The organism is Bacillus sp. FSL M7-0791 (assembly GCF_038627085.1).
GTDB classification, from domain to species: domain Bacteria; phylum Bacillota; class Bacilli; order Bacillales; family Bacillaceae; genus Bacillus; species Bacillus safensis.
Window position 1 is genome coordinate 228,808 of record NZ_CP152022.1, and the last position, 57,671, is coordinate 286,478.

The window sequence follows — 57,671 nt, forward strand, 5'->3', positions numbered from 1 at the left end:
AAAATCAATGATGAGCTGCGTGCTTCTCAGAAAGAAGCTGCAGCAACCAAAGAATAAAGAAACGGCTGCCTGAACACTCGGGGCAGCCGTTTTTATTTGGATGAAAGGTGCATCACATGCCGTTTCAGCCAAGTGGTGACGCCGCGCAAAACGGCTGCTGTGACAAGTGAAATGAGCACATATCTCCAAAGCTGGCCTAAGCCTTGTCCACTCAGCCAGAACACGATGCCTAAAATGATGAGGGTGAACATGAGCAAGAATAAAAATGATGCAGACCAGAAAAAAGCTTTCACAGAAGGTCACCTCCTCAGGAGTATTGTATGCAGGCTGATGCACGATCAGACCAGCAATGAAGAGGTTGACTATTGATGAGAACTATTGCTAAAGTCAGATAAAAATATCAAGTGATTTGACAATTGTGTTAAGATGAGAGCATATTTTGAGTAAAGTTGTTGGTCATAGACGGAGGTGTTTGGAAATGCAGATTCAAAAGGTTCTAAACAATAATGTCATTAGTGTCATAGATGAACATGGAAAAGAAATCGTTGTCATGGGCAGAGGCATCGCTTTCCAGCGACGTCCCGGGGACCCGGTGGACGAAGCGTTGATTGATAAAGTCTTCCGCCTGGAGGATCATTCCGTTCACGAGCGGATGAAAATGCTGCTTCAAGAGGTTCCGTATGATGTGGTCAAGGTGACCGAGGAAATGATCCAATATGCACATACAAAGCTGAACCGAAGATTAAACGAAAGTCTGCATGTATCGCTGGCAGACCATATTCATTACGCCATCGAACGGCTGAAGAAAAATCATCTGATTGAGAATTCGCTTATTTGGGAGATTAAACGCTTATACAAAGATGAATTTCTTGTGGCAAAGGACTGTCTTGAGATGATTGAAGAGCGTCTTCATATTGAATTGCCGGAGGATGAAGCAGGCTTTATTGCGATGCATATCATTAACGCAGAGCTCAATGAGGATATGAATACGACGGTCAATATCACAAAGGAAGTCAATGCCATTCTCACCATTGTGAAATATCATCTCAACATGGAATTTGATGAAGACTCGCTTAACTTTTACCGTTTTCTCACGCATTTGCGCTTTTTCGTCCAGCGTCTGATTAACGAAACACTGCTTGTCAGCGAAGATCAGGACTTATATCAGCTGATCAAAGTGAAATATCCGAAAGCATACGATTGCGCAAAGAAAATCGCAGAATATGTCTATCAAACCTATCACCGGGATCTCACATCAGAGGAGATGCTGTATCTATCCATTCATTTGAATCGACTGATCAAACGAGAAAAATAAAGATAGATTTTAAAAGAAAGCGTTGACATGAGAAAAGGTGAGTGGTACTATTTGCTCATAAACATAAAAGAATACGGTTTCACAATGATCGTCTTAGAGGATTGTGACTGTTCGGCAGGCAAAACCTAAACGTTCACTGAAAAAGCGCAACAGCAAGCTGCGACTATTTTTGGTGCCCGTTTAGGTTTTTATTTTGCCCAAAAACGTATTTTTTTGAAAAAAAGGGGGTTTTTGCATGAGTTATCGTCAATTAGCAGAAGACATTATTAAACACATTGGTACAGAGAAAAACGTCCATTCATTGGTGCATTGCGCCACAAGGCTTCGTTTCACCTTAAATGACAGATCAAAAGCAGATAAAGCGGCCATTGAAAAATTAAATGGCGTCGTTACTGTTATGGAAAGCGGCGGCCAATTTCAAGTGGTCATTGGCAATACCGTACCAGAGGTTTATCGAGAAATTGGAGAGTTTACGAATCTATTAGAGGATTCCGCTGCTTCATCTGCAAAATCAGGTGAAGAGAGCACAAGCCTTTTCGGGAAATTCGTCGACATTGTATCGGGGATTTTCACACCACTTCTCGGTGTCATGGCGGGTGCAGGTATTTTAAAAGGTCTATTAGGCATCTGTATCAACGCGAAATGGTTATCTCCTGAAGATACATCGTATCAAATTTTATTTGCTGCGTCAGACAGCTTGTTCTACTTCTTGCCATTATTGCTCGCATTCACTTCTGCTAGGAAGTTTAAAGCGAATCCGTTTGTCGCTGTGACGATAGCAGGTGCACTGATTTACCCAACCATTCAAGAATTGTCAAAAGGCGGCGGAGATGTGACATTCTTCGGGATTCCAGTCGTCTTAATGTCTTATACATCTACGGTCATCCCAATCATTTTGGCAGTGTTTGTCATGGGATATATCGAACGTTTCTTTAACAAAGTTATTCATGAAAGTGTCAAAAACTTTATTACTCCACTGATTTTGCTTGTCACGGTTGTTCCGCTGACACTCATCGTATTCGGACCATTTGGTGTGTATGCAGGGAATGGCATTGCAGCTGTTTTGCTGAAAGTATTCTCCTTTAGTCCTACACTTGCAGGTGCTTTAATTGCGATGGCTTGGCAGATTCTTGTCATCTTCGGTATCCACTGGGGACTTGTGCCAGTGATTTTAAATAATATCGCAGTCCATGGGAAAGATCATATCAAGCCGGCCACTGCGCCAGCTGTATTTTCACAAGCCGGTGCTTCCATCGGTGTTATGCTGAAAACAAAGAATAAAAAACTGAAATCACTGGCTGGATCAACAGCAGTTTCTGCTGTGTTTGGGATCACAGAGCCAGCTGTATACGGGGTCACACTTCGTTTGAAAAAACCATTTATTGCAGCCGTTATCTCTGCTGGGGTCGGCGGTGCGATTATCGGTTATTCACAAAGTATTGCAATTGCGTCAGGCCTTCCAAGTTTACTGACACTGCCGATTTTCTACGGTCAAGGATTTACAGGGTTCATCATCGGTATCTCGGTCTCGTTTGTCCTTTCGATCATCTTAACTTATTTGATTGGATTTAAAGATCCAGTAGATGAAGATGAAACGCCAGCAGCCGCTTCTGCACCGGTAATTGAAAACGAACATGGGGTCAAAGCAGCTCATGTGAAAAGTCCTTTAAAGGGCGAGGTCATCAAGCTGGAGGAAGTGCAGGATAAAGCATTCTCATCTGGTGCATTAGGAAAGGGCGCAGCCATCATTCCATCAGAAGGAAAGCTGTTTGCACCAGTATCAGGAGTTGTGACAACGGTGTTCCCAACTGGACATGCGTATGGTCTAACCTCAGAAAGCGGAGCAGAGGTACTCATTCACATCGGATTGGATACCGTACAATTAGGCGGAAAGCATTTTACCCCGAAGGTTGTTCAGGGGCAAACTATCACAGAAGGCGAACTGCTTGCTGAGTTTGACATAGAAGCCATCCAAGCTTCAGGCCTGTCAGTCACAACACCCGTTATTATTACCAATTCAGGTGAGTTTAGCGATATCATTGAAACAGAAGAGAAACAAATCACACCAGGCCAATCATTTTTACATCTAGTTTAATCAAAAGGAGGAAGAAATCATGAGATATTCAACACTAGCATCATTTCCAAAAGACTTTTTCTGGGGCGGATCTACTTCCGCCTATCAGGTAGAGGGTGCGTGGAACGAGGATGGCAAGGGGCCTTCTGTCATTGACATGAGAGCAAGTTATCCTGAAGGGACAACGGATTTTAAAGTGGCAAGCGATCACTATCACCGTTATAAAGAGGATGTGAAGATGTTTGCGGAAATGGGCTTGAAGGCTTATCGCTTTTCCATTGCGTGGACACGGATCATTCCAGATGGAGATGGGGAGATCAATCAAAAGGGGATTGAATTCTATCATTCACTCATCGATGAATTGCGCCGCTATGGCATTGAACCAATCGTGACAATGTATCATTTTGATCTGCCTCATGCGCTTCAAGTAAAGGGCGGGTGGTCTAACCGCGGGACAGTGGATGCGTTTGAACGCTATGCAGAGGTGCTATTCAAGGAGTATGGTCAGAAGGTAAACTATTGGCTGACCATTAATGAACAAAACATGATGATCTTACATGGATCAGCGCTAGGTACACTTGATCCAAATTTAGAAAATCCGAAAAAAGAACTGTATCAGCAGAATCATCATATGCTTGTTGCACAGGCAAAAGCCATGACGCTTTGTCATCAAATGCTGCCTGAAGCGAAAATTGGACCAGCGCCAAACATTGCGCTCATTTATCCGGCTTCTCCAAAGCCTGAAGATGTGCTTGCTGCGGCGAATTACAATGCGATCCGCAACTGGCTTTATCTTGATATGGCGGTGTTCGGGCGTTATAACAACCTGGCTTGGGCGTACATGAAAGAAAAAGGCATTCTTCCTGTCATCGAAGAGGGAGATATGGATATTTTGAAAAGCGCGAAGCCAGACTTCATTGCCTTTAACTACTACACCTCACAAACGGTTGAAGCGAGTAAAGGAGATGGCAACGACGAATTTGCACGCGGCGGAGATCAGCATTTGAAATCAGGTGAAGATGGCGTCTACAAAGGCGGCAACAACCCATTCTTAAGTAAAAATGCGTTTGGCTGGGAGATTGACCCTGTCGGCTTCCGTTCAACGATGCGGGAGATTTATGACCGCTATCAGCTGCCACTTATTATCACGGAAAACGGATTGGGTGCATTCGACAAGTTAGAAGAAGATGGATCAATTCAGGATGATTATCGAATTGATTATCTAGAAAAACATATCGAGCAAATCAAATGGGCGATCACAGACGGCGTCGAGGTATTCGGATACTGCCCGTGGTCAGCCATCGACTTAATCAGTACACACCAAGGATGCTCCAAGCGCTACGGGTTCATCTACGTCAATCGTGACGAATTTGACCTAAAAGACCTTAAAAGAATTCGCAAAAAGAGCTCTTATTGGTATGAAACCTTGATTCAGCAAAATGGAGACAACATCGGGAAATAACGATAAAAAAGCCAATCACCTTATGCGGGTGGCTGGCTTTTTTTGTTCATTTTATTGGAAAGATCATATTGTTCGAGTTGTTCTAACATGATAGTCTGATGATATATTGTAAAAATTGGATAAAAATCCATTATCAGAAAGGGGTTGTTTATATGATGACGATTTTTTTTATGTTCTTCACATTGTTTTTGATTTTTTATGGTTTGAATTATATAGGACAGAAATTAATTGCGAAGGAATATCCAATGAACCATGGATTGATTGTGACGCTGTCAGCCGTGGAAGGTATTCTTGTTTTCGTCATTGTTGGTGTGAATGCGAAATTTCCGTTTTTATTTACAGTACTTATGTCTGTTCACATCTAACTCTCTACTATTATTATACCCCGAATTTAATGAAATTTATAGACTGTTTCTCGCCCATATCTAGCCGTATACTGTTATACGCAAGTCAAAAACGATGAGGGGTGTGGCTGTATGAATGACAAGCAAAAGGTGTTAGATCCCGGGCCATTTTTTCATGGGACCAAAGCGGAATTGAAGATTGGAGATCTGCTTGAACCGCTGCATTTATCCAATTATCAGGATAAAAAATCGAACCATATTTATTTCACCGGAACACTAAACGCGGCCAAATGGGGTGCTGAATTAGCTAGGTCTGATGCGAAAGAAAGAATTTATATTGTAGAACCGTTAGGCGAGTTTGAAAATGATCCAAATGTGACTGATAAAAGATTTCCCGGCAACCCAACACGTTCTTATCGATCGAAATCTCCGTTGAAAATAGTCGCAGAATTAGGTTCTTGGGAAAGACATTCCGATGAAGAAATCAATCATATGCTGAGCTCCTTAAAAAAATTAAGTGAAGAAGGAAAAAATGTCATCTACGATTAATGATATATATCTAAATAAAAAGGTCGCCTCATGAATTGGGCGGCCTTTTGTTTGATCTTATTGAAACAACGCATCCATCAGCTCATCAAACGTGTTGGCTTGCTTGAGGGCGCGAATGCGGTCTGGATTGTCTAGTAAATCGACGGCCTGTTCAAAGAATTGGTTCATGCAGGCAGCGTCATCCTTATGAATCGCTAATAAAAAGACAAGTGATACTTGGTCTCCCTGCCAGTCAATCGGCTGTATTAAGTGTGCGATGGCTACAGAGGAGGTGCCTTCATTTGTGATGAGCGGGTGCGGCATTGCAATGCCTCTGCCAAGATAGGTAGACGACATTTGCTCCCGCTCAAGCACCGAGGGCCGAAAAGAAGACGATACTAGCTGATGCGCCTCTAAATGGCTGCATAATATATCTAATACCTCATCCTTGCTGCTTAGATCAGCATTCATGAAAGTCAATCGCTCTTGAAAAAACGCCATCAGCTCTTTTGAGGGTGCCCCGTGTCCATTTAATAAATGAATGACTTCATTTACACGCTGTATATCATGATGTTCAAAAAAGGCGCTGACCTGAATGACTGGTTTCCCCTTTGATGTGAGAGGCACGGTTGTGATGATGACGTCACACGGCAAAGAGGAGCTCATGAGATAATCCTGATAGGAATAGAGCTCAACAATGTCAAGCTCGTGCTGAAAGGCTGCCTTCAATTTAATTTCAAGCAGTCTGGCCGTCCCTAGTCCAGACCCGCACACGATAATCGCTTTCTTTTTTTGCGATGTGTCGAGCTGACTTCTTTCAAATGAAGCAGCGATATGCAGGGCAACATATGCCGCTTCATCTTCATTTGGCGTCCGCACCAGCTGTAAGGCATTCAGCCCGCTGACAGCCAAATCAAACGGGTATGGATAGGACGTTTTGATCTCATGCAAAAGCGGATTTTGTAATGATACGCCATATTGGATGCGATTTAATAACGGTTTCATATGAAGCATCAAGTCTTGCTGTAGGATGCTGTCATCAGCAAAACGATGACCGCTTATTTTTTCAAGGTGCTGTAAAAAGACTGTAACCGCCTGCTGAACTTCCACTGTCGTCTGATGCTGGGCGGCTTCTTTCCACGTTTGATTCGCCAATAGATGCATGACTAAGTAATCTGTTTCATCCTCTGATAAGGTCACACAAAAAGTGTCACTCACCTGCTGTATGATTTTTTGTGCAATTCTCATTAAAACGGGTGATCTTTGTGTACGGGCAGTACTAGCGGATATCCGCTGGTTTTTTCGTGTTTGCTGAATCGCAATGGCTAAGTGAATGACTAAATTTTTTAAGGCAATATCTTTAATGAGCAATGACTCTTGATGCAGGTTCGTCAACACAATAGATCGAATGGTTTCAAGAGAAATATCAGGAAAATGGAGCTGCTCCCGCTCGGTGATATGAGAGAGTGCAGGCTCTTCCTCAAGAAGTAAGTCTGCATAGCACGTTCTTTTTTGCAGCTCATCTCCTTCAATCTTTAAGCCAAATCCAGGCTTTGATACAAGGGTCATGCCATAACGGGCTAACAGCTCTCGTCCTTTTTTTAAATCGCTGCTGACCGTCATGCGGCTGATAAACAGTTCTTCAGCCAGCTGGTCAATTTTTAAGTAATCTGATTGAAGCAGCAGCTTTCTCATCATAAATCGTACACGCTCTTCTGGCATGACGGGGACAAGGGAGCGGGCAGGAAGTTTTTGTTGATGAAGCCAAAGTAAGAAAGCGTCTTGGTCACTCGTTAAAAGAGTATATCCCTTCCCGCGAATCGTTTTAATCATGGCCCCAGTTTCCTTTAAATACTCATTTGCTTCCTTGATTAAATTGCGGATAGAGCGGTCAGATAAGCGAAAAGAGGCAGTGAGCTCCTCCAGCTTCACGAACCCCTTCGTTTCAAATAGCCGCTGAATCAGCTGATAGGTTCGAGGATCTGCCGTCATCATCATTGCGCGGCTCCTTGCGCCTGTAAGGCATCAGTTCCAAGAGCGATGGCGCCCATTAAACCAGATAGTCCATCAAAGGATGGTTTTGTGATAATTTCATGTAAAGGCTTTGGCAGCTGCAAATAGCCGTGAAGCCGTTTGTCTGTTTCATCAAGAATAAGCGGCAGCATAGTCGGCTGTTTCATCACGCCTCCACCTAGAATGATGCGTTCTGGTGAAAGGGTGAGCAGCAGGTTAGCAGTCATTTGCCCGAGATAGTAAGCATGAAGTGACCAGGCTGGATGATCCTCTGGCAGCATTTGTGCCAGTGTATGATAGCGTCCTTCTATGGCAGGACCAGATGCCAGTCCCTCTAAACAGTCATGATGTATAGGGCAGCAGCCTCCGTAAGTGTCATGAGGATGCCGCTGAACAGTGATATGACCCATTTCTGGATGCAGCAATCCGTGAATCAGGCGATGTTCAATATAGGCACCGCCGCCTATTCCAGTCCCAACAGTAATATAGACCAAGGAGGCAGGCTTTTCTGCTTCAGTTGAAAAACGGGCTTCTCCGAGTGCTGCACAGTTCACATCGGTATCAAGCTTCATCGGGATCCCGAGGGCTTGTTTTAAGGTAGAGAGGAAAGGGAATTGGCGCCAGGCTGTTTTTGGTGTGTCTAAAATCGTCCCATAGCTTAGGCTTTGCTCTTTCACATCGACAGGCCCGAATGCCCCAATTCCAATGGCATCGACACGATGCTTTGTAAAGTAATCGATCACTTGCCGGCATGTTTCAACTGGATTCCCTGTTGCAAAGGAAGTCATGTGTTCAATCGTTCCGTCTGTTGTTCCGTAACCGCAGACAAATTTCGTTCCGCCTGCTTCAATGCCTCCAATTCGCATGATCAATGCCCTCCATTAAAGAGGGGCGGAATCCAATGGATCCCGCCCCTACATGTTCATTTTTTCTTTACAATGTAGGTTTGTACCTGACAAGGTGTAAGCGGTTCAATGTGTAATGATCCATGTTGTGCTTTGAGTATATGTCCTTCAGGTGTTTCTCCTAAATTCGCTGTTTCTCCGTGTTGTAGAGATGAACTATTGATTGAAGCGGCTGTTTGACGCGTTAAATATGGATTGAAGAGACGAATGACAATGCCTGTTCCATGCTCTTCTTTTTTCAGAGCGCTTAGAATGGCTCCATCTGTCTCGATGTCAAGCAGGCTATAAGTAGATTGTAAGTCTTCTTTTTCATCTCGGAAAGAGAAAATTAAACGACCGTTTAAAAAGTCTGCCCGCTCGTAGCATTGAACAGGGGTGGTGTACCGTTTGGCAAGCTGTGCTAAGTGTCCCTCGCTGACTGCGTCCTTGCTATAGTGCATTCCAAATGAGAATGACAGTGCACCTTGCAGCTGAGCGTCAGGTGTATCAACAATTTTTTCCCCAGATGCGCGTCCTGGACGGTAAAGAAGGTTTTCTTTCCCCATTTTTCCGAAGCAGCGGAAGAGCGTATATGCAATCGTTGTATAGCCTTCTCCTGTGATCTGATATTCTCTCACGCAGTCGGTCAACAGAGCGGCACCATATGTTTCATCACGAAGTGCGACAAATGATTGCATCGGTTCAATGGTGATCGGTTTTTCTTCCCAATGTTCATTGTTCCACCATTCTAGCTCTTGCGTCAGCTCTGTTGGGCGTTCGATTGTACCAAACTGTTGATCGCTCAGTGATACGTTTGATGCGATGCCTGTATCAAAAAGAACGCGCAGGCGATGATCTAACGCATGGTTGTCCACATCTACATGAAAACGGATGACAGCATCGTCTTTGTTTAATGCTACCTTCGCTGTGATCGGAAGTGAAGTCGCAGCCAATTGCTTAGAGCGCTCCTCTAGGTCGTAAGGGACAGTGAGCTGAAGCTTGATGGTCAGCTCTTGCTGCAGGCCGCTTTTAGCCACTGAGATGTCTGCTGATGAAAGATCCTTGGATGACACATACAGGTCCTCACGAGGGGGTGAATAGTTGTAGGAATCCCCATCATCTCCGTTGTCTTCAAAGATCATTTGCTCAGAGAATGTCCGGCCAGTTTGTTTATCTGTGATGTCCAGTGATCCGTTGTCATTTGCCGCAATGCGGTAATACATATTTTCAATCACGCGTCCTTCAGTTTGTTCCCATGCCGATTCGCTTGATTCATCGAAGACCATGCTGACCTGTGTATAACCAACTGACGGTAAGTCGAGGGCTTCAATCAGCAGCACAGCTTTCCATACTTGCTTTGGCATGTACACTTCTTTACTTGGGTTAAGAGAAATTTGCTGTGCCAGCACATAATCTGTGACATCGGTTTTGCTTTTCACTGTGTACTGAAGCGTTCTTCCATTAGCATCCTTTAACGTAAATGGACGTTCCGTGATAAAGGTTTCGACTTCAATGACTTCAGAACGCTTTGAAGGCAGGGTATTGAACACGGTGAATGTGATTTCTTGCTCTGTTTGCAGTCGAATAGCGATGAGACGCATGTGCAAGTCCACAAGATTCTCAGCGATTTCCTTTGCCTGTTTGTAGCGGAAGAAGACGTCTTGATTTGTCGTGTCGCTATTACAGCCGCCAATGCTGTCATGTGCTGCATTTTCAAACATGAGGTACCAAATATCTCGAACCGTATCATGCGGATAGTCGTGTCCGAGAGAATAGCTGATCGTTAGGATGGGCTCCATCACATTCACGAGATAGTTTTCAATTTGATTGTTTAAGATTTTTAAATCCGCTCGTGTTGAAAAAATAGATTTATGAATCCGCATATGCTTCGCATGAATGAGCTCTCCGTGTAATGTCTCAAAAGATGTCCGCTCTTTTTTCACGGCTGCAATATAATCTTCTAAACTGCTGATTTCATAGTGATGCTCGTCAAGTTCATTGGCCTTTTCTAATAAATCAGGCAGGTTTTTGCGAATCGGTGCTTGGTCAAAACCATTCGGGAAATAGACATTCTTTGTGGTTGCCTTTGCTTGCAGCGCACCGATTTTTTCAGATAAAAAGGCTTGTAAGTCATCATCCTTCTCAGGGATATTACCACCGTAGTAGTAGCCAAATGGCAGATTCACAGCAAAGACTTCACTGCCGTCAGCACCGCGCCAATTGAATTCAGTATGGTTCGTCATATGGTCAGAAACGCCGCGCCAAAATGCTGTATCGACAATACCGAAGCCGCGATAAATTTGAGGCATTTGTGCGGATTGACCGAAGGAGTCAGGGACATAGCCGACTTTCATCACGTGGCCGAACTGCTGACAGCGTTCAATCCCATATTGCAGGTTCCGCACAATCGATTCACCTGAAATGACGAGCTGGTCGGTTTGGGTATACCATGGGCCGATGATGAGACGTTTCGCTGTGACAAGCTTTTTGATTCGATTCTCATCCTCTGGCCGCCATTTCAGATAATCATCTAATAAGGAAGCCTGGGCATCGAGCATGAAGTAATGGAACCTTTCATCTGTTTCAAGGGTATCTAAGATGTCCATTACGCTTTTCATTAAGTAAATACGGGAGCGGGAGGTGGTGAAATACCATTCCCGGTCCCAGTGAGTATGTGGAATCACATGTACATTGACAGTCATTGATCAACGACACCTTTCTTCGTTCAAATTATCCTTCTAGCACAAGGTCAAAATCGTCTTCTTCTTTCTGCTTCTGATCATGTTCCGGCGTTTTTGGCTCTTTTTTCTCAGAGAAATTCACAAGCAGGTTGGCGCCAATACCGATGACGAGTGCGCCAGTTAGAGCTCCAATTAAATAAGCCCACCAGTTTCCGACTGAGAAGAAGCCGTATAGCCCGCCAATTGGCGGCATGATGTCATGAACTCCTAATAATGCAGCGACCCCGCTTCCAACAGCACATGCGACAACATTGAGCGGAATCAATTTCAAAGGATTGACGAGGGTAAAAGGGATCGCCCCTTCCGTAATACCGATAATGCCCATGACAAGGCCGCCACGTCCGGCTTCTCTAAAGGTTGGGGAGAAGTTGCGTTTTCGAATCAATGTCGCAAGCCCGTATCCAAGCGGTGGAATGACAATCGCAATATTGACGAGAATGGCAGGGAGGTAGACACCTGATAGAAAGAGGGCGTTACCAGCCATCCACGCTGATTTATTCACCGGTCCGCCAAGATCGAAGCCAATCATCGCACCTAAAATGAGAGCGAGTGCGAGTGTGCTTGTTCCATCAGCGACCATACCTTTGATCCATTCAATTAATGCCGTGTTCAAAGCGCCTAATGGGCCGCCCAGAAGAACTGACATAAGAAGTCCGGTTAAGCCAACGGTAATAAGCGGCAGGATGAGCAGAGGGACGAGCCCAGCTGCAGAGCCTTGAATTTGAATTTTTCTTTTTACAAAAAGAGCAACATATCCTGCGAAGAAGCCTGCAATGACGGCACCTATAAATCCGGCATTTGTTGAGCTGGCGAGAGCACCGCCGATAAAACCGGCTGCAAGACCTGATTTATCCGCAATGGAATAGGCGATAAATCCAGCGAGCAGAACGTTCATTAAGCCAATGCCTGTCCAGCCGACCTGCTCCATTAAATAGGCACCGTGCAGTATGCCGCCAGCATCCTTATAGGTGTTTAAATCTGAAACACCAAACCCTAACCCGACCAGTTTTGCTAAACCAACGATAAGTGAAGCACCGATGATTACAGGAAGAATATAAGAAATACCGGTCATGAGATGGCCTTCAATGACTTTTAATTTTGCTTTCATTTTCTTTGCTCCTTTCTATATGGCATTGCTCATGTTTATTGAGATTCAGACTTTTTCTTTTCAACAAGTGCTACAGCTTTAGTGATAATTTGCTCGGCATTTTTTAGGGCACGTCCGATTTCGACACGTACAGTGGGAATGCCTGAGAAGCGTTCCGCATCGTTGATATGCTGATTTGAGGCAATGATGCAGAGGTCTGCCTGCTGTGCTTCCTCTGCTGTAATGCCGTTCACCTGTCCCATAATCCCCTGCTGTTCGATTTTGATCTCGTGTCCGAGCTGTTTACCTGCATTTTCTAACGCTTTGGCTGCCATTGGAGTATGAGCTAACCCTGCTGGACATGAAGTGACACCGACAATTTTCATTGTGTAATCCCCTCTTTCAATTGTTGTTCAATGACTTCGTAATAGTAATCAGCTGTTTGACCTGGTTGAATCTTCTCGATAAAAGCAGGTTCCATTAGACTGGTCGCAATACCTGACAGTAATTTCAGATGTGTGACATTTGCTTCTTCTAATGGAACGAGCAGTGTAAATAAATAGCTTGTGGGCAAATCATCGAAGCTTCCCCATTCAATGGGTTGTTCAAGTTCTAAAAAAAGAAGTGAAGCCGTTTGTACAGCGGAGCTTTTTGTATGTGGAATGGCGAAGCCTTGCTGAAGTCCTGTTGAGACTTCGTCTTCGCGTGTCAACAAATCTGCTAATAGCCCCGCCTGATTGTTTGTAATCTGAAGGTCTTCAGCTTTCTCGGAAATGTATTGTAAAATCTCATTCTTTGATCGTCCGTTTACTTGTGTGAAAACATGATCTTTTTGGAACAAGCTGATCCCTTCTCTCTTGTTTGTTAAGCGCTTACAAGTTGATTGTAATGTACTTTTCAGCATGGTTAAATAGCATCATTTTCCGTTTGAAATGGCAAAAAGTTTATGAAGCTATCCGTCTTGCTGACTGAATATCTCAAATCCTAGCTTAAAACGAGTTTAATTATGTAAAAAACAGATTCTACTATATGTATTTCTGTGATATTCTTCCAAGGTATCATAAAAGATAAGGGGGTCTTTTCATGTTCAAAAAGCAGGTCAAATCCTGTGTGATCGTACTCATGGCCATCATTCTATGTATGGCAGCACTACCTGGATACGAGGCAGCAGCTGCCAGTCATGGAACAAGTGTCAATGAAGCCATTGGGTTAAAAAATGGTGAAGTCATCTCAGGTACATTACAGAATGAAAAGGAAGAGTCATGGTATGAAATCACGCCATCTGCACAAGAGGTGGCAAAACATACACACATGCAAATTTCTGTGAAAAGTAAACAAGTGCTGTCCGTATCGGTCTATCCAAGCAAGGACAGAGCGATGAAGGATGACACATATTCAAGATATCGCGTGGACACAGCGAGCGGAGAGACAGAGATCAACTTCCCGCATGCATGGTCAGGTCCCTATTATGTCAAAGTGCTCTATTTAGGGTCAGAGGAAGACAGCCGTGATGAGGAAGAGGATGCGGCATATACAATCGGATATAAAGGAGCTAATCTTCCGCCTTCTGAACCTGTTTTTCCTGAAGAAGATGAGCCTGAAATCATCATTATTGAGAAAAAGTACGGGCGTGAAATTCTTCAATCGATTCGTACAATCGAAGATAAACGATTCAATGAAACGGCAGAAGGTCGGAAGCTTTCGCGTCTGCTCCAAAAGACAAAGCCTTTTCTCAAATCAAAGCTCATCAAACATCAAAAAGAGCAGCAAAAGGTTTACAACCATCTGCTCACATTAAAAACACTGCTAAGTGACGTAGAGAAAAATGGTGCATTTAGTGGTCATATTGTAACAGAAAAAGAACAACAGGCGATCGGCTCCCTTTTTGATATGCTCAAAGAAGCAAGTCCGGCATATTTAAAAAAGGAATTAGAAGCCGTCAGTCAAAAAATTGGCATCGATCAGCTTGAAGGAAAGTCAGTTGGTTATGTATTAGAGAAACAAAAGCTTGTAAAAGAAGAGAAGGTTAAAACGAATAAGATCATTTTTAAATTAAAGGATGGCCAAACACTTCAATCTGCGAAAAAGAAAATGAAAAGCTACGGCATCCAAGAAAACCGTGTGACATCACAGTCAGTTAGTCCTTTATTCAAAGGAATGTATGTCTATGATGTGCCAGCAGGGCGAGAATCATCTGGAAAGACACTAAAAACAGGCAAAGCGGTCATCAAAAGCACGGCAAGAAAGCTTTCCAGCATGCCGAATGTTGAATTTGCAGAGCCTGTTCAAACGTATCGTGCGCTAAGCAACGACGCGCAGTATGGTTATCAGTGGCCGCTGAAAAACAGTGCGCAAAACAGCGGGAAAAAAGGCGCTGACGTCAAATTTGAACAAATGAATACACTGATTGGCACAAGCAAAATGAAGCAAACATTAATTGCTGTTGTGGATACAGGTGTAGACAGCCGTTTGACAGATTTAAACGGGACTGTTCGTACAGACTTAGGTGCGAATCTCATTGGACGAAACAAAGATGCGATTGATGACAATGGACACGGTACGCATGTGGCAGGCATCATTGCCGCAAAATCCGATAATCATTACTCAATGGCAGGTCTCAATCAACATACGGGCATCATTCCGGTGAAGGTGCTGGATGCCTATGGCTTTGGCGATACAGAGCATATTGCACTTGGGATCAAGCATGCAGTGGACAAAGGCGCAAAGGTCATCAACATGAGCCTTGGCGGCTACTACAGCAGAGTGATTGAATATGCCATGAATTATGCTGCACAAAGAAATGTACTAGTCGTCGTGGCAAGTGGAAATGATGGCGTACCAGAAATGGGCTACCCTGCGACATCAAAATACGCAATGGCGGTTGGCGCAAGCAACCGTATGGATATTGCCGCTGAGTTCTCAAGCTATGGCAAAGGACTGAGCATGTCAGCACCAGGGTCAGATATTCCGAGCTTAATGCCTGATGGGAACGTCTCATACCTGAGCGGGACATCAATGGCGACACCATATGTGGCAGCAGCAGCAGGGTTACTGCTTTCTAAAAATCCATCCTTAAAGCCAAATCAAGTGAGAAATCTTTTGCAAAGTACAGCAGATGACATCTCATTTAAATCTATTGATGGAAAAGACGACGTTTTCTATGATGAAAACGAGGAGCCAATTGTCGATCCGAAAATCCCAGGAATTGATTGGATGACAGGACATGGCAGACTGAATGCATTTGCTGCATTAAGTGCTGTCGAATTGAATGCATCAGTGAACAAAGTGGAAGATCAGCATCAAAAGGTGACAGGTAAAGCAAAAGCCGGTGCTGCAATTTCTGTGTATAGAGGCAAAACGCTGCTTGGAAAAGGCACAGCAGGCAAAAAAGGAACCTTTAGTGTGAAGATTAAGCATCAGAACAAAAACAAGGTCCTTCACATTAAAATGTCAAAAGGAAAGGCCGCTACGACGCTCAAAACCGTCGTGAAAAAAGGCAAAGCACCAGCTAAGCCGAAAGTCAGCAAAGTAACCGTCAAAAGTAAAGCGGTCAAAGGGACTGCGGGTGCAGGCTTGACCATTAAAGTGAAAAACAAATCAAAGAAAGTCATCAAAACAGTCAAAACCAATAGCAAGGGCGCATTTACTGCCCAAATAAAACCACAAAAAGCCAAAACGGTTTTATATGTGACCGCATCAGATGTGAGAAAAAGAGAAAGCAAAGCGGTAAAAGTGGTTGTGAAAAAATAAAAAATGGACTTCCCTTTCTAAAAAAAGGGGAGTTTTTTTGTTTTTAACTGGAAAAATACCAATTCCTGTCGATAGTAAAATAGTAGGAAAAAAAGGAGGATTTATCGATGAAAAAAATCATGTTTGCTTTCGTTCTATCATTACTTCTCGTATTCCCAACCTTTGCACATGCTGAAGAAACAGGTGCAGTACCAGCATCAGTAGAAGTAACAAGTGTCACAGCAGCCGATAGTGGAATAGTGAATTACGGCTATGGCAGTAAATATCGCGTGGGTTCTTATTATCCAGCTACGTTTAAAGGGACACTAAAAGATGCAAGCGGAAACCTCATGCCTAATCAGCCGATCAAGCTTTATTTTGAAGCAGCCATCAAATCATATGCTCAAACAGCGACAGGCACAACAGATGAGAATGGACAGTTTTCACTCACGTTTCAAGTTCCAGCAGGTGCAGGCTACCAATCATACAATAATGCAGGCTGGTCAACACATTACTACGATATCGTTCCAGTGACGTTCACGTCAAACGACATCAAACTATCTTCAAATGTCACAAGTGTGTACCATTTGGCGTATACATCACGTTACTAATCTCATAGAAAAAAAGGATGTCATCAGGTGACATCCTTCAGCGTGTAGACAAACCCTCGCATTCTGTGTCAGGTCTGCGCTTTGGTACTCACGAATGTCAAATTCGCTCCGTTCCAGTGCTCGTCCTTCCTAGACTGCAAAGGTTTTCTATCACGCTGAAAAAAACAAAGGGCTAAAATGAAAATCATTTTAGCCCTTTGTTTTTTGTTAGCAAACCTGCTGGGCGGCAACCGAAAGAGTCGATAAACAAACACTCATCAGCCGTTATTCCCAGATTCGATCGAGCGTTTAACTTTTAATCTTGAGCTTTGATAGATAAGAACTTTCACACTTGAACTTTGATCCTTGAACGTTCAGCTTTGAGCTTTTATCAAGGATCATCCTAAGATGATCATCAGATGAGGAGGGAATGACCTTTCCCTCGGAGGTGTTTAGTCCTATCGATTTTCGGCTCACTAACAAAATCAATTAATCGATCTGTATTTTCGTTAGTGTATTGCTTTCAGACAAGGAAAAATCAACTTCCATTTGAAAATCTTCAATTTCTTTCGAAAGCTGTTCAATTTTCACTCGAAGACGAAGCGGATCGATGATCACCGCCTCATTTTCAGCTAGAAAAGACTTCACGATCTCTTGGTTGGCGGCCGCTTGTGTCTTTCCATCTTTCCCAAACAAGGTCTCTAAATGCTGATCAAGTCTCATTTTCACATCTTCATTCGTTTGTTCAGCTTTGTCGACCAGCTCTTTGTACACCTGTTTCATTTTCTGTAAATAACGAATATCGTAGTCTATCGACGTCTTTCGTTCAATCGCCTCTGCCACCGTCATACGGACACCCGCCACATCAATCATTGTGGTTGCATTCGATACAACGATGGCTGATTTGATGGCATTCCGGCGTTTGATTAAAGCTCGAATCGATTGATCATCAGCCTTTGCCTTTTTTTCAATCTCTTCTTGATTCTGAAATCCGTGCTGTATATGTCTGCCGATCATTAATCCACCAAGTACGGCTTCATCAACGGTTCGGTTGATTCTTTTATCTAACATTTTCAGTTCACTTAATGCTCTTGTAATGGTCATTTCCATATTCACGACAACTCCCTTGGTTCATCCTGAAAATCATAGATTCCTATCATATACCAAAGTGTGCTTATTTTACTAGCGATATCCTTTTTTGCCAATGAAAAAACCCTGATGTTTATACACCAGGTTTTTCTCGTTTTTTCTGAATCCAAGCTGTCACGTAATAGGCAGCATAGCAGAGCGCAATGAAAGGAATGCCGCAGATGAGGGCAATCCGCTGATTTGGATCAAAGGCAATGCCAATGACAGATGCAAGACATAGGAGGAAGGCTGCAATCGGAACTACTGGATAGAGCGGTGTTCGAAAGGATAAATCATGAAGCTGACCGCCCTCCTGTAAAAATCTTTTCCGAAACATAAACTGTGAGGCAGCAATCCCCATCCATACAACCACAACGGCCAGTCCAGAGATTGACACTAGGACAAGGTATACCGTTTCTGGTGCGATCACGCTCGATAGCAAAGAAAGAATACCACCGATCATACTTAAAATGAGTGCATTCAAAGGAATGCCTTTTGACGTCAGCTTCGCCAGTTTTTTAGGAAGTGTCCGTTCCTCAGAAAGCGACCAAAGCATACGAGATGATGCGTATAATCCTGAGTTTGCGGCAGATAAGATCGCGGTCAGGATGACAAAATTCATGAAATCTGCGGCATAAGGAATCCCGATACGATCAAATACCACGACAAATGGGCTTTTGATCACCCCGGCTTCTTCTACTGGAATCAAGCCAGCCAACACAACGATCGTTCCAACGAAAAACAGGACGAGACGCAGGACGGTTGTGCGAATTGCTCTTGGAATGGTCTCGTCAGGATTGACGCTTTCACCCGCAGCAATCCCAATCAACTCTGTACCTGAAAAAGCAAAATTGACCGCAAGCATCGTCATTAAAATCGGTAAAAAGCCGTTTGGGAAAAGTCCGCCTTCGCCAGTGAAATTAGAAAAGAACGGAGCGGCCTCACCGCCCTTTAATGGGATCAAACCAAACATTGCAGCTCCGCCAAGAATAATAAAGAGAATAATAGCCATCACTTTAATACTGGAAAACCAAAACTCTGATTCTGCAAAAAACTTGACTGTAAATGCATTCAGTAAAAAGATGAGAAGAGCAAAAACGCCACTCCACATCCAAACCGAAGTGTCTGGAAACCAGCGCTGCATTAATAGTCCTGCCGCTGTAAATTCCGAACCGAGTGCCACTGTCCATGTCAGCCAGTATAGCCAAGCGACCGTATAGCCTGTACCAGGTCCAATGTATTTTGTTGCATACGTATGAAAAGCCCCTGTGACCGGCATTGCGACAGACAGCTCGCCTAAACAAAGCATCACGAGGTAGACAATTAAAGCCCCGACAAGATAGGCAAGAATGGTCCCCGCAGGTCCGGCCTGATTGATGGTATACCCCGAGCTTAAAAAGAGCCCTGTTCCAATGACACCGCCTAGAGAAAGCATGAACAGGTGCCGGCTCGTCATTTTTCGTTGATATTGTTGTGACTGATCTTTTGCTTGTTCCATGTCTTCCCGCCCTTTTGCTTAGAAGTATGTGTGATGATTCATGATGCTATGATGTGGTTCTTTTTAAGATGTCATTGATATCTTCTGGGGTCGTCCGGCAGCAGCCGCCGATGATATGCGCGCCGTCTTTGTACCATTGATGCGCACATTCCCCAAAAGTAAGATGAGACGTATCTCCGTTCCATACCTTTTCTTCAGGATCATATACTTCACCTGAGTTTGGATACACCACAATCGGTTTGCTCGTTCCTTTTTTCATCTCTTGAATGAGAGAAGTGATAAATTGCGGCGGCGTGCAGTTCACGCCAACAGCAGCGATTTGTTCATAAGGCTCAAGCGCCTGTACACATTCTCGTATGGAATCACCTTCACTAATGTGCAGGCCATCCTTTGCACTGAATGTAATCCAAGCAGATGTCCCGCTGAATTCATCTTGCAGCAGCTTTGCAATGGCAGTTGCTTCAATCAGACAAGGAATCGTTTCGCATGCTAGAATATCTGCACCCGCTTCTACTAATGCCTGAATTCTTGGTCTGTGAAAATCAATGAGAGCCTGCTCTGAAAGCCCATAATTTCCTTTATATTCTGAACCATCAGACAAATAAGCGCCGAATGGCCCCACAGATCCAGCGACAAATGGTTTTGTCCGTCCTTCACGACGCGCTTCATCCTGCCAAAAAAGATCGCGTGCCTCTTTCGCTAAAGTGACAGAGCGTTTCATGAGTTCAATCGCTTCTTCTTTTGTATAGCCTTTTTCAGCAAAGCCTTCAATCGTTGTTTGGTAGCTGGCGGTTGTTGCGCAGTCAGCACCTGCTTGGAAGTAGTCCAAGTGTACTTGCTGAATCAATTGTGGCTGTTCAATAAGTATTTTGGCTGACCATAAACGATCGTTTAAGTTACAGCCCTTTCGTTCAAGCTCTGTTGCTAATGCACCGTCTAAAATCAAAGGTGCGTGAGCCTGTAAACGGCTTTGAATAGGATTCATTGGAATCAAACAGCCTCCTTTTTAGATCGGAAATGATGGATATGATATGAGGCAGTAGTTTAAATGACTAAAGTGTTTTTGTCAAGGAGAGGAAAAAGCATCGTAGGGCGGAAAAACCCAGAAAACATGCGGGTTTTGATGCATAAAAATGCAGTCAAAATAATAGAAAACCAAGTCATTGACAGCCTCTAAAAAGAGATATATATTATGGAAAGATTGATTTCAGAAAGCTTCATCAAAAGGCACGCCGTCTTTTGATTTTTATGTTGTCCAACGACTGTCTTCTTTCGTGCAGAAAGAGGGTTTTTTATATGCTTAAAAAAGGAGGAAAGAAGAAATTGAAAAAATGTGTAAAAGATATAGCGATGATTCTAGTTGGTTCTTTTTTATTTGCCGCAGCAGTGAACATGTTTGTCATTCCGCTTGAATTTGGTGAAGGCGGTGTCACGGGGCTGTCCATCATTTTTTATTATTTGTTTGAAATAGCACCGTGGCTGACGAACCTTGTGTTGAATGCGATCTTATTACTTGTGGGATATAAATACTTGGACAAAAAGACCACGATTTATACGGTGGTTGCCGTTGCAAGTAACTCCCTATTTTTACACCTGACCACAACATGGGTCGTGAATGTACATGAATTGATCATTGGAGCGATTTTTGCAGGAATTATCATCGGAATTGGGATTGGTCTTGTGCTCAGAGCCGGAGGAACAACGGCGGGTTCTGCCATTCTCGGAAGAATTGCCAACAAGTATTTAGACTGGAACGTGAGCTATGCCATCTTGTTCTTTGATCTGATCGTTGTATTTGCTTCCTATTTTATTATTGGTGCGGAAAAATTAATGTTTACCATTGTGATGCTGTACGTGGCGACAAAGGTAATGGACTTTGTGATAGAAGGACTTAACACGAAAAAGGCAGTGACGATTATTTCTTCATGCAAAGATGATATTGCGGAAGAAATCAATCACACCCTGGACCGAGGCGTAACGATTTTAAACGGACGAGGTCATTATTCAAAGGAATCGAAGGAAATTCTGTACGCGGTCATTCAAAAACAGGAGCTCATGCGCCTTAAGAAAATTATTAAGAAAATAGATCGAGACGCATTCGTTGTTGTCCATGACGTACGCGATGTGTTCGGAGAAGGATTTGTAAATATATAAAAATGAAAAGTAGACAAAGAGCTAAAAGACCCTAAAAAGGGTCTTTTTTTATTCTCTATACCTTTTATTCTCTATACCTTTTATTCTCTATACCTCTTGTCACACAATACTATGTAATGTATAGTATAAAGAGTTAGGAGTTGTAAACATGAATGCACAATTAAAAAAAGGATTACTGGAATTTTGTGTACTGGCGGTATTAAAGAAAGGCGATTCCTATGGTTATCAAATCATTAAAGATATGTCCCATTGTATTGAGATTTCAGAATCGACATTGTATCCGATTTTAAAGCGTTTAGAGCAAAACAATTATGTGGAGACCTATTCCCAGGAACATAACAGTCGATTAAGAAAATACTACCGCATGACAGATAGCGGGCGGGAGCATATGGCGCAGTTTTTAGAGGAATGGGATCAGGTGATGGCGATTTACGACTTTATTTCTGGAGGACAGGGCAATGAATAAAAAAGAATTTTTGAGCAGCCTAAAGAAGCATCTGCATCTTCTAGGCGACAAAGATAGTGATCGGTTTATCGAATACTACGATGAAATGATTGAGGATTATCAGGAAGATGGCTACAGTGAACAGGAAGCGGTTCATCAAGTCGGGCAGCCTGCTATGATCGCTGAAGGAACAAGGAATAAAAACCGTTCAGGTGCCGACGTTTGGAGAAAAAGCCACAAGACTCTCCATTCTCATTTTAGGTTTTCCGTTATGGGGCAGTATTCTACCAACAGTCTTTCTGCTGATTCTTTCTGTGTATATGGTGATTTGGTGCATTCCACTCGTGACAGGTGCATTGACGCTTACTGGTCTGCTCGGCGGTTTTTGGAGTATCATTGGTTCTCCATTTATTTTTCAGGACGGTTTGCATGTGGTGGTGACGCAGGTTGGTGTTGGTATTCTTCTATTAGGTGTCGGATTATTAAGCGGCATAGCCACGGCGTACTTGACAAAGCTATTTGTGCAAATGACTATTCAAACCACTAAGGCATTCATGGGAATGTTTAAAAAGAAGGTCGTGAGAGTATGAACTTGAATGATTTAAAAAAGCAATGCATCAAATGGGGGATCATCTTCACCGTTGCCGGAGGAATTGTCATGACAATTGGTTTTGGACTATCAGGCTTTGATTTAGATGCATATCACAACAATAACCAGAGCAACGTGTTCCGCACCATCAATTGGAGCAAGCCATAATAAATGAAAAAACCCGCTTATGCGGGTCTCAGCGTGTAGACAAACCCTCGCATTCTTTGTCAGTTCTGCGCTGCGGTGCTCACGAATGTCAAATTCGCTCCGCTCCGATGCTCGTCCTTCCTAGACTTCAAAGGTTTTCTATCACGCTGAAAAGAAGACAAAGAGCTAAAATCAAGATCATTTTAGCCCTTTGTCAATAGTCTTTAAACCCGCTTGTGCGGGTCTTTTTTTCGCTCGGGCCACAAAGAAGAAATAACAGCAAAGTGCGCCTAGATCACAAAGCATAATGATCAGACCCATTGGAAAGGCTGTTTGGCTTCCGGCTAGTCCGACAAGAGGTGTCATGCAAGCGCCTAGCAGCATTTGCGCAACACCGATCAGTGCAGCTGCACTTCCTGCATGCGCTCCGTGATGCTGCATCGCAAGAGACGGCGCAGAGGTGCCGACAATTCCAACACTTGAGACAACAAAAAACAGCGGAATCAGAATGCCGAACAATCCTGCATCAATCGAGATCATCAAAAATAAAGTGACTCCGCCTAATGCAGCTGTCAGCAGTCCAATGCGAAGGACTTTCTCTTCACCGATTTTCGCAGCGACTCGGGCAAATACTTGTCCAGCCGTGATGATTCCAAGACTATTTACCGCAAAGGCTGCACTAAATCCTTGTGGAGAAAGGTTGAAAATTTCCTGAAGCACAAACGGTGAACCAGAAATATAGGCAAACATCGCTGCAAATACAAGACCTTGTGAGAGAGCATATCCAACAAAGAGACGATCACTGGCTAAAATTTTCATCGCGCCTGCAATCTGTTGAAAGCCCCCGGTCTGTCTACGCTCTGCGGGTAAGCTTTCTTGCAGTGAAAAAATCGATCTCAGCAGCATCAGTGCCCCGAGAATTCCGAGTAGTACGAATACACCCTGCCATGTCGTGAAGCGTAAAATCTGTCCGCCTGCAATAGGCGCGGCTGCCGGAGCAACCCCGTTGACTAACATCAGCAGTGCAAAGAATTTCGTCATTTCTGATCCTTCATAATGATCTCGGACAATGGCTCGTGCAATGACAATGCCTGCAGAACCAGCAAGTCCTTGAATCAATCTAAGAAGAATGAACGTCCAAATCGATGTGACCACTGTACAAAGAAGGGATGCCGCAATAAAGATGGTCAACCCAATCATCAGCGGTTTTCTTCTGCCGATCGTATCGCTGATCGGACCTGCAATCAGCTGGCCAAGCGCCAGTCCAATGAGACAAGCCATCAGACTTAATTGAGACAACGCCGTGCTCGCCTCAAAATCACGAGCAATATGAGGCAAAGCAGGTAAATACATATCCATTGCCAGCGGAGCAAGGGCTGTTAAAGATCCGAGCAATGCGGCAAGGAGAAATCGATTTTTTTTCGATTCTTGGGGATAAGATAAAGAACTCATATGATGACAACACTCCTCGTATACTTCCTCAACACAGCATAATGAATCAAGCGTTCCTTTTCAATGAAAAATTTTCAGAGATGATTCCGTGCAAAATGATTGATCTTTCGAATGAGACTCTTTACATTGAATGAGTAGAGAAAAGAGTAAGGTGATCGCATGCAGTGATTGCATGATACGTATACCCACTAATAGAGAGCAGGAGGTGCTGACATGAAGCAGCAAGAGCTGATTATTCGTCAAGCAGTCAAAGAAGATCATGAGGCCATCACACGCGTGCTGATCAAATCCTATGCACAGTATGAGCCGCAATTTACAGAGGAAGGCTGGCAAAATTATTCTGCCGCGCTTGCAGCAGCTGTAGATAATCCGAACATGGAGCTGATGCTTGTGGCGGAACATGACGGCAAGGTCGTGGGGACGCTTCAAATGTTCCGGTCATCAGAGCAAGCGTATGACAAACCCGAAATGGGCATTACATCAGCCATCGTCCGGTTTTTAGGAGTAGATCCCGATGTGAGGGGAAAAGGCATTGCAGAATCATTGCTGCGTAAAAGTATTGAACTGACGCAATCATGGGGCGAAAATGTCCTGTATCTTCATACATCTGATAAAATGCAGGCCGCCATTCGCCTATATGAAAGAATGGGCTTTGAGCGTGCGCTTGATAAAGAATTTGTGAACCAAAATGGGACACATGTCAAGAGCTATCAATATGTGATCAAGAAAGAACAGCCGGCAGGTTCATAGTATAACGTGCAGCAAAAGGAAGAGCTTACCTCCATGACAAGCTCTTCCTTTTTTCAATTTACGCCCACAGTGCCAGCGCCCAATAGGATACCACCCACGAGATGAAACCGAACATGACAAAGAATTTTAACATGCGCTCATAAGGAGACAGCTTTCGTTCTTTCTTCGTTTTCACCAGCTGCCAATAAAGGACATAGCCGCAAATCATGAGGATGATTTGTCCAAGCTGTGTAAAGTTTTCAAGAATCGTGATTCCGTTCATTTCTTTCACCTCATCATAGGGCTTCCATAAGTAAAAGAGGCAATCCTTTATTTCTTCAGAAAAAATCGGTGTATACTGGAAAGAAAAGAGATGTTTAGAGGGAGTTGTGACATGTTGTTTTCGCTGCATGTGGATCGTTGGGATGAAGTCATCGAGAGAAAAATCAAATACGATCAGAAAGTTGTGGAACATACCTGTCAGCTGTTAGATGCACAGGGACAGCAGGCTGTGCTGTTTCATAAGATTGAAGACCCGTTTACGATGAGGGCAGGTGCTGGTTTTCTAACCATTCCAAAAGGGAGCTATACGACCGCTTATTATTGGAAGGATCGTCCTTATAACATATATTTCTGGAGAGATGATCAAGGGAAGGAACTAGGATCTTATTTTAATATTGTGGGAGATACACAGTTCAACGCCCAGCTGGTCATGTTTGAAGACCTCATTATTGATCTTCTCGTTCTTCCGACTGGTGAAGTCTATGTACTGGATGAAGATGAATTGCCGGAGAGTTTAGCGGATTTTGAGAACGGCGCAGTACGCCGGGCATTAGAAGGCGTGACGTCTTCGTTAGAAAAAATTCTCGATCAAGTGAGGGCAGATGCCGAAGGGAAATATCATCACAGCTTGTTTGAGCCGATGGTGAGATAGAAAAAACGATTCCTCGCTGAAAGGAATCGTTTTTTCTGTTAGACCTTAATACGGTTTAATCGTTTTTGTAAATTGGTTTTTGTTTTGGAGGCTTTTAGCTGTTTGACAGCGCTTTGAGCCGCTGCTTTTGTTTTCTTTGTTCGTTTGGCTTCCGCTTTTTTGACCTTTTGTTTAGCGTCTGTCACTTTCTTTTGATAAGCGACTTGTTTTTTGACTTTGTCAAGCCGGTTTTGCAGGCTTGTTTTTTCTTTGCCTTTATTTAGTTTTTTGATGGCCGTTTGAGCACTTTTAATAGCGCCCTGTGTTTTGTTCTTTTCGGCTGTTTTGACCTTTGCGCGTGCCGAGCGGATATCAATGGCTGCTTGGACTTTCTTCACCCGTTCTGTGAGTGCTGTTTTTTGCTTGCTTGCAGTGAGCCGGCCAATTCTTGTTTTGGCTTGATTGACATCTGCCTGCTTTTTAGATGTTTCGGCTGTTTTGACAGCACTGGCCGCAGCCTTTAAAAAGGTGGATTGCGGCACATATTGCACGCGGCCATAGCCGAATTGCGGATCCTTCCCTTTTGCACCAAGATCCACTGTATAGCTGCGCAATAAAGTGCGAAGCTGTGCATTTGTTTTCTTCGGATGAAGCTGCTTTAACAGTGCCAGCATTCCTGTGACATGCGGCGTGGCTTGTGATGTCCCCGTTGCATACCAATATTCATTTTTTAAATAAGTGCTGATGACGTTCTCGCCAGGGGCAGAAAATTCAATCCCTTTTCCTGTATTCGAGATAGACGCGAGTTTGTCTTTGGAAGTTGTTGCAGAAACGGCAATGACACTATTGTAAGCGGCAGGGTAGCTAATATCATTCTTTTTCCCATCATTTCCGCTTGCAGCGACTACAAGCAGTCCTTTTTTATAGGCTTCATCTACTGCTGAACGCAAGATGGGGATATTGTCTTCAAAGCCTAAACTTAAATTAATAATGTCCATCTTGTTGGTAATCGCCCAATCGATGCCTCGAAGCAGACTATACAGGTCGCCTTCTCCCTTTTTATCTAACACTTTCACAGCATACAGCTTCACACCGGAAGCGACGCCGACTGTTCCATAATCGTTATTAAGCGCACCAATCGTGCCGGCGACATGTGTGCCATGTCCTTCATCATCTTTATAAGAGGATGTGTAGTTCACGAATGATTTACCGCCGGCTACCTTTAAATCCTCGTGTGAGAAAATGCCAGTATCTAATACGGCTACTTTTACATTTTTACCAGTGACGCCTTCTTTTATTGCTTGCTTGATATTTAGTTTTTGCAGATTGTAAGATTTTTGTACCAATGCATCCTGATTAGTAGCAGCGGCTGTTTTCTTTACAGTAGTGGCCGCGAGTTTGACCTTTACGTTTTTTGAGACGTAAGCGATGTTTGGGTCTTTTTTGAGTGAGGTGACCGCTTGTTCATCTGCTGTCACAGCGACAGCGGGAAGATGTATGTACTGTGCGTTCACTTTCTCACTTTCCTCAATAGCTGTTTGTTTTCCTTTTTGATTTTTATAGACGATGATGACATCTGTTTCTTTTGGCGGTGCAGCTGCCTGCGAATGGAAGGGCAAAGCAGTTGTCAACGCAAGAAGAAACGCAATGACGATAAGTAATTTCTTTTTCAATGCGTGGCTCCTCTCATCCGATGACCTCGGTCTTTTTTTCTCTATTATATCGGAGAAAGCAGAGGGATGGGATAGTAGAATTGTCGTCTTGTTCAGAAAGTTATTTTTACAAGTAACCTGAAATTGAAATTCATAGAATTCTAGTAGACAATAGAGACATCATGATAAGAGAAAGAAGGACATGCTGATGAACGTAAAAGAGTATATGACGTATGATGCGACTGGCTTGGCAGCACTTGTGCGGAATAAGCAGGTAACGCCCGAGGAGCTTATGAAGGCGGCATTTGATAGATTGAATGAGGTCAATCCAGAACTAAACGCTGTGATACGGACGAGACAAGAACAAGTTTTAAAAGACATCAAGGAGTTACATGAGTATCAGCCATTTGCGGGCGTTCCGTTTGTCCTGAAAAATATATCACAAGGGATAAAAAATGAACCGCTGACAGCAGGAGCTTTGCTGTTAAAGGATGTAAAAGCAAATTCGGATTCGCACTTTGTTGATCGGTTGAAGCAGGCTGGTTTTCTCATGATCGGACATACAAATACACCGGAATTCGGTTTAAGAAATGTGACGGAGCCTGCGTTACATGGTCCAACGAGAAATCCTTGGAATACAGACTATTCTCCGGGAGGCTCAAGCGGCGGGACAGCAGCAGCTGTTGCAAGCGGCATTGTACCTGCTGGCGGAGCAAGTGATGGCGGTGGTTCCATCCGGATTCCAGCATCCTTTACCGGTTTGTTCGGCCTTAAGCCTACGCGGGGAAGAACGCCAGTAGGCCCAGGCGCAGGAAGGCAGTGGCAAGGGGCTTCCATCGACTTTACACTTACAAAAACAGTACGGGACAGTGCAGCCCTTCTTGATCTTCTTCAAGTCATTCAGCCTGAAGCTGCTTTCCAAACTCCGTTATACGATGGCAGTTACCAAGAGGATCTGGCGAAACGTACATCTTCTATGCGAATTGCTTACAGCGTAGAATCTCCAGTTGGCACGAAGGTCAGTGAGGAAGCGAAGCAGGCGGTTCAGCAAACAGTGAAATGGCTGAGTGAGCAAGGTCATCAAGTAGAGGAAGCCAAGCCGGAAATTAATGGGATTCATCTCATGCAGCAATATTACGTGATGAACAGCGGAGAAATGTCTGCGTTATTCACTTCCTTGGCTCGTTCGTTAGGGCGTCCAGTAAAGCCGGAGGAAACGGACATTGTGGCATGGGTGCTGGCGGAGGCTGGCAAGAATGTGACCGCTGCTGCTTATACAGAAAGTCTTGATGCGTGGGATCGGGCTGCTGCACAAATGGCATCATTTCATCAAACCTACGATCTCTATGTGACACCAGCTACTGCCTATTCAGCTCCAAAGGTTGGTGAGCTTATGCATTCAGATCAGGAAACAGCCGCACTTTTACGTGTGTCATCTCTTTCCATGCAAGCACAGCAGGATCTCATTTATGACATGTTCCTCAAGAGCTTGACCTACACCCCATTTACACAGCTTGCCAACTTAACAGGTCAGCCATCAATGAGTGTTCCTGTTCATCTCACTAGCGCGGGCATGCCTTTAGGGGTACAGGTGACAGCACCTAAAGGAAAAGAGGACTGGCTGCTCAGGCTTGCGGCAGAAATGGAGACATCCTCGATTTGGAAAGGAACTAGTCAATTAAATCGATAACGCATGATAAGCGACTTTGGTCTATGGAGGGAAAAGAGTGTCACACGTGAGTACGAAGGACAAAATCATTCAAACGGCAGCACTTCTTTTACGTAAACAGGGATACCATGCGACAGGATTGAATCAAATTATCAGAGAGAGCGGCACACCTAAAGGCTCTCTTTATTATTACTTTCCAAATGGAAAAGAAGAGCTGGCCATTGCATCTGTTGAATACATTAGTCAAAAGGTCATCAATCAAATTGAAGAAGGCTTTGCCTATTCGGATGACCCTTATATCGCCATCGATCGTTTTATGACAAAGATCATTCGAGGATTTATGGAGAAAGAAAGTGAAAGAGGGATTCCAATTGTCTTGCTTGCAGCAGAGTCCAAGCCTGAAAACGCGCAGCTTCATGCTGCATGCAAACAAGAAATGATCCGCTGGCAGGAGCTTGTAAAAGAAAAGCTAATGAACAGCGGGTATGAAGAAAACAAAGCGGATGAGCTGGCTTCTCTCCTTCACTCAATGGTCATCGGGGGTTTATCGATGACCACTGCACTCAAACAAACGACCCCTTTAGAACACGTAAAAAGTTACCTTAGACACTTATTTATGCGAGAAGAGTAAAATCTCTCGCATATTGTCTATCTATTATATCAATTGGTCTATATAATATAGATAGTCAATTTGTCATGAGGAGTGATGGGATGTCGGAGCAACCGCAATCGATGAAGCAATCCGAAGGTACCTCTTTTTATACCGTGTCTGGTTCCGGAAAGCTGTATGGGCTGGAGAATCAGCTTGTTCATATGCTGGCAGAAGCAAATCAAACGAATCAGCTGTTTGAGCTTGCCTTAATCACAGGTGGGAAAGGAGCATATTTCCCGCTGCACTGTCATGAGCACTTATTTGAAACCATTTTTGTGCTGGAAGGAAAGCTTGAAGTGATGCTGGACGGTAAAAAATACATGGTCACAGCCTTTGATTATATTCATATCCCGCCCAAAACGATTCATGGCTACAGAATGCATAGTCATAAAACAAGATTTATTTCATATACACTGGGCGGAAAAATGACAGATGTCTATCAGCAAATTGGGAAAAGGCTTTTTCAGAATGAATGGTCTATGACTCATCATGCTTTCGATGCAGCCAGTTTTCAGCAGGCTGAAAAAGAAAGCGATATCATCCTGATGCATGGAATCAGAGAACTGTCTAATACAACGAGGCCCTCCGTTTTATTTCATAGTCAGCTCCCTCACGAGGTACAGCCTTATGTATTAGAGGCTGGTGAAGGGAAGCAATACATCATTGATGGTCAGATTCATGAGCTGATTGCAACAGTAGAAACAACAGGAGGCGGATTCAGTCATTTTGTGGTTGAAGGAGCGAAGGAGAAATATTTCCCGCCGCATTATCATCAAGTTCATACAGAAGCAATCTATTGTGTTGAAGGGAAGATGAACCTTCATTTGAACGGAGAGGAGATTTGCTTGATGCCGGGTGACTTTGCCTATATCCCGCCAGATACGATCCACTCTTATGAATTTGTGTCTCATTCAAATAAAATGTTGGTTTTGCTGCTTCCAGGAGAAATTGAGCAGGTGTATGAGCAGTTTGAAGAATCTCCAAGCCCAAGTATATGCCCCTATTTTATTCAAGAAGGGAATTTCATGTTCAATCGGGAGACTTCAACTCAATATGATTTGTTTTTTGTCGAAAAGGAATAAGTGTGTAACGCGTTACACGACATCATGAGTCTGTCGAAACAATCGACAGGCTTTTTTTGTTTTTTGCCTCCTCCACATAAATTTCTCATTTGATGAATGAACCATTCATTCAAGGTGAAGCTATGTAAAGATGACTTGAGCTAAAGGAGGAAATCCATGTGAGAGCTGTTACTTATCAAGGGAAAAATAGCATTGCAGTGAAGAAAGTAGATGCACCGTCGATTCAAGATCGGGAAGATGTGATCATACGTATTACATCAACAGCAATTTGTGGATCAGATTTACATTTGTATCAGGGGAATTTCCCGCTTCCAATCGGCTATGTGATTGGGCATGAACCAATGGGGATTGTGGAGGAAGTTGGCCCAGATGTCACAGCCGTAAAAAAGGGAGACCGTGTCGTCATTCCATTTACAGTTGCATGTGGTAAATGCCAATATTGCGATCATCACTTAGAAAGCCAATGTGACAACTCAAACCCGCACTACGATTCGGGTGGACTTTTTGGCTATAGTGAGAAATATGGGAATTACCCCGGAGGACAGGCAGAGTATTTACGCGTACCTTTTGGCAACTATACACCGTTTAAGATCCCAGAAGATTGTGAGCTGGAGGATGAACAATTGCTGTTCTTATCAGATGTCCTGCCAACCGCCTATTGGAGTGTAGAGCACGCAGGTGTGAAAAAAGGCGATACGGTCATCGTGCTAGGCTGCGGACCTGTTGGGTTAATGGCACAGCAATTTGCTTGGCAAAAAGGAGCAGAACGTGTGATTGCCGTCGATTACATTGATTACCGCCTGCGGCATGCAAAACGAATGAGCGGCGTTGAGGTCTTTGACTTTACAGAAGATCCCGACATGGGAGAAACGTTAAAGGAGCTCACCAAGGGCGGGGCTGATGTTGTGATTGATTGTGTGGGAATGGATGGGAAGAAGTCGCCGCTTGAAAAAATTGAGCAAAAGCTCAAACTCCAAGGCGGAACGATTGGACCCATTCAAATTGCCACAAAAGCCGTTCGCAAATGTGGAACAGTGCAGATGACGGGTGTGTACGGCGGCCTATACAACATGTTTCCATTAGGCGCTTTTTTCGCAAGAAACGTCACCCTGAAAATGGGCCAAGCCCCGGCGAGAGGATACATGTCAAAGCTCTATCAAAAAGTGACAAGCGGTGAAATTGATCCTAGAGCCATTATCACTCACAAATTACCATTAGATGAAGCTGCACATGCGTACCACATCTTCAATGACAAACAGGATGATTGTATAAAGGTCGTTTTAAAGCCATAAAAAGAAGGCTTAGGAGTATTCCTAAGCCTTTAATGTGTGCTCGTCCATCATTTTTTCGATTAATTCAAAAAATGTTTTTTTATCTTCCTCTGAAAGGTGGTTGAACAATTGATTCACAAGCAGCTGGCGATTGTCGATCATTTGTTTAGCAATTTGTTCACCCGATTCAGAGAGTTCAATCCACACAGTACGGCGGTCATTATTATTTCGAGAGCGGATGATCAGCCCTTCGTCTTCTAAGTGATTGAGAGCGGTCGTTGTTGCAGAGGGAGATAATGAAACTTCCTGCAGAATATTTTTCACAGTACATGATTGATGGCGGTAGATGATACGTAAAATAAACCCTTTAACATTCGTGACGTTTTTCGGAATATTTTCTTCATCTATTTGTTTCGTCGCCTTTAAATACTTTGTCAGTGCATGGTCTAACAAACTTGCCTCTAGCTCGAAATGTTGCATTCTCCATACCTCTTTTCCTATTGCATTCGCATTTCCGATCAATTACTAGGTCTATCTTATCATAATAATCAACATGATTTAAACCAAAATGGAAGACGGCTATAAAATTACCTATATTATCAATTAATATAAAGAACAATTCCAAAATGAAATGATTTTACTTTCAGCTGTTTTTATTTTAGAATGTGAATGAGATAAAATCTGCCAACCCAATTCGCTGGAAATTGGCTATTGGAAATCAAACGTTTGGAGATGAAGATATTGAATACTTTACAGGCATTACTAAACGACAGAATGGAGCGCTCTTCACAAATTGAGGCGGTAACTGGCGGAGGGGTGTCTTATACATTTGAAGAATATGCAAAACGCATCGACCAGCTTGCACATTACTTACATCAAAAAGGAATTCGAAAAGGTGACCGCGTTTGCTTTATTTGTCAAAACCATCATCACTTTTCAACGATTATGCTGGCAGCCATTAAAGCAGGTGCAGTCGCAGTTCCGCTTAGCTGGCAGCTTACTTCTTTTGAGCTGGAAGGTATTTTGAAAAAAGCAGAGCCAAAGGCTTTATTTTTTGACCGAGAATTCCGTGATGTGATTGCTGCGGTGAATGTGTCTTTAGACAACTGCCTCATGGTGGAATCTGGTGTAAATGCGAAAACAACGCAGCTGTTTGAAGACATATTGGCTTCAAATGATGGCAGTGATCTTGCGGAAGAGGTATCAGAAGAGGATCTAGCGATGATCTTATTTACCTCTGGGACAACGGGGAATCCAAAAGGCTGTATGGTCGGACATGGACGAATCTATCAATTTTTAACAAGACGCGGGAATCGAGGATTTGACTTGAAAGGGAAACGGTACTTGGCGAGTCACCCTCTCTATCATATGAGTTCAATTAATCATCTGATCGCCGCTGCGATTGAAGGGTATACGCTTGTTTTCTTACATGATGCAACACCGAAGCGCATTTTAGAAACAATTGAAAAAGAAAGAATTACGTTCATGATGGCTTTCCCATCAGCTTATACGTACATGCTGGAAGAAATGAAACGCGGTTCGTATGATCTTTCATCCTTTGAAATTGCGATTTCTGGCGGTACGAAGGTGCCGGTCCGTTTGATTAAGGACTACAAAGAAGCAGGCATTCAGATGATGCATGGCTACGGAAGCACGGAAGCATGGGTTGTCAGTGCTTGGCATCCTGCGATGGGCGAGGATAAAATGGGCTCTGCTGGTAAAGTGGATCCAGATGTAGAAGTGAAAATCGTTCATCCTGAGACTGAGGAAACACTGCCAGCTGGAGAAATTGGCGAAGTCGTCATGAGAAGCCCATTTTATTTCTTAGGCTATTATCACCAGCCTGACGCTACTGCGAAGGTGCTCAAAGACGGCTGGTTCCATATGGGAGATGCAGGCTATCTAGACGAAGACGGTTTTCTATTTATCACAGGCAGATACAAAGATGTGATTTTATACGGTGGAGATAATATCTATCCAGATCAAGTAGAAGAAGTCATTGAACAAATTCCAGGTGTAATTGAATCAGCTGTCATCGGGGTGCCGGACGAATTATATGGTGAAGTGCCAAGTGCGTATATCGTAAAAGACGAATCCGCCGATTTCTGCGAAGAAGATGTGGTGAACTATTGTCATGAACGTTTGGCAGATTACAAAGTGCCATCCATTCATTTCATCAGTGATCTGCCAAAAAACAAGCTTGGTAAAATTATGAAGAAAGATTTACGTGAATTGGTTGTGAATGCTTAGTACCTATTCTGCTATAATGAAATTTGAATGATTTTTTGTTTTTCTAACGTTTTGGAGGGAAAGGGTTTGCGACATATTCTTCGTAAGAAACACGTTCACGATTTGTTGGAACAGAGCAGACAGCAAAAGGTAAAGAAAACGCTGGGCGGGCTCGATCTCACGCTTCTTGGTATAGGGGCAGTGATTGGCACAGGGGTTATGGTGTTAACTGGTATTACAGCGGCTAAGGATGCAGGACCCGCTGTTATTTTCTCCTTTGCGATTGCAGCCATTGTGTGCAGCTTGGCAGCACTTTGTTATGCAGAAATGGCTTCAGCGCTTCCTGTATTCGGCAGTGCGTACATTTATTCATATACGACCATGGGCGAGCTTGTAGGTCATTTGATGGGCTGGACCTTATTGTCTGTTTATATGCTGACTGCTTCAGCTGTTGCCAGTGGCTGGTCGAGTTATTTCAACAGCTTGCTTGAGGGATTTGGAATTTCTATTCCGCATCAATTCTTAGCGGGGCCGGAGCAAGGCGGATATATGAATCTGCCGGCGATTATCATTGCTCTACTGATTGCGTGGATCTTATCTAGAGGAACGAAGGAAAGTAAAAAATTTAATAATATCATGGTGTTTGTGAAACTCGGTATTATTGTTCTTTTCATTGTAGTAGGCGGCTTTTATGTACAGCCATCCAATTGGCAGCCGTTTATGCCGTTTGGCGCAGAAGGTGTCATTGCCGGTGCTGCGGCTGTATTTTTTGCCTTTTTAGGGTTTGATGCAATTTCTGCTTCAGCAGAAGAGGTGAAAAATCCGCAGCGGAACCTGCCAATTGGGATCATAGGTTCATTACTTATTTGTACGATCATTTACATTGTCGTTTGTTTGGTCATGACAGGCATGGTGCACTATACACAGCTGAATGTCACAGAGGCTATGTCATATGTCCTGCAAAGTGTACATCAAAATAGCGTGGCTGGTATTATTTCTGTTGGTGCAGTCATTGGATTGATGGCTGTGATTTTCGCCAATAATTATGCAGCAACTCGAATTGCCTATGCGATGGGCCGAGACGGACTTTTGCCTAAAGTGTTTTCAAAAACAAACAAAAGCGATACGCCTGTTGCTAGCATATGGATGATTGGCGGAATGACAGCTGTTATTTCAGGCTTTATTGATTTGAAGGATCTGTCCAACTTAGCGAATATCGGTGCGTTATTAACGTTTGCCATGGTCAGTTTATCTGTGCTTATTTTGAGAAAGACACATCAGCAGCTTGAGAGGGGCTTCAGGGTTCCTTTTGTGCCGGTATTGCCGATTATTTCAATGGGCTGCTGCTTGTTCCTTATGCTCAACTTACCAGGCCGGACATGGCTTTACTTTGGGGTTTGGCTGTTAATCGGTGTTGTCATGTACGCAGCGTATTCAAACAAACATAGTGAATTAGCGAAATCTTCATGAGAAAAAGGTGCAAATCCGTTGACGATTTGTGCCTTTTTTCATACGATTTGGGATAAGCTATAAAAGAGATGATGAACGGAACAAGAGGAGGATGAGGGATATGATTAGTGTTAGTCCTTATATTGTTGTAGAAGATGTGAAAGAATCTCTTCAATATTATCAAGGGATTTTTGGTGGGGATATTCATATCTTAAATGAACATCAAGACCGTGTCCTGCATGCTGAATTGCACCTTGGGGAATCACTGCTTCATTTTTCAGATACATTTGGACGCACGCCAAAGCCAGAGAATCTCAGATTGATCATGCAGTTTGACAATGAAGAAGAACTAAAGGCTGTCTATGAAGCGCTGGAAGCTGATGGAGATGTACTGGTCGAATTACAGGATACCTTCTTTGGCGCACTTCACGGACAAGTACAGGACCGGAAAAATGGGTTGATCTGGGTTCTGAATTATATGAAATAGACGAAGACCTTCACGAGTGTGAAGTTTCAGCGTGTAGACAAACCTTCGCATTCGGTGTCAGGTCTGCGCTCCGGTGCTCACGAATGTCAAATTCGCTCCGCTCCGCTGCTCGTCCTTCCTAGACTTCAAAGGTTTTCTATCACGCTGAAAGGAAGACAAAGGGGTAAAATCAAGATCATTTTAGCCCTTTGTCAACAATCTGTACCTTCACGAGTGTGAAGGTTTTTTTTTGAGTGTTTTTATTTTCTGAAAAATGGAAAATATGCTATGTTGGAAGAATAAAAGGACAAGGAGAAGGGTGGCAAAGGAATGGAACAAATTGAGTTTCAATCAATCCAAACAAATGGTGTAACACTTCATACAGCAATGGCTGGACCAGAAAATGGCCCGCTGCTTGTGCTGCTCCACGGGTTTCCTGAGTTTTGGTACGGCTGGAAAAATCAAATCATCCCCTTGGCTGAGGCAGGCTATCGTGTTGTTGTTCCTGATCAAAGAGGCTACCATCTAAGTGACAAGCCAGAAGGAGTCGAATCCTACGTATTAGATAAACTGAGAGATGATATTGTGGGTTTGATCAAGACGCTGAGCCCGAACCAAAAGGCGATTGTCGGCGGACATGACTGGGGCGGAGCTGTTGCTTGGCATTTGGCTTCAACCCGTTCTCAATATGTCGAGAAATTAATCATTGTCAATATGCCGCATCCGCGGGTGATGATGAAGGTTCTTCCTTTTTATCCGCCGCAGTGGAAGAAAAGCTCCTATATCGCTTTTTTTCAGCTTCCGAATGCTCCAGAGGCAGCACTTCAAGAAAATCATTTTCAAAAGCTGGATGAAGCCATTGGGCTGACGGCAAGACCGCATTTGTTCACGAAGGAAGATGTCTCAAGCTACAAGTTCGCTTGGACGCAGCCAGGCGCCTTGACCTCAATGCTGAATTGGTATCGAGCCATCAAAAAAGGCGGCTTTGAAAAGCCAATTTCCAAACGAATTCTCGTTCCTGTTCGCATGATCTGGGGGATGGAGGACAAATTTTTAAGCAGAAAGCTGGCGAAGGAAACGATAAAGATCTGTCCAAATGGCCAGCTGATCTTTGTCGATGATGCCTCTCATTGGATCAATCATGAGAAACCAGAGGTTGTCAACAAACTCATACTTGAATTTTTGACATAAAGAAAAAAGCTCTGATCAGTTGACCAGAGCTTTTTTGATTTATCCGATTTGATTCTTTTTCAATGCAGCAGGTTCGTCGTCCCAGCATTCAATTTTCTCATTGTTTGGAACGGCATTTTTATAGAAAACAGGATCTTTGCCTTCTTTTTTCTGTCTTGTGTAGTCCTTCAGTGCTGCGAAGGCGACCTTAGACAGCATGGTAATGGCGATGAGGTTGACGATGACCATGAGTCCCATGAAGAGATCGGCTAGACCCCAAACGAGAGGAACAGTGGCAACCGCACCGAACAGAACCATTCCAATAACGGCAATTCGATAGATGTTAAGCCAAATTTTGTTCGCTCCAAGGAATTCAATGTTCGTTTCCCCATAGTAATAGTTACCGATCAATGTACTAAACGCGAATAGGAAAATCATGATGGCAAGGAAGCCAGAGGCCCATGGTCCAATATGCTGACTAAGAGAAGCCTGTGTTAATTCAATCCCTTGCAGGTTTGTTGTTTTATACGCATCAGAAAACAGAACAAGGAAGGCTGTGCTTGTACAAATAATTAACGTATCTGTTAACACGCCGAATGCTTGGATTAATCCTTGTTTAACAGGGTGGCTTGTGACAGCCGTTGCTGCTGCGTTAGGTGCACTACCCATACCGGCTTCATTTGAGAAGAGACCGCGTTTAATCCCTTGTAATAAGGCACCGCCTAGCGTACCGCCAGCAAACTGTTCAAACCCGAAGGCGTGTTTCACAATCGTGCTGATGACACCAGGAAGTTCCGTGATATTTGTGACAATAACAAAGAACGCAATTCCGATGTAAGCAACCGCAAGCACAACGACAATGTATTCAGAAGCCTTTGCGATCGCTTGGATTCCTTTGAAAATGATCGCTGCAAAAATGACAGCCATCACAATACCGACGGTTAAACGGTCTAAACCGAAGGAGTTTTTAAAAGCGACAGTGATCGTATTTGATTGAACCGCATTAAAGACGATTCCAAAAGAAATCGTAATCAGGATCGCAAATAAAATCCCCATCCAGCGCTTGTTTAACCCTTTTTCCATGTAATAAGCAGGTCCACCGCGGAAACCTGTTTTGTCTTTTACTTTATATACTTGAGCTAGTGTACTTTCAACGAAACTTGAAGCAGATCCGATAATGGCTACGATCCACATCCAAAAGATGGCACCAGGGCCGCCAATGGCAATAGCGATAGCAATCCCTGTGATATTCCCTGTCCCTACACGTGCTGCCATACTGATGGCAAATGCTTGGAACGGTGATATTCCCTCTTTTTCTTTTCTTCCTTCCTTCAGGACACGCAGCATTTCTTTGATCATTCTCACTTGCAGGAAGCGTGTTCTATATGTGAAGTACACCCCAACACCAAGTAACAGAGCAATCACAATATAAGTCCAAATAAAATCATTTGTATGTGTTAAATAAGATAGCAAAGCTTTTTCGTTCATAACATCACCTCTTCGAATTCATCACTGTTCTTTTTAAAAAATACTGAGATCCCACTCTTTGGCGAGCTTTTTCAGCATCATGACACCGGTAATACTATTTCCGCAATCGTCAATGGCAGGACCGTAAATGCCAATTCCACAGCCTGTCTGAAACGGGAACTCTCTTCTTGCGCTTGGCGGAACGCAAGCCATAATTCCTCCAGACACACCACTTTTGGCTGGAACGCCTACAAAAGCAGCAAAATTCCCAGACGCATTATACATGCCGCATGTCAGCATCAATGCTTTTGTTAGTCTGGCGATATCCTTTGGGATGACTTGGACTTGTTTAAAGGGATGGTAGCCATCACTTGATATAATCAGTCCAATCAAGGCGATGTCCTCTGTTGTGACCTCGATGGAACATTGCTTTAAATACACTTCTAACGTGTCCTCGACATCCGATTCTAAATAATTGGTTTCCTTTAAATAATAAGCAAGTGCCCGATTTCGATGTGCAGTTGCCCATTCTGATTGATAAACCTCTTCATTAACAGAAGGACGCTTACCTATTAAGTTTTCGATTAAATCGAAAATATATGCTAGCTTTTCTGTAGAAGTCTTTCCGGGAAGGATGGAGGATACGGTAATAGCTCCAGCATTAATCATTGGATTAAAGGGCTTCCCTGGTTTATGCATCTCAAGACGGTAGATGGAATTAAATGCATCACCAGTTGGCTCTACATCTACCCGACCCAAGACGTAAGGTACGCCTCTTCCTAAACAGGCAGCTATAAAGCTGATGACTTTTGAGATACTTTGCAGGGTAAAGGGAACGTCCCAATCACCATATCGTACAGATGATCCATCTGGGCCTATCACGCTGATACCAAGTTGAGAGGAATTCACTTTTCCAAGTGCTGGAATGTAGCCAGCATTCTGCCCGTTTGTGTAATACGGACGTATTTCTTCTGCCCATTGATCAACAGAAGACTGGCATGCGTGTTGTGTATTTTTAGAAATTGCTGTTTTCATACGATTCCTCCAATCAAAAATCAAAAAGTACCCTATTGAATTGGCGGATGACAAAAAATGCGATCAAATAGGCACGAAAACATGTTACACATCTTCAAAGAACTTGTCATGCGCTGCTTGCACCACTCCTTTACACCTAAATATATGTACAAATGAAGGCATTGTCGGCGGAAAAACAAAAAGGGTTTTTAGTGAAAATTCAGAAAACGCTTACATATAGTTTCACTAAAATTGTTCATTCAATTTATCTTGGAAACTACACAATCTGACGTAAATCTACAGAAAAACTTACAAATAAAAATCAGTCTGTCGATAATTGTCTAAACAATTCCTATTATTGTCGTCAATGATCAAAACAGTGAATAGCTGAAAGGTCACCTTGCTGTCCCGGAAAATAGTCATAAAAAAGGATTTTGAGGATAAAAGGAGCAGTGAAAATTATTTTTTTGTACATTGTGGAGAAAAGAGTCTCCTTGTATACTGTGGCTATGCAAACAGGGGAAGGGATGTCAGTCATTTGAGTTTAAATCAGCTTGTCAAAAAGGACGCATTCATTTTAATTTTTATGATGGTCATTGTGCCGCTTGCAGGAGAGCTGAAGTTTTATCCTGTGAATGAGACGTTTCGCATCAGCTTTGGCGCACCTGCGTTTTTCTTTTGCTTATTACTCTTAAGAAAATCTAGACCGCTATTGCCGGGATTTTTAACAGGCGCAGCCATTGTGATTTTTCGGGTAGGTCTAGATTTGATTCAGCAGAATGCTGATCTGGCTTCATCATTTTATCAGCAATTCCCAAGCTTCTTTTTCTATTTCACTTATGCTTTCCTGTTTTTTGCCGTCCGTACGGGACGCTTTAAACAGCGCTCTATTTTCATTGGGATCATCGGCCTGATGATCGAATTAGTTGCTGATTTTGTCGAGCTGTTTGTACAATTTCTAGTGTTTGATACAACGATGACCTTATCAAAGCTGAGCGATATGTTCCTCATTGCGTTTGCTCACAGCTTTGTGGTGATCAGTTTCTTTAATATGATGAAGCTGTATGAGGCTCAATCAAGAGAAAAGCAGATCATGAAACAAAATGAGCATATGATGATGGTCATTTCGAATTTATATGAAGAAACGGTGCATTTAAAGAAAACGTTAAAACATACAGAGCATATTACACAGGAATCATACCGGCTTTACCGTTTGCTGCATGAACACGAAGCAGGGAAAAAAGTGAGTCAGGAGCTGTTAAAGCTCGCAGGAGAAATTCATGAAGTGAAAAAGGACAATCAGCGTATTTATGCTGGGCTTTCAAAGCTGATTTCGAAGGAAAATATGCAAGACTATATGAAGGCGGAGGAGCTTGTTCAAATTGTGATCCGCATTCAAGAGAAGTATGCTTTATCTCTTGGGAAAAACATCTCCTTTACATCTGATATAAGGGGCATTCATCTGCATGATTATCATGTGTTTATTTTCTTATCGCTGATTAATAATTTAATGGCCAATGCAGTCGAAGCAATAAAAGATACCGGGATGATCTCACTCGAATTGAAAGGAAGTCATGATAAAATAAAGATTCGGATTGAAGATGACGGACCAGGGATTCCTAAAAAAATGAGAGAGATTGTGTTTGATCCAGGGTATACCTCCAAATTTGATGCATTTGGAACACCGTCTACAGGGATTGGCTTATCCTATGTGAGAGAGCTGGTTCAAGAGCTTGGCGGTCAGATTCAAATCGAACCAAAAGAAACAAAAGGTACAGCTTTTCTGCTTGTCCTTCCTATACAAAATTTAATACAGAGAGGGTGAGTGTATGCGATTTTTCATTGCAGATGATGATCGTGCAATACGCTCGATTTTAGGTCAAATCATAGAGGATGAGGATTTGGGAGAGGTCGTAGATGAAGCGGGTGACGGAGTTGGATTAGAGGCTCATTCCCTGAACCTCAAGAAAGTAGACATCCTTTTGATTGATCTTTTAATGCCTGCTAGAGATGGCATTCAAACCATCCGCCATATCCACCCTGAATTCAAAGGTAAGGTCATTATGATTTCCCAAGTAGAGGCGAAAGAGATGATGGCAGAAGCCTATGAACTAGGGATTGAATATTATATCCATAAGCCTGTCAATCGCATTGAAATCGTCAGTGTGATTCGAAAAGTCATGGAGCGTATCAAGCTGGAAAAATCGATTTGCGATATACAAGCCTCTCTTCGCCACGTGCTGCCATTAGAGCCTGTCATTTCTCAAGGTGCGGGCGCTGGGGCGAAGAGAAGAACGATGAAAGAGGCTGGGGAATTCCTCTTATCTGAGCTGGGAATTGTCGGTGAGAGCGGCTCTAAGGATTTACTGGAGATACTCATCTACTTACATGAAACACAGTCAGCTAATTCGCATGAGGTCAATTTCCCGCCGCTAAAGCAGCTGTTTATCAAAACAGCAGAAAGAAAACTGGATCATGGTGCAACCGATGTAGAGGTGATGCGGGAAGTGAAAGCGGCGGAGCAGCGGATTAGACGAGCTATTCATCATTCCTTGAATCATTTTGCCTCACTAGGATTAACAGATTTCTCAAATCCTAAGTTTGAGCACTACGCGTCGAAGTTTTTCGATTTTACCGATGTCAGTCAAAGAATGAAAGAAATGCAGAAGACATCTTCTCCCTCAGGATCGACAGGCAGGGTCAATACGAAGAAATTCGTTCAAATCTTTTATTTTGAGGCAAAGCAGTTATTCGAAGGAATGAGCTGAGGAAAATCTGTTGGTATGATTGGAGAAAATAAACAGAGAAAGTCTGTCTTTCCTATGATCTATCGTGATCTTCAGGTGATTTTATAATTTAACTGATCATTCAGATTTTTCTTTTTTCTTGAAAATAAAACCCTCCTGTGCAATCGTTTGTTAAAATAGTGAGGTTAGACTAGAATGTCGGAGGTTTTATTTTGGGAAAAATTAAACGAAATGCGCTCTGCCCATGCGGAAGCGGAAAAAAATATAAACATTGCTGTGGTCAAAAATCAGGCGGAGAACAAACGTCTGAGCTTGTGTTTAAGGAAGCTGTTCAAGTTCAAAAGGATTTAATGAATTATGCTTTTTCTAAGCATCAGAGAGCGATCAATCAATTCATTAATGAGTTTTCTTTCCTTGCAGATATGGATAAAGAAACGCAACAAATCTCAGTTTTCCATTTGAGTGTATGGGGCATCTTCTTCCGTCCATTAACTGATCAGAAAGAGACCATTTTCCAAGAGTTCCTGACAAAGAAAGCAGAAGATATTACCCGTCCGAAAACAAGACAAGTGGTCCAATCTTGGACAGACATGGAGCCATCTTTGCTTTTATTAAATGAAAAAACGGACGAGTCTCTTTACTTTGAGAATATGGTAACAGCGGAGAAAGTTGAAGTAGATGTAAAACCTGATCAAACGGTACTGCCTGAAAAGGGAAGTCTCGTGCTTGGTTTTCCTGTTCAATTTGAAGAAAAGGCAGAGTTTTTCATTCAATATACGATGTTTGCGAAAGAGTTTACAGATACTCTTCTTCTTCAAGTCCGCCAGCTTGTTGACGCATATGAAGCAAATGGAGGGGCGCGCAGCACATTTATGAGAGAATCATTCCCTGATGTGCTGAAGTGTATGTTTGCGAAGCAAGAAGTAGAAGAATCAGAAACACCTGCTCAAACAGAAGGCGATGCAGGTCTATCAGCAGATCGTATGGACTGGGCAAGTGACGTCCAGCTGGAAACTGCTAAGCTGATTGAAGACGGAATGAAGGAGCACGGTGATCAAAGCCTGACAGATGGTGCTTTAACGGTTTGGAAAGCCTACTGTGATCAGAAATCACCTGTGATCCGTAAAGCAGCGTCATTTGCTGCCGGAATCGAATACTACATTCATTCACTTGCAAGCGATGCCCCGCTTTCTCAAGCACAAGTAGCGAAAAAGTATGGCATTAGTGCGTCGACTGTATCGAGCCGTTTTAAAGATATCGAAAAAGCGGTGAAAGAAGAGCAAGAGGCGACAGTATAAAATCTAAAAAAGACGCGGCTCCTTCAGAGGCCAGCGTCTTTTTTAGATTATCTCGTTTTAATAAAACCACTCATGTACTGCTCTGTATTATAATCATTGAGGTCAATTTTCCATTGACCATCCCCATTACGTTTCATTTTCACTTCATATTCAGCTGGGCTGGAAACGGGAGGAAGTTTTTCGAATTCAGATGCGTACATGTTTAAGCTTTTTTTATACAATTCTTCTTTAGAACGGATTTTCCCGTTGTAAAACTCGTCTCTTTGCTTGTCTAGCTTGTCTTTTAAGTTAGAAGCATCAATGCCTGTTACTTGAGCGACAACCTTTGCTTCGTCATCAGAGATGGTTTTCACACTTGTTTCTACTTTCGCTTTATCCTTCATGGTGTTTTGAATGCGTTTGTACATCGACAGAATATCTCGGTCACTCACTTCATTTCCGTATATTCCTGCACTTCTTTTGAAGTCTTTTACAAACATCTCATGGTATTTATTGACGACATCCGATTGGTTGTCACCCGTTAAATCTGCGAATTCATCGTTCTTTTTATCAAAAACAATAATATCGGTATAAGCGGATAACGCTTTTGCTGGGTTATCCAGCTTTTTTGCTGAATCGAGTATTTTGTTTCCATCTAGGTCGATTTGGATGGAATCACTGTTTTTCTTGATACTGTCCTGATAGACGAACTGATATTTCTTCCCTTTGTCTACTAGGAAATAAAGAGCTCCTGAAAGTGACTTGCCTTTGTTCAATGAACCAAGGTCAAGACGGTCTTTGCTGCCGTAGAATTTTAAATCAGATACTTTGGCGTCGTCCTGATAAAGGGAGAAGTCAGAGTTATATAATGAAAGGGCTTTGTCACCTTTGTTTGTGATCGTCAGATTGACTTTTAGCACCAATTCATTGTCTCTCAAGGTAGTTGTTGAGTCTTCTGGTAACGTATATTCGTAGCTATTGACTTTTACCTCTGCTGTTTTCGTTGACTTTTGATCAGCGTCGGTTGATTTGGCTGAGCCCTGGCAGGCTGCAGAGATGATCATCACGAATGAAATCATGAGGAGTGCACTTAATTTTTTAAGATTCACAGTTGAAGCTCCTTTGCTTTTCTTTCGTCATTTCATTCCCGCTATCTGACTAAGAAAAAAGAAACAGATAGATTGGTATATTCGGGTGTTAAAGGGGAAAATATCCTAATGACGATTTGCACTATTCATTCTATCGAAATTCATTCATGATGAGGAATAGGTTTTAGTCCCTATTTTTGATAGTTTTTAACACAATCACCTATAAAATAAGGAATTAAATAAGCATAATATACTAGTTAATAAGTATTAATTTATAGATTTATTTTAGGTTTTAAATGTTTTTTGTATAAAAATCTTGAAGTGAAGGCAGTTTTTATTTCACGAGGCGGTGCCGGATGGCGAAGACGACAGCCTGTGTACGGTCTTGTGCATTGAGCTTTTGTAAAATACGGTGCACATGCGTTTTTACCGTACTTTTGCTGATAAATAATTGATCAGCAATGTCTTCATTCTTTAAGCCATAGGCCATTTGCTGTAATACATCGCGTTCACGTTCTGTGAATGATTCGTGAAGCAGATGAGTGTGATGTGTATCATTTGCCTGCTGAAGAGCTCGTGTCATCATGTGCTCAGAGGCTGCCGTTCGAAATACAGATTCACCAGCAAAGGCGGTGCGGATGGCCTCAATTAATTCCTCAGGCATTGTATCCTTCAGCAAATAACCGACTGCCCCTGCACGAATTCCGTCAAAGACGTATTCTTCCGTATCAAAGGTCGTGAGAATCACAACTTTTACATCTGGATGCTTTTTTAAAATGTGCTCTGTTGCTGTGATGCCATCCATTCCAGGCATTTGTACATCCATCAGCAGTACGTCTGGTGTGTTGATCGAGCAAAGCTCAACCGCCTCCTGACCGTCTGACGCCTCCCATATGACGTCAATATCCTCTTGAGCGCTTGCAATATAACGAAATCCTTGGCGGATCAGCGGCTGATCATCAATAATGCCAATCTTAATAGGGTTTGTCATGTCTCGGAGTCCTCCTTGATAGGAATGTGAACATGGATACAAAAGCCGTGCGGCTCGCGTATGGACGTCTTGAGGGAACCACCTGCTGCGTCACACCGTGCCTTCATGCCTGACAGTCCAAAGCCAAATGAAATATCTTTTTCGCTGGTCAAATATCCATCGTCTTCAATGTTCATCATCAGCTCATGCTGGTCGTTAGATAGTGTAATGGTCATTGCGGTGGCCTTGGCATGGCGAATTGTATTGGTGATGGCTTCTTGTAAAATGCGGTAAAGCAGTTCAGATACGGAGAGCGGCCATTTTTTATACGTAAGCTGCTCTGTATGAAAGTGAATGTCAAGCTCACCCGATATCTCTCCTTGCTTGATGAGGCTGCGAAGTCCGGCAAGTCCGAGACCTGCATCATCTGACGCCATATGATGAACCACAGAACGAACTTCGGTGAGACAATTTTTAGAAATATGGATCAGCTCCTGAAACGTCTGCGTCATCTGCTCTGGTTCTTCCTGCTTTAAACGGTAGGGCAAAGACTGCAGCTGGACAATCATCGAGGTTAATTGGTGACCGATACTGTCATGCAGGTCACGTGCAATTCTGCTTCGCTCCTCGAGCACTGCAAATTGGAGTGACTGAACGGTCGCTTCTTCAAGCTCCATATGCGCCTTTTTCAATTGTTCATGGGCTTCTGATAATTCCTTGTGAACCAATTGCAGTTCTCCGAAGTGTTCTTCCTTTAATTCCTGTTCACGCCGACGCATTCTAGAAATCAAAACAAGTGTATACACAAGCAGCTGGAATAGCGGGAGAGTGATCACCATGTTCCAAGAAAAATCGTTTATATAATAGCTGATCCCACTGGTGAAAAAGATGATAGCAAATAGATAGGGATGATGCGCCTCTGAAAAACGAAAAGCGATAAAGCCGATCATAAAAAAGGTCAGTCCAATACTGTCTTGAATCTGACCTGTCACCAGCCACAAAAGATGTGTCAAAATCCACATCAAGAGGAGCATAGAAAATTGCTTTTTAGGTGACAGCTTGCTTTTTGGAAAAAGACAAAGGAGAAACACCAAATAGACGAAGGTGCGAAACACCAATTCGCCTAATGAAAGGGGCTCATACATTTGAATATACATATAGGTCAAAACAAGGCCTAATACGAATTTCCGCCTTATTTGACCTAAAAGCTTGAGTGGCTGCTGAAGGTTCATATCAAAAACTCCTGTCTGTCAGTTGATAGCAGCAGATGCCTTGATGTTCATATATCTTTTTAAAAGAATAAAACGTAAGCCGATCATACTGCCGATTGGAAGGAATGTCAGGCCATTTGCGAAAATGATCAGGGAATGACCGCCATCCTGTACAATTGAACCTACTGTCATCCGGATAAGGATGATTCCGATGAAAAAAAGTGTTCCATAAAGTGAGCTGGCGGCGGTGATACGCCCCGACTGTTGATCATATGTTACTTTGTATAGTTTACCTCTCCATAGCCCGATTGCAAAACCTGCGAGTGCAAAGACAATCATTGCAAGCAGGCTCATCGCCGTGATTTCAATATGCTGGGTAAAGGAATAAGAGAGTGTGCCTAATAAAATGAGCGGTCCTATGAGAAGCCTGATGGGGCGGATTTCTTTTTCCTTGCCTGTTCTTAAAAGCAGAATAATCATAATGATGACAATTTGAATGGTCATGACAAGATCTCCTTTTCGTTTTAGTCTATCTTCATCATACGCATCTTCTATTTTCGCGGCGTCCACCCGCAGGTTGATTTTTAGAGAGCGGTATACTTGAATGTTGGAAATGATTCGTGGGAAAATAAGGATGATTATGTAGATAAGGGAGATGAGCTTTTGAAAAAGGTAACGCTTGGACGAACTGATTTGCAGGTAAATCCGATAGGGCTTGGTACGAATGCAGTAGGTGGGCATAATTTATTCCCGAATCTTAGTGAGGATGCTGGACGGGAGCTTGTGGAGACGGCTCTTGATCAAGGTGTCAATTTCTTAGATTCTGCTTTTATTTATGGGCTGGGCCGTTCAGAGGAATTAATCGGTGAGATCATTGCCAAAAGAGGCGGCAGAGAAAAGCTTGTCCTTGCGACAAAAGGAGCTCATAAGGAAGTAAATGGCCAAATTGAACTTGATAACAGCCGTGATTTCTTAAGAGGGCAGGTCGAAAATAGCCTGAAACGACTGCAAACTGATTATATTGACTTGTACTATATGCATTTCCCGGATGGACACACGCCGCTCGAAGAAGTAGCAGGCACATTAAAGGAATTGAAGGATGAAGGGAAAATCAGGGCAATCGGTGCATCAAACCTTAATTTTGAACAGCTTCAAGCCTTTAACCAAGATGGCTACTTAGACGTGCTTCAATCGGAGTATTCTCTGCTGAAACGTCAGGCAGAGCAGGATCTTCTTCCATACTGCGTCGAGCATGGGATCTCCTTTATTCCTTATTTCCCATTGGCATCAGGCTTGTTGACCGGGAAATTTACAAAAGATGCGACATTTGATGATATTCGAGCAAAGGACCCGCTTTTCCAAGGCGATGCATTCCTTTCAAATCTCGAAAAAGTAGACAAGCTAAAAGCCATTGCTCAATCAAAGAATGCAGAAACAGCACACGTCGCACTCGCTTGGCTCTTAGCGCAGGATGGCATTGATGCTATTATTCCAGGGGCAAAACGAGCAGACCAAGTGCTACAAAACCTAAAAACAAACGATGTTCAACTAACAGAAGAGGAAATCAATCAAATCGATAAAATCTTCTCGTAACACTAAAAAAAGGTGCAGCTATGCACCTTTTTTTTATGACATGGTGAGAGGGATTTTGATGACGAGCCGCAAATTTGGAGAACGGTAAGTGAAATCAAGTGTACCGTCTGCCTTTTGAACAAGCTGTTGAATGATATACGTCCCCATGCCTTGATGATCGCCGCCTTTTGTCGAACGGCCAAAAGTTTTGAATAAATGATCTAACACGTGTTTTTCCATACCTTTTGTGCTGTTTTCACAATGGATTAAAAATAGCCCGCTCCGAATAGAGGTCGTGACCGAAATGCTGCCCTCTTTTCCGGCTTGCTTCGCTTCAATCGCTGCATCTAGAGCATTATCAAGCAGGTTGCCAGTAAAACTAACCTGATCCGCCTTTGAAAAAGGAAGCGATGAAAAGGGTGCTTGAAGGTCTAGTGAAAGTGCAATGTCCTCTTTCTCAGCCCGCTCCAAAAAGGGGTGGAGGGTTGAGGCTAAATATGCATTTTCTCCTTTCATCCATGGGAAATGTTTGACGTATTGCTGAATCAAATCTTTGATTTCATGCTCGTCGTTCGACGCGGAAAAGGCATTTAAATGTCTGGCTGTTTCATGATGTTTACTGCGCAGCTCAAGAAGTAATTCGTTGGTTCTTGATTCCGCGTTTATGAGCTCTTGAAGCCGTCCATTTAACTGTTTCTCTGTCTGCATCACCTTTAATGAGAGGATATCGACTGTCACCATGATGATGAGCGCCAAAAGACAGCTCAGCCCATTCTGTTGCGTTAGAAACAGCAAAAGGCCTGTGCAGGTAATGAGTATAAAAGCGCCCAATATCACATCACCACTCGTAAGAGGCAAAAATCTTTTGTACATGAAAAATGTATAAACACACACCGCGCAAAAGGTAAGAAGCCACAACACAATGGATGATAGCGGCAGAAGGGCTTCAGCAGCTGCATGAAACGCAAGACCTAACCATATGAGGGCATAAATGCGAAATCCAAGATAGAAAGCGTTCACGTTCGTTCTCCTTAAAAATAGTATTTCTTAAAGAATTCTAATTGCTGCTTGGTCATCATGGCTTTTTTATCTGTACCTTCAAAAGACACGATATACGAATTTTTAGCATACGCCGAGAAATTCTTAATGTAATGAATATTAATGATAAACGATCGGTGGGAGCGGATAAAATCCTTTTCAGCCAGATCGCCCTTTAGCTCATTTAATGTCTGATAGGTCTGGATATCTCCTGTCGTTGTCACGATAGTTGTTGACCGGCCCGTTCGCTCAACAAAAATGACATCCTTTTTCTGCAGCACATGAATATCTGACTGCTGTTTAATGAGAAGCCGTCCATGAATGCTTTTCTCCTGCTTGGTGGACATATAACGCTCTAAGCATTTGGCAATTCGATCAGCTTGGTAGGGTTTCATAATATAATCATGTACATTCAAATCAAATGCATGGACTGCATATCCACTGTTTCCTGTCACAAAGACCACATCGACATTCAGTGCGTGAGAATGAATGAGGTCCGCTAATTCATAACCGGACATCCCGGGCATTTCAATGTCAGCAAACAGCAGATCAATGTCTCCTTTTTTGACCTTCTCATATGCATCCTCTGCTGACTGCGTGACAAAGACGATGTCCACAGCCTCCATCCTGCCTACAATGGCGTGCAGCTTTTCTAAATCTACTCGGTAATCGTCGACGAGACCTACTTTTATCATAAAAATCACCTATGACTATTCTTATTATTTGTCTATTTTACCATTTGTTTTTTTGAAATAGATCATTTCAAGACAGAAAAAGGACGTTTCGCGACATTTTTATATCAGGCAAGCGTTATTTTTTCTATCATAGGATTAGAAAGTTGAAAGGGGCGAACCAAATGATTACACTCAGCGATTGCAGCTGCTGGTTTAAAGATAAGAAAAAAGTCGTGAAAGCGATGAAACACATGACGTTCTCCGTGAAGGAAGGGGAAGTCGTTGGCATCCTAGGAGAAAATGGTGCAGGAAAAACAACATTATTGCGCGCCGTAGCCACATTATTAGAGCCTACACACGGAACAGTCACTGTCGCAGGCTTTGATACAGTGAAAGAAGCAACAGAAGTGAAAAAGCGAATTGGTGTCTTGTTTGGTGGAGAGACGGGGCTTTACGATCGTTTGACGGCAAGAGAAAACCTTGAATACTTTGGCAAATTATATGGCTTAGATCAGCATGAAATCAAAGCAAGAATAGAGGATTTGGCAAAGCGTTTTGGGATGAGACAATACATGGATCGCAAGGTGAAAGGATTCTCAAGAGGAATGAAACAAAAGGTGGCGATTGCCAGAACGTTAATTCATGATCCTGACATTATTTTATTTGATGAGCCGACAACAGGCTTAGATATCACGTCGAGTAATATTTTCAGAGATTTTATCCATCAGCTCAAGCAGCAAAATAAAACGATCCTCTTTTCAAGCCACATCATGGAAGAAGTCAGCCAGCTTTGTGACAGTGTCATGATGATTCATCAAGGAGAGCTTGTTTACAAAGGGACACTTCCAGAATTATATGCACAGGAACAAAGTGAAGACTTGAACTATATCTTTATGTCGAAGCTCGCTAGGGGGATTTCATAATGTGGAAAACCGTCTTTTTGAAAGAAATGACAGATGCGCTAAGGGATCGAAAAACGTTGCTCTTAACCGTACTGATTCCTCTTTTGACCATGCTTGGACTGGTGTTCTTTTATGAAAGCATGATTGCAGATCCAGGGGATAAAGCCTATACAGTCGCCATCAATGAACAGCTTCCAGCCGAAATGAACCAAATGATCAAAGAGGTCAAAAACCTAAACCTTGAAACATTTGATGATCCGCAGCAAGCTGTCAAGGATGGGGAGGCAAATGCTTACCTGGAAATGCCGAAAGAGGCTGGCGATATGCTCAAGCATCAAAAGCCATTCGCCATTAAAATTCATGGATATACGACAGATGATGATTCGGTGATCACCGTTCAAATGCTGCAATCGTTGCTGGAGCAGTATCAAAACCAGGTGGTCGAGAAGCGTTTAGCAGCGGATCAAATCGATACGTCCGTTATTCATCCGTTCGAAGTGCAGTCCGTTGATGTAGAAGAAGGTGATGAAGGGGAAAACGGAGTGACTGCTATGCTGTTGTCGATTCTCCTTCCAATGATTTTGGTGACCTCCGTGATCTCAGGTGCTTTGCCGGCAGCGCTTGATATTGTAGCGGGTGAAAAAGACCGAAAATCAATTGAAGCCTTATTCCTGACGCCGGCCAGCAGACTCCAGATTCTCATCGGAAAATGGCTCGCTGTCTCTATGTTCGGTATTTTAAGTGGGATTGTGGCGATCGGGATGCTGCTTCTATCCACTTTGCTCTTTACAGAAAAGCTGAAGCAAGCTCTGAACTTTGGTGATCAAATGTGGAGCATTATCGGCGTTATGTTTGCGGCGTTAATCATCTTCTCCTTCATGGTATCCATGATTGAATTGCTGCTCAGTGTGATGTCGGGCTCAGTCAAAGAAGCGCAATCGTACATGTCCATGATCATTACACTAGGTGTGCTCCCAATGTTCTTTACCATGAGAGCAGGTGCTACGCAGCTAGATACGTATTACTTTGCCATCCCATTCCTCAATATTCATGCGCTGTGTAAGCAATTGATGTTTGGTATCATCGATCCAATGTCCATCGCCCTGACACTCGGCTCCTCAGCTCTCGCAGTTGTCATCTTGTTTATTATCGTGAGAAGCTTGTTTATGAAAGAGAAATGGATGCTTGCGAAATAAAGAAAACTTGCAGATATATTCTGCAAGTTTTTTTATATTCAGAGATTCATATAAAAGAGGCTCGCGATAGCATGATGAAAGAGGAAATGATATAATTATCCTAATTTTACCAAAGAAAGGAGTTCGGATATGTCTTATCAAACAGATGACGATGATGTGTTAGGACTATGTAATATATATGCTCAGCAAACACATCATTTTGAAGCCTTTATTTTGGGAAACAGGGTAGGTTTATTAGAATTAAAAAATGCAATAGACAAGGCTTTAGAAACCGGTAGTTCTACTGCAACGTTATTCCCTTCTGATTATGAGGGATATGATGTCTATATTGCTTTAGTAGACGATGAGCAAAGGTTTGAAAAATTAACAACTCCTTATGTAGAGGAATACGCACAAGAGGAAGATGCGGTTGATCCAATCGAGATCATGAAAGAATATGAAGCTGAAAAGGGGAATTCTTCTTCATGAAATATTCTCGTTATGAAAAAAAGCTGGACCTCACTATATTAATAGTAGCAGCCATTACTATATTTATGGTGGATATTCAGTGGGTGTGGTTGTCGATTTTCTTGCTTTCTTCTCTGTATTTCGGAATCAAATATAGGAAACAACCGAAATAAATTAACAAAAAACCCCCGGAATCGGGGGTTTTTCTTTAGTTCTTGATGAATTTCTCAACTAATGAGCTTGTTTTGTAGTCGTTCAAATCAAGTTTCCATTGGTCGATATCATTTTTCTTCATGTTGACTTCTACTGTTTCTTCAGAAGATGATGGTCCTAATTTTTTAAACTCATCTGGGTAAATTGATAGTAAGTATTTTTGCGCTTCATCATAAGATGCTGAACGGTTTTTGCTGTAGAACTCAGTTGCTTTCTCTTTCAAACGATCGACAAGCGGACTTGCATCGATTGGTGTCAGAGTCACAGTCACGACAGCTTTATCACCACTGATGGATTTTGTTTTTGTTGAAACTTTTGATTTTTCAGCTAATGTTTCTTTCACAGCTTTCAGTAGCTTATCAAGGTTTTCGTCCTTCGCTGAGCTAGAAGAAATACCTGATGAAGTGATGTAACCTTGTTTGAATGATTTATCAAATTCGTTCACAACAGTTGATTTGTTATCACCTGTTAGTTTTTCGAAATCATCGTTTTTCTTACCAAAAATCATCACATCAATATAAGAAGAAAGAGCTTTTGCAGATGCTTGTAGTGTATCTGCTTTTTTCATTAAGTCTTTTCCTTTAATATCGAATTCTAATGTTTTGTCATCTTTTTTCGATCCGCTTCCTGGCTCTGTGTAAACAAGCTGGTAGTCCTTGTCTTTGTCAACAACAAAGAAAAGACCGCCTTTTGTCACTTTGTCTGCATTTAAAGAGCTTGATGATAATACTTCGTTGTAGTCATCTGGAGAGATTGTAGATACCTGTGCGTCATCTTGGTAAAGCGTGAAGTTGCTTTTATCAACATTGAGAGGCTCTTTGCTGATATTTTTTACAGATACATTCACTTTTAGTACATACTGATCATCCTGTACAGATGTATCGTATTGAGGTGGTAATGTGTACTCAGCACTTTCTACCTTTACCTCTGCTGCATCAAGAGATTTTTTGGTATCGTTTTCTTTCGCAGCTGTTTTGTCTTTTCCACCACTACAAGCAGCAGCGACAACAGTTACACACAAGATCAGAAGAAACAGGGATAATTTCTTTTTAAACATGGCGTGTTTTCCTCCTCGGGTTTATGGTGAATTTCATTGAAAAGCTGTAGTTCATATCATTCTTTTTGCACAAAAAGAAAAATACTGTATGTTTTTTACTGTAGAATGAAGCGAAAGTACTGTCAATACCTCAGTGCGTTTCCGAGGTTGATTGGCTTCAAGTAGTAAAAATGACACTAAGTTGAGAGGAGAAACTTGTAATTTATTATTTGATATCTCCTGTAGAAACTCAACATTTTATATTTTAAGGTTTTGAGTCGGATTATTGAATAGGTTCAAATGACTGTTTTTGAAGATGATGTCGCAATTAGAAGGATTTTTATGACTTGTAAATGAGTATATAGTAATGAATATTTCTTCCTGTTATGTATATGGTCACTTGGTTTGAGTGTTGTTGGCAGCGAGACACATGTCCAGCAAATTTAGACAGGCTGCCGACACTGAACGTGCTTTTTCATGTCAAAATGGCAGTCATCTACACAGAAACGCTACATAAAATAAAAGAGAAACGAACTGGAGGTGGAGGTATGGCAGTGGTAAGAGCGACAAGCTCTGATATTGATTTAATGGCCAGACTGCTGAGAGCGGAGGCAGAAGGTGAAGGGAGGCGAGGGATGCTGCTCGTAGGAAACGTGGGCATCAATCGTTTGCGTGCCAACTGCTCTGACTTTAAAGGGCTGCGTACGATTCCACAAATGATTTATCAGGAGCATGCATTCGAAGCGGTCACGCATGGTTACTTCTATCAGCGAGCACGAGAAACGGAAAAAACACTTGCGCGGAGAAATATTAACGGAGAACGTTTTTGGCCGGCAAAATTCAGCCTTTGGTATTTTAAACCGCCTGGCGATTGTCCGGCGACTTGGTACAATCAGCCGTTTGTGGCAAGGTATAAGTCGCATTGCTTTTATCAGCCAACCGCCGAAACGTGTGAAAATGTTTATAACACCTTTTAGCTTGATGAAACGCACAACCCTCTTAGAGTACAAATGCAGAGGGTTGTGTTTTTGTTTTTTCCAAAATGGGTAACCATTGTGTATCAGCAAGATGAAGCACGTGAATGGAGGAAATGAAGATGTATCAAGATTTAAAAGGGAAAACAGCCATTGTCACAGGCTCTTCAAAAGGAATTGGACAAGCGATCGCATTGCGGTTTGGACAAGAGGAAATGAATGTGGTTGTGAACTATAAAGGCGATGAAGATGGAGCTGAAGAGACCGTACAAGCCATTCAGAAGCACGGAGGTGGGGCGGTGAAAGTACACGCAGATGTCTCCAAAGAGGAAGGCATCCAAGCCATCATGGATACAGCACTGGAGCATTTCGGTACAGTAGATGTATTCGTCAATAATTCAGGCTTCAACGGGGAAGAAGCGCTGCCGCATGAGATGACGCTGGAGCAATGGCAAAACGTCATCGATGTCAACATAACAGGTGCATTTTTAGGCGCAAAGGCTGCGCTCGCCTATATGATGGAGCATGACATCAAAGGATCTATTTTAAATATTTCCAGTGTCCATCAGGAAATTCCGCGCCCGTTCAATGTTCATTATTCCACTTCAAAGGGCGGAATGAATATGATGACGAAGACGCTGGCTCTTGATTATGCCGAAGCAGGTATTCGAATCAACGCGATTGCGCCGGGTACCATGGCAACCGAATCGAATGATGATTTACAGGATGAATTGAAAAAACAAAAGCAGCTTGAGAAAATTCCGATGAGAACCTTTGGTGAACCGAAGGAGATTGGGGCCGCTGCTGCATTCCTCGTTTCTAAGGAAGCGGCGTATATCACAGGCACCACCTTATTTGTAGATGGTGGAATGACACTTTATCCTTCTCAAATCAATGATTAATCCAAAAAACATCCGCCTGTTCAGCCGGCGGATGTTTTTTGTTCGTAGCGTTGAGCGGCGTTGGCTGGTTTGCCGAGCAGCATCGGGTATTTGCTCAGGAAGGAGATACATGGCACCATGAGCAGCAATGTGCCGATCGTATAAAAAAGTGTCCAAGAGAGCTGTGCTGTATCAGCAATATTGATACCGAGTCCATAAAAAACAAATGCTTTCATGATATCGATGCCGGCAAACTGCAAGACAAGAATGACAATAGAATTACGTCCTAGATACGTCAAAATAGGGGATGTTTTCAATTTAAAGCTTAAATAAATCACGGCAGCTGAACCGAGCAGAGCACATGCGTAGAAAATAAAGAGATCACCGTAGTCGTTGACGCGCATATCGATCCGTGAATTAAAGCTTTGCATGTAAGCCGTTAGCACAAGCAGACCTGTACATAAAAGAAGGGTTGGATCTGTTTTTAATTCCACAAACCATTGCTTTGCTAAAAATCCAATCGAATAAAACACAACAGCTGTCAAGGCGACATTGGCGTTCCAAGGAAGACTTTGATCTAAAAGCAAGGTAGAGGCATATCCAGCACCTCCGCAAAGAACAGTCAGCAAGATCACGGCAGCGGGTTTTCCTTTAGAAAGACGATGCATAAAGAAAAATAAAATTTCCACTAAAAAGAGCGTCGTTAAAAACCAAATCGCTGGGTTATGTGTGAGTCTTGCTTCATCTGCATTGGATATGAAAATACCTGTAAACGGAACGAAAGGATCAATATCCGTTTGTCCCTTGAATGCGAAAAAACGGGTAACGGAGAACCAAAATACATACGTAATGATGGAGAAATAGAGATAGGGCAAGAGTAAGCTTTTGGCTTTTTTCTGAATAAATGACAGAGCAGGGGATGAGGATGATCGAAACATCATGCCTGATAGTAAAAAGAAAAGCGGCATATGAAAAGAGTAAATGAATTGCTTGAGCGAATCTGGAATGGGCACATGCGCCATGACCACGAGCAGAATGCCAATTCCTTTAGCTGCATCAACCCAATCGAGTCTCTTTTTCATGTCTGTCATCTCCTTCTTTCTCAGCGTTGTAAACCGTTCATTGAATATGTACCTCTACTATATAAAAGGTACACCTCTTATGCGTTTACAGTTCGCTAACGATTAGAAGACACATTTGCGATCAGATGACAGAAGGAAGGATTTTGACATCTTGATGTTACATTTCCCATTTTTTATGACAATGTAAAAAAGAAGCCTGGAAAGCTGGCTTCAAAATAATTCTGCTATTCGCTTGAAGGAACGTTGTTTTTCGATCGTATCAAAGGAATTGTTCAGAATCATGATGTCATCCGTTTGATAGCGGTCCATCAAGGTCTGTAATTGCTCTTTCACCGTTTTCTTCGAGCCGACAATCATCCGCTGGCGGTTTTGCAGCACTTTTTTCTTTTCCTGTGTGGTGTAGTGATAGGCGCTTGCTTC

The 57,671-nt window shown here is 42.8% G+C and carries 55 protein-coding genes and 2 pseudogenes (2 of these 57 only partly in view); 32 read left to right on the forward strand and 25 right to left on the reverse strand.

Features of this window, described 5'->3' with window-relative positions; translation table 11 throughout:
* Positions 1 to 57 (forward strand): annotated as a pseudogene (locus MHI08_RS01290) (APC family permease); it begins 1,562 nt to the left of the window's first position.
* A 35-nt stretch (positions 58 to 92) separates the two neighbouring features.
* On the opposite strand, the gene MHI08_RS01295 reads toward MHI08_RS01290, so the two are convergent.
* Positions 93 to 293 carry a hypothetical protein gene (locus tag MHI08_RS01295; protein WP_024424410.1) on the reverse strand — a complete coding sequence of 67 codons (201 nt, stop codon included), beginning with the start codon at positions 291 to 293 and terminating at the stop codon, positions 93 to 95.
* 185 nt (positions 294 to 478) lie between these two features.
* Here MHI08_RS01295 and MHI08_RS01300 point away from each other — a divergent pair, with 185 nt between their 5' ends.
* The 5 genes from MHI08_RS01300 to arr all read left to right on the forward strand — a co-directional run bounded on the left by MHI08_RS01300 (position 479) and on the right by arr (position 5,744).
* Entirely contained in the window at positions 479 to 1,315 is an 837-nt protein-coding gene (locus MHI08_RS01300; RefSeq protein WP_056764926.1) for a PRD domain-containing protein, read from the forward strand.
* Positions 1,316 to 1,550: 235 nt separating this feature from the next.
* Positions 1,551 to 3,410 (forward strand): beta-glucoside-specific PTS transporter subunit IIABC, encoded by a 1,860-nt coding sequence (locus tag MHI08_RS01305; protein ID WP_056764929.1) that lies wholly within the window; start codon positions 1,551 to 1,553, stop codon positions 3,408 to 3,410.
* A 19-nt stretch (positions 3,411 to 3,429) separates the two neighbouring features.
* Positions 3,430 to 4,851 (forward strand): glycoside hydrolase family 1 protein, encoded by a 1,422-nt coding sequence (locus tag MHI08_RS01310; RefSeq protein ID WP_098677753.1) that lies wholly within the window; start codon positions 3,430 to 3,432, stop codon positions 4,849 to 4,851.
* Positions 4,852 to 5,003: 152 nt separating this feature from the next.
* Positions 5,004 to 5,216 carry a hypothetical protein gene (locus tag MHI08_RS01315; protein WP_024427440.1) on the forward strand — a complete coding sequence of 71 codons (213 nt, stop codon included), beginning with the start codon at positions 5,004 to 5,006 and terminating at the stop codon, positions 5,214 to 5,216.
* A 111-nt stretch (positions 5,217 to 5,327) separates the two neighbouring features.
* Positions 5,328 to 5,744, forward strand: a complete 417-nt coding sequence (gene arr, locus MHI08_RS01320; protein WP_024424404.1) for an NAD(+)--rifampin ADP-ribosyltransferase — start codon at positions 5,328 to 5,330, stop codon at positions 5,742 to 5,744.
* A gap of 57 nt (positions 5,745 to 5,801) precedes the next feature.
* Here arr and MHI08_RS01325 read toward each other — a convergent pair whose 3' ends face one another.
* Genes MHI08_RS01325 through MHI08_RS01350 form a run of 6 tightly spaced genes read right to left on the reverse strand, consistent with a single transcriptional unit; the run spans position 5,802 to position 13,352 of the window.
* Positions 5,802 to 7,721, reverse strand: coding sequence for a PTS sugar transporter subunit IIA (locus tag MHI08_RS01325; protein WP_342499911.1), 1,920 nt, complete (start codon positions 7,719 to 7,721; stop codon positions 5,802 to 5,804).
* Positions 7,718 to 8,602, reverse strand: coding sequence for an ROK family protein (locus MHI08_RS01330; protein ID WP_342499912.1), 885 nt, complete (start codon positions 8,600 to 8,602; stop codon positions 7,718 to 7,720). Before MHI08_RS01330 ends, MHI08_RS01325 begins: the two co-directional genes overlap by 4 nt.
* A 56-nt stretch (positions 8,603 to 8,658) precedes the next feature.
* Positions 8,659 to 11,322, reverse strand: a complete 2,664-nt coding sequence (gene mngB, locus MHI08_RS01335) for a mannosylglycerate hydrolase (RefSeq protein ID WP_342499913.1) — start codon at positions 11,320 to 11,322, stop codon at positions 8,659 to 8,661.
* Positions 11,323 to 11,350: 28 nt separating this feature from the next.
* On the reverse strand, positions 11,351 to 12,469 hold the full coding sequence (locus MHI08_RS01340; protein ID WP_024424401.1) for a PTS fructose transporter subunit IIC: 1,119 nt from the start codon (positions 12,467 to 12,469) through the stop codon (positions 11,351 to 11,353).
* A 35-nt stretch (positions 12,470 to 12,504) separates the two neighbouring features.
* Positions 12,505 to 12,834, reverse strand: a complete 330-nt coding sequence (locus MHI08_RS01345) for a fructose PTS transporter subunit IIB (protein ID WP_024424400.1) — start codon at positions 12,832 to 12,834, stop codon at positions 12,505 to 12,507.
* On the reverse strand, positions 12,831 to 13,352 hold the full coding sequence (locus MHI08_RS01350) for a PTS sugar transporter subunit IIA (protein ID WP_226340863.1): 522 nt from the start codon (positions 13,350 to 13,352) through the stop codon (positions 12,831 to 12,833). Before MHI08_RS01350 ends, MHI08_RS01345 begins: the two co-directional genes overlap by 4 nt.
* Before the next feature lie 179 nt (positions 13,353 to 13,531).
* On the opposite strand from MHI08_RS01350, the gene MHI08_RS01355 reads away from it, so the two are divergent.
* A complete protein-coding gene (locus MHI08_RS01355; RefSeq protein WP_342499914.1) occupies positions 13,532 to 16,198 on the forward strand; it encodes a S8 family serine peptidase in 2,667 nt (888 codons plus the stop codon).
* 107 nt (positions 16,199 to 16,305) lie between these two features.
* Positions 16,306 to 16,788: an Ig-like domain-containing protein gene (locus MHI08_RS01360; RefSeq protein WP_024424397.1), complete on the forward strand. Its 483-nt coding sequence runs from the start codon at positions 16,306 to 16,308 to the stop codon at positions 16,786 to 16,788.
* 468 nt (positions 16,789 to 17,256) lie between these two features.
* On the opposite strand, the gene MHI08_RS01365 is transcribed toward MHI08_RS01360, so the two are convergent.
* The 3 genes from MHI08_RS01365 to mmuM all read right to left on the reverse strand — a co-directional run bounded on the left by MHI08_RS01365 (position 17,257) and on the right by mmuM (position 20,378).
* Positions 17,257 to 17,877, reverse strand: a complete 621-nt coding sequence (locus MHI08_RS01365) for a hypothetical protein (protein WP_341051963.1) — start codon at positions 17,875 to 17,877, stop codon at positions 17,257 to 17,259.
* A 112-nt stretch (positions 17,878 to 17,989) separates the two neighbouring features.
* On the reverse strand, positions 17,990 to 19,393 hold the full coding sequence (mmuP, locus tag MHI08_RS01370; protein ID WP_024427433.1) for an S-methylmethionine permease: 1,404 nt from the start codon (positions 19,391 to 19,393) through the stop codon (positions 17,990 to 17,992).
* A gap of 46 nt (positions 19,394 to 19,439) precedes the next feature.
* Positions 19,440 to 20,378, reverse strand: coding sequence for a homocysteine S-methyltransferase (mmuM, locus tag MHI08_RS01375; RefSeq protein ID WP_342499915.1), 939 nt, complete (start codon positions 20,376 to 20,378; stop codon positions 19,440 to 19,442).
* Positions 20,379 to 20,716: 338 nt separating this feature from the next.
* On the opposite strand from mmuM, the gene MHI08_RS01380 reads away from it, so the two are divergent.
* From MHI08_RS01380 to MHI08_RS01400, 5 genes and pseudogenes are all read left to right on the forward strand, one after another.
* Positions 20,717 to 21,547, forward strand: coding sequence for a YitT family protein (locus MHI08_RS01380; protein WP_024424393.1), 831 nt, complete (start codon positions 20,717 to 20,719; stop codon positions 21,545 to 21,547).
* Positions 21,548 to 21,695: 148 nt separating this feature from the next.
* The gene (locus tag MHI08_RS01385; protein WP_277722493.1) at positions 21,696 to 22,013 is read left to right on the forward strand and encodes a PadR family transcriptional regulator; all 318 of its coding nucleotides are present in this window, start codon (positions 21,696 to 21,698) and stop codon (positions 22,011 to 22,013) included.
* Positions 22,006 to 22,140, forward strand: a pseudogene (locus tag MHI08_RS01390) (hypothetical protein); the annotation flags it as partial. The gene MHI08_RS01385 and the pseudogene MHI08_RS01390, both read left to right, overlap by 8 nt.
* A 64-nt stretch (positions 22,141 to 22,204) precedes the next feature.
* The gene (locus MHI08_RS01395; protein ID WP_342500206.1) at positions 22,205 to 22,582 is read left to right on the forward strand and encodes a hypothetical protein; all 378 of its coding nucleotides are present in this window, start codon (positions 22,205 to 22,207) and stop codon (positions 22,580 to 22,582) included.
* Positions 22,579 to 22,749, forward strand: a complete 171-nt coding sequence (locus MHI08_RS01400) for a hypothetical protein (RefSeq protein WP_167753092.1) — start codon at positions 22,579 to 22,581, stop codon at positions 22,747 to 22,749. Before MHI08_RS01395 ends, MHI08_RS01400 begins: the two co-directional genes overlap by 4 nt.
* A 177-nt stretch (positions 22,750 to 22,926) precedes the next feature.
* On the opposite strand, the gene MHI08_RS01405 is transcribed toward MHI08_RS01400, so the two are convergent.
* Entirely contained in the window at positions 22,927 to 24,180 is a 1,254-nt protein-coding gene (locus tag MHI08_RS01405; protein WP_342499916.1) for a multidrug effflux MFS transporter, read from the reverse strand.
* Positions 24,181 to 24,393: 213 nt separating this feature from the next.
* Here MHI08_RS01405 and MHI08_RS01410 point away from each other — a divergent pair, with 213 nt between their 5' ends.
* Positions 24,394 to 24,930, forward strand: coding sequence for a GNAT family N-acetyltransferase (locus MHI08_RS01410; protein WP_041106188.1), 537 nt, complete (start codon positions 24,394 to 24,396; stop codon positions 24,928 to 24,930).
* A gap of 58 nt (positions 24,931 to 24,988) precedes the next feature.
* Here the strand turns inward: MHI08_RS01410 and MHI08_RS01415 are convergent, their stop codons facing one another.
* On the reverse strand, positions 24,989 to 25,192 hold the full coding sequence (locus MHI08_RS01415) for a hypothetical protein (protein ID WP_076840656.1): 204 nt from the start codon (positions 25,190 to 25,192) through the stop codon (positions 24,989 to 24,991).
* Between the two features lie 111 nt (positions 25,193 to 25,303).
* Here MHI08_RS01415 and MHI08_RS01420 point away from each other — a divergent pair, with 111 nt between their 5' ends.
* Complete coding sequence (locus MHI08_RS01420; protein WP_202739492.1) at positions 25,304 to 25,843, forward strand: DUF402 domain-containing protein; 540 nt, start codon at positions 25,304 to 25,306, stop codon at positions 25,841 to 25,843.
* Positions 25,844 to 25,881: 38 nt separating this feature from the next.
* Here the strand turns inward: MHI08_RS01420 and MHI08_RS01425 are convergent, their stop codons facing one another.
* Positions 25,882 to 27,495: a S8 family peptidase gene (locus MHI08_RS01425; protein WP_226015233.1), complete on the reverse strand. Its 1,614-nt coding sequence runs from the start codon at positions 27,493 to 27,495 to the stop codon at positions 25,882 to 25,884.
* Between the two features lie 187 nt (positions 27,496 to 27,682).
* Here MHI08_RS01425 and MHI08_RS01430 point away from each other — a divergent pair, with 187 nt between their 5' ends.
* The 4 genes from MHI08_RS01430 (at position 27,683) to MHI08_RS01445 (ending at position 32,169) form a co-directional block, all read left to right on the forward strand.
* Positions 27,683 to 29,164, forward strand: a complete 1,482-nt coding sequence (locus tag MHI08_RS01430; RefSeq protein ID WP_226015234.1) for an amidase — start codon at positions 27,683 to 27,685, stop codon at positions 29,162 to 29,164.
* Between the two features lie 37 nt (positions 29,165 to 29,201).
* A complete protein-coding gene (locus tag MHI08_RS01435; RefSeq protein ID WP_024424384.1) occupies positions 29,202 to 29,774 on the forward strand; it encodes a TetR/AcrR family transcriptional regulator in 573 nt (190 codons plus the stop codon).
* A gap of 80 nt (positions 29,775 to 29,854) precedes the next feature.
* Positions 29,855 to 30,877 (forward strand): quercetin 2,3-dioxygenase, encoded by a 1,023-nt coding sequence (locus tag MHI08_RS01440; RefSeq protein WP_163114430.1) that lies wholly within the window; start codon positions 29,855 to 29,857, stop codon positions 30,875 to 30,877.
* A gap of 158 nt (positions 30,878 to 31,035) precedes the next feature.
* Positions 31,036 to 32,169 carry a zinc-dependent alcohol dehydrogenase gene (locus MHI08_RS01445; RefSeq protein ID WP_024424382.1) on the forward strand — a complete coding sequence of 378 codons (1,134 nt, stop codon included), beginning with the start codon at positions 31,036 to 31,038 and terminating at the stop codon, positions 32,167 to 32,169.
* 21 nt (positions 32,170 to 32,190) lie between these two features.
* On the opposite strand, the gene MHI08_RS01450 is transcribed toward MHI08_RS01445, so the two are convergent.
* On the reverse strand, positions 32,191 to 32,628 hold the full coding sequence (locus MHI08_RS01450) for a MarR family transcriptional regulator (RefSeq protein ID WP_012008812.1): 438 nt from the start codon (positions 32,626 to 32,628) through the stop codon (positions 32,191 to 32,193).
* 261 nt (positions 32,629 to 32,889) lie between these two features.
* On the opposite strand from MHI08_RS01450, the gene MHI08_RS01455 reads away from it, so the two are divergent.
* The 4 genes from MHI08_RS01455 (at position 32,890) to MHI08_RS01470 (ending at position 37,483) form a co-directional block, all read left to right on the forward strand.
* Positions 32,890 to 34,398, forward strand: a complete 1,509-nt coding sequence (locus MHI08_RS01455; protein ID WP_163114428.1) for an AMP-binding protein — start codon at positions 32,890 to 32,892, stop codon at positions 34,396 to 34,398.
* A gap of 66 nt (positions 34,399 to 34,464) precedes the next feature.
* Positions 34,465 to 35,847, forward strand: coding sequence for an amino acid permease (locus tag MHI08_RS01460; RefSeq protein ID WP_024424380.1), 1,383 nt, complete (start codon positions 34,465 to 34,467; stop codon positions 35,845 to 35,847).
* Positions 35,848 to 35,947: 100 nt separating this feature from the next.
* Positions 35,948 to 36,313, forward strand: a complete 366-nt coding sequence (locus MHI08_RS01465; RefSeq protein ID WP_024424379.1) for a VOC family protein — start codon at positions 35,948 to 35,950, stop codon at positions 36,311 to 36,313.
* Positions 36,314 to 36,622: 309 nt separating this feature from the next.
* Entirely contained in the window at positions 36,623 to 37,483 is an 861-nt protein-coding gene (locus MHI08_RS01470) for an alpha/beta hydrolase (RefSeq protein ID WP_342499917.1), read from the forward strand.
* Between the two features lie 39 nt (positions 37,484 to 37,522).
* Here MHI08_RS01470 and MHI08_RS01475 read toward each other — a convergent pair whose 3' ends face one another.
* Complete coding sequence (locus MHI08_RS01475) at positions 37,523 to 38,950, reverse strand: alanine/glycine:cation symporter family protein (RefSeq protein WP_024427211.1); 1,428 nt, start codon at positions 38,948 to 38,950, stop codon at positions 37,523 to 37,525.
* 33 nt (positions 38,951 to 38,983) lie between these two features.
* A complete protein-coding gene (locus MHI08_RS01480; RefSeq protein WP_163114426.1) occupies positions 38,984 to 39,964 on the reverse strand; it encodes a glutaminase in 981 nt (326 codons plus the stop codon).
* A 517-nt stretch (positions 39,965 to 40,481) separates the two neighbouring features.
* Here MHI08_RS01480 and MHI08_RS01485 point away from each other — a divergent pair.
* From MHI08_RS01485 to MHI08_RS01495, 3 genes are all read left to right on the forward strand, one after another.
* Positions 40,482 to 41,768 (forward strand): sensor histidine kinase, encoded by a 1,287-nt coding sequence (locus MHI08_RS01485; protein ID WP_342499918.1) that lies wholly within the window; start codon positions 40,482 to 40,484, stop codon positions 41,766 to 41,768.
* Between the two features lie 4 nt (positions 41,769 to 41,772).
* Positions 41,773 to 42,711 (forward strand): response regulator, encoded by a 939-nt coding sequence (locus MHI08_RS01490; protein WP_342499919.1) that lies wholly within the window; start codon positions 41,773 to 41,775, stop codon positions 42,709 to 42,711.
* Positions 42,712 to 42,902: 191 nt separating this feature from the next.
* Positions 42,903 to 43,988 (forward strand): SEC-C metal-binding domain-containing protein, encoded by a 1,086-nt coding sequence (locus tag MHI08_RS01495; protein WP_025092766.1) that lies wholly within the window; start codon positions 42,903 to 42,905, stop codon positions 43,986 to 43,988.
* Between the two features lie 47 nt (positions 43,989 to 44,035).
* Here MHI08_RS01495 and MHI08_RS01500 read toward each other — a convergent pair whose 3' ends face one another.
* From MHI08_RS01500 to MHI08_RS01515, 4 genes are all read right to left on the reverse strand, one after another.
* The gene (locus tag MHI08_RS01500) at positions 44,036 to 45,076 is read right to left on the reverse strand and encodes a DUF4352 domain-containing protein (protein ID WP_024427216.1); all 1,041 of its coding nucleotides are present in this window, start codon (positions 45,074 to 45,076) and stop codon (positions 44,036 to 44,038) included.
* 313 nt (positions 45,077 to 45,389) lie between these two features.
* The gene (locus MHI08_RS01505) at positions 45,390 to 46,046 is read right to left on the reverse strand and encodes a response regulator transcription factor (protein WP_024427217.1); all 657 of its coding nucleotides are present in this window, start codon (positions 46,044 to 46,046) and stop codon (positions 45,390 to 45,392) included.
* Positions 46,043 to 47,257, reverse strand: a complete 1,215-nt coding sequence (locus MHI08_RS01510; RefSeq protein ID WP_024427218.1) for a sensor histidine kinase — start codon at positions 47,255 to 47,257, stop codon at positions 46,043 to 46,045. The genes MHI08_RS01505 and MHI08_RS01510 overlap by 4 nt, the downstream gene beginning before the upstream one ends.
* A gap of 18 nt (positions 47,258 to 47,275) precedes the next feature.
* A complete protein-coding gene (locus tag MHI08_RS01515; RefSeq protein ID WP_224427073.1) occupies positions 47,276 to 47,740 on the reverse strand; it encodes a DUF1453 domain-containing protein in 465 nt (154 codons plus the stop codon).
* A 159-nt stretch (positions 47,741 to 47,899) separates the two neighbouring features.
* On the opposite strand from MHI08_RS01515, the gene MHI08_RS01520 reads away from it, so the two are divergent.
* Entirely contained in the window at positions 47,900 to 48,829 is a 930-nt protein-coding gene (locus tag MHI08_RS01520; protein WP_076840805.1) for an aldo/keto reductase, read from the forward strand.
* A gap of 33 nt (positions 48,830 to 48,862) precedes the next feature.
* Here MHI08_RS01520 and MHI08_RS01525 read toward each other — a convergent pair whose 3' ends face one another.
* Complete coding sequence (locus MHI08_RS01525; protein WP_326350021.1) at positions 48,863 to 49,828, reverse strand: GHKL domain-containing protein; 966 nt, start codon at positions 49,826 to 49,828, stop codon at positions 48,863 to 48,865.
* Between the two features lie 11 nt (positions 49,829 to 49,839).
* Complete coding sequence (locus MHI08_RS01530; protein ID WP_025092773.1) at positions 49,840 to 50,541, reverse strand: LytTR family DNA-binding domain-containing protein; 702 nt, start codon at positions 50,539 to 50,541, stop codon at positions 49,840 to 49,842.
* Positions 50,542 to 50,702: 161 nt separating this feature from the next.
* Here MHI08_RS01530 and MHI08_RS01535 point away from each other — a divergent pair, with 161 nt between their 5' ends.
* The 3 genes from MHI08_RS01535 (at position 50,703) to MHI08_RS01545 (ending at position 53,086) form a co-directional block, all read left to right on the forward strand.
* Positions 50,703 to 51,443 carry an ATP-binding cassette domain-containing protein gene (locus tag MHI08_RS01535; RefSeq protein ID WP_025092774.1) on the forward strand — a complete coding sequence of 247 codons (741 nt, stop codon included), beginning with the start codon at positions 50,703 to 50,705 and terminating at the stop codon, positions 51,441 to 51,443.
* On the forward strand, positions 51,443 to 52,618 hold the full coding sequence (locus MHI08_RS01540) for an ABC transporter permease (protein ID WP_224427076.1): 1,176 nt from the start codon (positions 51,443 to 51,445) through the stop codon (positions 52,616 to 52,618). Before MHI08_RS01535 ends, MHI08_RS01540 begins: the two co-directional genes overlap by 1 nt.
* Before the next feature lie 129 nt (positions 52,619 to 52,747).
* Complete coding sequence (locus tag MHI08_RS01545) at positions 52,748 to 53,086, forward strand: hypothetical protein (protein ID WP_103132614.1); 339 nt, start codon at positions 52,748 to 52,750, stop codon at positions 53,084 to 53,086.
* A 187-nt stretch (positions 53,087 to 53,273) separates the two neighbouring features.
* Here MHI08_RS01545 and MHI08_RS01550 read toward each other — a convergent pair whose 3' ends face one another.
* On the reverse strand, positions 53,274 to 54,335 hold the full coding sequence (locus tag MHI08_RS01550; protein ID WP_024424362.1) for a DUF4352 domain-containing protein: 1,062 nt from the start codon (positions 54,333 to 54,335) through the stop codon (positions 53,274 to 53,276).
* Positions 54,336 to 54,862: 527 nt separating this feature from the next.
* On the opposite strand from MHI08_RS01550, the gene MHI08_RS01555 reads away from it, so the two are divergent.
* Positions 54,863 to 55,291, forward strand: coding sequence for a cell wall hydrolase (locus tag MHI08_RS01555; RefSeq protein ID WP_024424361.1), 429 nt, complete (start codon positions 54,863 to 54,865; stop codon positions 55,289 to 55,291).
* 119 nt (positions 55,292 to 55,410) lie between these two features.
* Positions 55,411 to 56,190: a glucose 1-dehydrogenase gene (locus tag MHI08_RS01560; RefSeq protein WP_024427225.1), complete on the forward strand. Its 780-nt coding sequence runs from the start codon at positions 55,411 to 55,413 to the stop codon at positions 56,188 to 56,190.
* A gap of 20 nt (positions 56,191 to 56,210) precedes the next feature.
* Here the strand turns inward: MHI08_RS01560 and MHI08_RS01565 are convergent, their stop codons facing one another.
* Both MHI08_RS01565 and MHI08_RS01570 read right to left on the reverse strand, forming a co-directional pair.
* On the reverse strand, positions 56,211 to 57,251 hold the full coding sequence (locus MHI08_RS01565; protein ID WP_133744714.1) for an acyltransferase family protein: 1,041 nt from the start codon (positions 57,249 to 57,251) through the stop codon (positions 56,211 to 56,213).
* A 210-nt stretch (positions 57,252 to 57,461) separates the two neighbouring features.
* Positions 57,462 to 57,671, reverse strand: the final stretch of a protein-coding gene (locus MHI08_RS01570; RefSeq protein WP_125587133.1) for an LLM class flavin-dependent oxidoreductase. It continues 783 nt past the right edge of the window; the window shows 210 of its 993 coding nt (coding positions 784-993); its start codon lies off the right edge, out of view; its stop codon occupies positions 57,462 to 57,464.

Excerpts from the sequence above, each read along its gene's own strand:
- MHI08_RS01300 (WP_056764926.1), top strand. The coding sequence starts at position 479 with ATGCAGATTCAAAAGGTTCTAAACAATAATGTCATTAGTGTCATAGAT.
- MHI08_RS01305 (WP_056764929.1), top strand. The coding sequence starts at position 1,551 with ATGAGTTATCGTCAATTAGCAGAAGACATTATTAAACACATTGGTACA.
- MHI08_RS01310 (WP_098677753.1), top strand. The coding sequence starts at position 3,430 with ATGAGATATTCAACACTAGCATCATTTCCAAAAGACTTTTTCTGGGGC.
- MHI08_RS01315 (WP_024427440.1), top strand. The coding sequence starts at position 5,004 with ATGATGACGATTTTTTTTATGTTCTTCACATTGTTTTTGATTTTTTAT.
- arr (WP_024424404.1), top strand. The coding sequence starts at position 5,328 with ATGAATGACAAGCAAAAGGTGTTAGATCCCGGGCCATTTTTTCATGGG.
- MHI08_RS01325 (WP_342499911.1), bottom strand. The coding sequence starts at position 7,721 with ATGATGATGACGGCAGATCCTCGAACCTATCAGCTGATTCAGCGGCTA.
- MHI08_RS01330 (WP_342499912.1), bottom strand. The coding sequence starts at position 8,602 with ATGCGAATTGGAGGCATTGAAGCAGGCGGAACGAAATTTGTCTGCGGT.
- mngB (WP_342499913.1), bottom strand. The coding sequence starts at position 11,322 with ATGACTGTCAATGTACATGTGATTCCACATACTCACTGGGACCGGGAA.
- MHI08_RS01340 (WP_024424401.1), bottom strand. The coding sequence starts at position 12,469 with ATGAAAGCAAAATTAAAAGTCATTGAAGGCCATCTCATGACCGGTATT.
- MHI08_RS01345 (WP_024424400.1), bottom strand. The coding sequence starts at position 12,834 with ATGAAAATTGTCGGTGTCACTTCATGTCCAGCAGGGTTAGCTCATACT.
- MHI08_RS01350 (WP_226340863.1), bottom strand. The coding sequence starts at position 13,352 with ATGCTGAAAAGTACATTACAATCAACTTGTAAGCGCTTAACAAACAAG.
- MHI08_RS01355 (WP_342499914.1), top strand. The coding sequence starts at position 13,532 with ATGTTCAAAAAGCAGGTCAAATCCTGTGTGATCGTACTCATGGCCATC.
- MHI08_RS01360 (WP_024424397.1), top strand. The coding sequence starts at position 16,306 with ATGAAAAAAATCATGTTTGCTTTCGTTCTATCATTACTTCTCGTATTC.
- MHI08_RS01365 (WP_341051963.1), bottom strand. The coding sequence starts at position 17,877 with ATGGAAATGACCATTACAAGAGCATTAAGTGAACTGAAAATGTTAGAT.
- mmuP (WP_024427433.1), bottom strand. The coding sequence starts at position 19,393 with ATGGAACAAGCAAAAGATCAGTCACAACAATATCAACGAAAAATGACG.
- mmuM (WP_342499915.1), bottom strand. The coding sequence starts at position 20,378 with ATGAATCCTATTCAAAGCCGTTTACAGGCTCACGCACCTTTGATTTTA.
- MHI08_RS01385 (WP_277722493.1), top strand. The coding sequence starts at position 21,696 with ATGAATGCACAATTAAAAAAAGGATTACTGGAATTTTGTGTACTGGCG.
- MHI08_RS01400 (WP_167753092.1), top strand. The coding sequence starts at position 22,579 with ATGAACTTGAATGATTTAAAAAAGCAATGCATCAAATGGGGGATCATC.
- MHI08_RS01405 (WP_342499916.1), bottom strand. The coding sequence starts at position 24,180 with ATGAGTTCTTTATCTTATCCCCAAGAATCGAAAAAAAATCGATTTCTC.
- MHI08_RS01410 (WP_041106188.1), top strand. The coding sequence starts at position 24,394 with ATGAAGCAGCAAGAGCTGATTATTCGTCAAGCAGTCAAAGAAGATCAT.
- MHI08_RS01415 (WP_076840656.1), bottom strand. The coding sequence starts at position 25,192 with ATGAACGGAATCACGATTCTTGAAAACTTTACACAGCTTGGACAAATC.
- MHI08_RS01420 (WP_202739492.1), top strand. The coding sequence starts at position 25,304 with ATGTTGTTTTCGCTGCATGTGGATCGTTGGGATGAAGTCATCGAGAGA.
- MHI08_RS01430 (WP_226015234.1), top strand. The coding sequence starts at position 27,683 with ATGAACGTAAAAGAGTATATGACGTATGATGCGACTGGCTTGGCAGCA.
- MHI08_RS01440 (WP_163114430.1), top strand. The coding sequence starts at position 29,855 with ATGTCGGAGCAACCGCAATCGATGAAGCAATCCGAAGGTACCTCTTTT.
- MHI08_RS01450 (WP_012008812.1), bottom strand. The coding sequence starts at position 32,628 with ATGCAACATTTCGAGCTAGAGGCAAGTTTGTTAGACCATGCACTGACA.
- MHI08_RS01465 (WP_024424379.1), top strand. The coding sequence starts at position 35,948 with ATGATTAGTGTTAGTCCTTATATTGTTGTAGAAGATGTGAAAGAATCT.
- MHI08_RS01470 (WP_342499917.1), top strand. The coding sequence starts at position 36,623 with ATGGAACAAATTGAGTTTCAATCAATCCAAACAAATGGTGTAACACTT.
- MHI08_RS01475 (WP_024427211.1), bottom strand. The coding sequence starts at position 38,950 with ATGAACGAAAAAGCTTTGCTATCTTATTTAACACATACAAATGATTTT.
- MHI08_RS01480 (WP_163114426.1), bottom strand. The coding sequence starts at position 39,964 with ATGAAAACAGCAATTTCTAAAAATACACAACACGCATGCCAGTCTTCT.
- MHI08_RS01490 (WP_342499919.1), top strand. The coding sequence starts at position 41,773 with ATGCGATTTTTCATTGCAGATGATGATCGTGCAATACGCTCGATTTTA.
- MHI08_RS01505 (WP_024427217.1), bottom strand. The coding sequence starts at position 46,046 with ATGACAAACCCTATTAAGATTGGCATTATTGATGATCAGCCGCTGATC.
- MHI08_RS01510 (WP_024427218.1), bottom strand. The coding sequence starts at position 47,257 with ATGAACCTTCAGCAGCCACTCAAGCTTTTAGGTCAAATAAGGCGGAAA.
- MHI08_RS01515 (WP_224427073.1), bottom strand. The coding sequence starts at position 47,740 with ATGACCATTCAAATTGTCATCATTATGATTATTCTGCTTTTAAGAACA.
- MHI08_RS01530 (WP_025092773.1), bottom strand. The coding sequence starts at position 50,541 with ATGATAAAAGTAGGTCTCGTCGACGATTACCGAGTAGATTTAGAAAAG.
- MHI08_RS01535 (WP_025092774.1), top strand. The coding sequence starts at position 50,703 with ATGATTACACTCAGCGATTGCAGCTGCTGGTTTAAAGATAAGAAAAAA.
- MHI08_RS01540 (WP_224427076.1), top strand. The coding sequence starts at position 51,443 with ATGTGGAAAACCGTCTTTTTGAAAGAAATGACAGATGCGCTAAGGGAT.
- MHI08_RS01545 (WP_103132614.1), top strand. The coding sequence starts at position 52,748 with ATGTCTTATCAAACAGATGACGATGATGTGTTAGGACTATGTAATATA.
- MHI08_RS01550 (WP_024424362.1), bottom strand. The coding sequence starts at position 54,335 with ATGTTTAAAAAGAAATTATCCCTGTTTCTTCTGATCTTGTGTGTAACT.
- MHI08_RS01555 (WP_024424361.1), top strand. The coding sequence starts at position 54,863 with ATGGCAGTGGTAAGAGCGACAAGCTCTGATATTGATTTAATGGCCAGA.
- MHI08_RS01560 (WP_024427225.1), top strand. The coding sequence starts at position 55,411 with ATGTATCAAGATTTAAAAGGGAAAACAGCCATTGTCACAGGCTCTTCA.
- MHI08_RS01565 (WP_133744714.1), bottom strand. The coding sequence starts at position 57,251 with ATGAAAAAGAGACTCGATTGGGTTGATGCAGCTAAAGGAATTGGCATT.